Below are 54,293 nucleotides of genomic sequence, written 5' to 3'. Positions count from 1 at the left end.
ATCTGTATCTAAATACCATTTTGGAAAAACAGCATGAGGAAGCTCTTCTTTGTAGACCCCCACAAAAATATCAGCCTTGTTTTGTAAAAACTGATTCTTAGCACGCAAAAACTCACTGGATGTGAATGTACATTTACAATTTGGCAATGCTTTTTTGATAACCTCAAAATACATTCCACTGCCGTCCTTATTAGTATAATCGGGCCAATAAGGTGCAACTATATGGATCGACTGTGCTCTCAATCCCCAACTTACACTCAAAAATACTATGACTAAACAACCTGACCGCAAACTACGCATTATCTAAATATTCCAGCTTTAAGGTAACCTATTAAATATATATTGCATTAACTTATCAGCAAGCCTAGTGAGCACTTTTTGAACTAAAGTATTAGTAAACATACTTACATTTCGAAATTAATACTTGATAATCGAAAGTTAAAGACTAAAATAAATTTCGTTTTGAAACTTAATTATCAAATAAATGCAAAAACGCAATACTCAACAAAGACGAAGAGCCATTATAGAGCGCCTGAATTTAGATGGTGAGGTATCTGTTGATCTCTTATCTAAATCATTTTCAACTTCTGAAGTTACGATTCGTAAAGATCTCGCTGAATTGGAAAATAACGGCCTATTGCTTAGAAAATTTGGTGGCGCGGTACTATTGCCCGTAGAATCGTCTGAACTTTCTAGTGAAAAAGTTTCAACTCGAAAGATTGCCATTGCAAAATTAGCTGCGACCTTAATCAAAGATCACAATCGTATTATTATTGATAGCGGCAGTACCACGTCAGCACTCATTCCAGAATTAAAAAGCAAGTTAGGCCTAGTGGTCATGACAAATTCTTTGCATGTTGCCAATTCATTATTAGAACAAGAAAACGAGCCCAAAGTCCTCATGACGGGTGGTTCATGGGATGCTCAATCTCACTCTTTTCAAGGTCAAATGGCCGAACAAATGTTACAAGCTTATAATTTCGATCAGGCTTTTTTAGGCGCCGCTGGTTTAGACATTGAAAAGGGGTCTACCACTTTCAACGAATTAACCCATTTAAGCCGTGTCATGGCAGACGTAGCGAATCAAGTGATTGTTATGGCCGAATCTGAAAAATTACAGCGTAAAATTCCCAATGTGGAATTGCCATGGAAATCAATATCCATCTTAATTACTGATGACGAAATAGATTTAAAAACCAAGAATTTAATTGAACAGCAAGGCGTTGAAGTATTCTGCGCCTCTACCCAATAATACGGAGAACATTTTATGTGTGGGATAGTTGGTGCAGTAGCACAGCGTGACGTAGTTGATATTTTAGTAGAGGGGTTAAAGCGCCTTGAATATAGAGGATATGATTCAGCAGGTGTAGCAATCATCAATTCTGATAGTAGTTTGCAACGTGTTCGTCGCTTAGGAAAAGTGCAAGAACTAGCAGATGCTGTCGCGACTAATCCATTAGTTGGCGGCACTGGGATTGCGCATACTCGCTGGGCTACACACGGTGTACCAAGTGAAAGCAATGCCCATCCACATATTTCTTCTGACAATATTGCCATAGTGCATAATGGCATCATTGAAAATCACGAAACATTACGCACAAAACTAATAAGCCTAGGTTATATATTTACTTCTGAAACAGATACCGAAGTTATTGCCCACTTAGTTCATCACGAACTCAAATCTCATGATTCTTTGTTGGCTGCTGTACAAACAACAGTTAAACAATTAGAAGGCGCTTATGGCACAGTAGTCACTGACTCAAATACCCCCGACAAAATGGTTGTGGCGCGCTCTGGTAGCCCACTAGTCATAGGTTATGGCTTGGGTGAAAACTTCATTGCCTCAGACATGATGGCACTACTACCCGTTACTCGTAAATTTGCATTTTTAGAAGAAGGCGACGTTGCCGAAGTAACACGTTTTGAGGTTAATATTTTTGATATTGACGGTAACCCGGTCCAACGTGAAGCAAAAGAGTCTGAAGTTAGCCACGATGCAGGCGACAAGGGTGAATATCGTCATTACATGTTGAAAGAAACGTACGAACAACCGATTGCCATTCGTAATACATTAGAAGGTCGAATTGTTGGTGACGAGCTCAGCTTAGATTGTTTTGGTGCTGGCGCTGAAGACATATTCAAAACCATTGAACACGTTCAAATCATTGCTTGTGGCACAAGTTATCACTCTGGCATGGTGGCACGTTATTGGTTAGAAGCGTTAGCGGGCGTATCCTGTAGCGTAGAAATTGCAAGTGAGTTTAGATATCGCAAATCTTTTGTACCTAAAAATTCATTACTCGTCACTATTTCGCAATCTGGTGAAACAGCCGATTCATTAGCCGCATTACGTTTGGCAAAAGAGCTCGGGTATCGTTCTAGTTTGTCTATTTGTAATGTTAATGGTTCTTCCTTGGTACGTGAATCTGACCTAGCCTTTATGACCAAAGCAGGAGCAGAAATAGGCGTAGCGTCAACCAAGGCTTTCACCACACAATTAGTTGGACTATTGATGATGACAGCAGCCATTGGTAAGTATCACGGCATGTCTGAAGAAACTCAAAAGTCTGTTTTACATGCATTAACAACCTTACCTAACAAACTTGAAGAAGTGTTAGCTTTAGCAGGTTCTATCGAAGATCTAGCAGAAGACTTTGCTGATAAACATCACAGCTTATTCTTAGGTAGAGGCGATCAATACCCAATCGCAATGGAAGGCGCCCTTAAGTTAAAAGAAATTTCTTATATTCATGCCGAAGCATATGCTGCAGGAGAGCTAAAACATGGGCCACTAGCGCTGATTGATGCTGAAATGCCGGTTATAGTAGTCGCCCCTAAAAATGATTTAATTGAAAAACTAAAATCTAACGTTGAAGAAGTCCGAGCTCGTGGTGGTTTGATGTATGTATTTGCTGATACCGACGCAAATTTTGAAAGTGACGATACAATGAAAGTCATTAATGTACCGCATTGTGAAGATATCATTGCACCGATTGTTTATACCTTACCACTTCAGTTGTTATCTTATTATGTAGCAATTATTAAAGGTACGGATGTAGACCAACCACGTAACCTTGCAAAGTCGGTGACGGTTGAATAACTGAATATTCGACAATAGCGATAAAAGAAAAGGCCGAAAGGCCTTTTTTTGTGTCTAAATAATAACTCATCTGGCAATTAACGATTTCCCGCTCACTTTATTCATTTACCTTTGCATTAATTTCCAATCACCAACACCTATGGTACCATCTTTTCAAACATCATATCTTTAAAGTTTTAGTATCATGGTAAAACAATTCATTAGCATAATTTTAGTGGCCGTATTTCTAACACTCTCATCCTGCGGCAGTGGCAGCAGTACTGCAATTGATGAGATTATCGAATGTTCAAATGGAGGCACAGATTATCCAGCTTGTACCGCGCCAGTTTGTGCAAATGGCGGAACTGACTACCCTGTATGCACAGCTCCAACATGTGCAAACGGTAGTACAGATTACCCCGCCTGCTCTGATCCAAGCTTGCCTGAGTTTTTAGCAGAAAGTGACTTTTTTGAAGATACCTCATTAACTATTCCTGAAGAACGTCAAAAAACGCTAACCAATGCCAACGGTAACGACTCAGGGAACTTAAACGCACTGATAACCGAGTTGGCTGATTTAGGTGGCGGCATTATCAAGATTCCTGCGGGTGATTGGTTATTTGGTGAAATTGTATTAAAAACGAATGTGCATTTATTTATCGACCCTGCAGCGATTATCACACCTGTACGTGTCACCTGGAACGGCCCTACTTTTCATTTGGGTTACAACGATTTAGATGTGTCGAATGTGAGTATTCGTTCAACCTCAGAATCCGAAAAATTTACCATAGACATGACGAGTTTACCCGACAGCTTATACCCGGTTTATCCGCTAACACCCGAGGCTACCGTTAGGCAAGAGCCTAGAGTCATGCCTTTTAGGGTGTCAGAAGTCGAAAATTTTATGATCCGTGGCGCTTTTATTAAAGACAAACACACTATTCATTCTTCAGTTAACTTTATACCCAGTGTGAAAAATGGAATATATGCGGGCGCAACCAAAGGTTTAGTCAAAGATATTTCCGTTATCAATGCTCATGGTGGTTATGGCGCGGTACAAACTCGTGTTGCAAAAAACATATTCTTTAAAAATATTGATTCTCTAGGTGGCGGGGCAACATTACGGATTGAAACAGACGCACCTCATGCATCTGGTGGAAAAGCCCCCATTGAAACCATGATCATAGAAGACATATTTGGTTATAACATTGGCTGTAAAGACGGAAATGCTGCTGTCATGATCCAGCCGTGGCAGGCCATCAATGGCAAATTTGATGTACAAAAAATTCAATCAAATAGTTGCGGTGCTGCTGTTCGTATCGACAGAGCATTTGTAGATTGGCGTACACCGAGTGGCAGCTTTACTAATCCAGATAATCTGCAAGTTGGCAGCTATGATCCAAGTTCTCGTATCACAGACGTAAAAGCAATCTACGGTACTACCGCCCAAGTAAAACAAGGTACCTCTCCTTTTATTCCATGTGAGTTACGTCATTTATACCAAGCAGAAATTTTGATGGAAACCTTCCACCAAGGCCCAAGTATCAGCCCGTTACTCTATGCCGCAAGTAGCAGCACATTAGCTGACGATAGATTCTATGACATTATTGTTCCGTCAGAAGACGAACTAATAACAGGTGCGACTGGATTCCCTGGAGCCTCTATAATCATCTCCCGTGATGAACAAAAAATTACCACATGCACTGAGTGAGTTGTTTGATAATAGGTACTGCATCTTGCAGTACCTATTATTGTATGAGCTGCACAATTGTAATTTCAAAATAGCTCAAGGCCTTATTGAGCATTCTCTAAATCAAACTTTAACCAAAGTTCTTTACGTTCTATCGGCGTTTTTTTGGTCAAATACTTATTGTCCAAGTGAATGATTGTCCGATTGGATAAGTTTGCCTTCTCAATAAAATCGGCAAAATACTGGTTAAACATCTCTTGTAAAACCCCTTCAGCAATCATTTTTTCTAAACCAAACTCTATCCTTTGGGCTATTCGAGGCGCTTTAGGCGAAACAAATATGTAGTAAGGCTGGGGCAAATATATCGCTAACCTAGGCTCAATCATTAAACTTGATAATTCTTTTTCTCGTATCGCGAGTTCGTCATACACTTCATGTATGCCTCTAGGAATAAAATCAAAGCGGCGTTTATCAAGCATTTTAAATGTACTGTCGTATGAGGTACTTTTTACTAGTATAAATCCTTCCTCATCTAACACCTCATTGAGTATCCAACCTTCTTGTACGCCTACCGTCAGCGCTTTTAACGCCTTAACCGAAGCAATATCTTTAAAGGTATTTTGATTCTTCTCGTGAATAGCCAGTAAACGATAACTCCCCACCCCTCGCCTAATTGGAATGCGAATAGGTAACGTTAAATACTCCCAATCTGGAGACGCCATGGACATGGCCACATTAATATCTATACCATCGTAAATCATCCACCTTTTCAAGTCGTTCGAAAGCGCCTTATCTATTACTACAAGCTCAAAAGGCCCAAACTTTTCAGTACTTAATTCTAAGGATTTTTTTAAAATTGCGTGAGTATATTTGGGGCGTACATCTAGCGCTGAATCACCAGTTGTAGTCTTGATAAGATCGACACTAAATGAATTAAAAGATAACAATATTAACGCCACAAACAACAGCACCATAAAGATAGTGGTGTACTTAGTCTTCAAATATACTCGGCCAACTACCAACACACTAATAATCAAACAAAGCGCTATCAGGCTTGCGATAAGCAGGGTATTTTTGTTTTGTAGCTCAGCTATCTTGTTTTCTTTTTCCAAAAGGCTTAATTTATTTTTTTCATTGTCTAACTCTAGCGAAATCAACGACTTTTCGCGCTTCAATCTCTCAAATGCCCTTTCTTTTTTTTCTACATCTAAAATGATATACATCTCTGCAGAGCGTTTATTAATCGTATCCGTTTTGATTTCATCAGTTAACGCCTCCTTAGTTTTTGCGTAAGCCAGTGCCTGTTTGTAATTATGACGCTTTTCTTCAGCTAAAATTAACGCACTATAGGCCAACTCAGACAAGGCTTTTGCCCCTATTCTATTAGCTAACTCCAAACTATTTTTTGCAAGAGAGACTGATTCTGAGATATCTACATTAGAATATACGATAGCAAGATACGCTTGGGTCTCGGCTTGATTCCACACATCCTTTAATGACTCAAATAGGGTAATGGCCGTATGATAGGTTTGAATAGCATCCGTCTCTTTGCCCATTTGGTAATAAACATAACCAATGTTCTTTTTAACCGTAGCTAACCCACTTCGATCACCTACTCGTTCGTATATTTCGTAGGCTTCGTTTGATAACTCAATCGCCTTGTTATGTTGCCCATCAGCAGAGAGCAACTTAGCTAAATCTCTAAGCGCCGCCGCACGGTATTTAGGGTTGATTTCAGCACTAGCAATATCTATAACCTGAGAAAAGTATGCCTTAGCATTTTCACTCTGGTTTAAATGAAGGTATACCAGTCCAATAGAGTTTAAAGAGGCCGCTAATCCATTAATACTGTTGTTTTTTTGATTTAACTCTATGGCTTCTAGACCATTTATTAAAGCATCTTCGTAGCTACTAATTTTTCTATAAAAAATTGATAATGAAGAGAGTGACTTTAATATTTGTTTTTCATTTTTAAGTGTGCGGGCCATGGTCAAAGATCGCTTTGCGTTCTCTATAGCCTCCGAATATTGGCCAATTTGGGCCTGTGTTTTGGCCAACTCAATAATGGTATTTGGCATTGCGGCTTCATTTTCGTTACTTTCTAGAAAAGCCAACGCTTTTTTGTAATAACGAATACTGGATTCAAACTCTTTAATATTTTTATAGGCATTTGCGGTATTTCTATACAACCTCAGCACATTACGGTTGGTTTCGTTAGACATATGACGTTGCGCCAATAAGTAAACCGTTACGGCATCTTCAAACCGCTTCATTGTTTGTAACAAGGTACCTTTGATAAGTAAGCTTTTAAATACCAGACTAGGTTCATTACTTTTACGAGCAATCACCAAAGCTCGATGGATATAATCCATACTCCTTTCATAATTTTTTAAATACCGTTGAATAGAAGACATATTGCTTAACATGTCTACCGATAGCCTAGCGTTGTTGAGCGGTAACATGACTCTCTCGGCTTGAAACAAATATTTTTCTGCCATCAAGTATTTTTTTTCAAGTTTTGCTGTTTGAGCTTGCTCGATTAACACTCTCACAATCAGGTGTTGTTTATTCTGTTCCGTTGCCAATCTATAGGCATAATCTAACGCTTTGTAGGCTTCGTTTGGGTCTGACTTTTGTTGACTTAGTGCATATTCAATATGTGCTTTAGGATTATTTTTATCTTCTTTGCCAACCGGACGGGCTGATAAATGGCAGGACACAATAACAAGAAATAAAATCTGTAAAACAATACCAAAACGCAAGGACATACATAAACCTCTGTTTGCTAAAATTAAACATTCCTGTTCTGAAAAACTTCCAACGATAATATGTAGGTGATAGTTAAACCTAGTTCAATTTCTCTACACCTGCAATTAAATCAAAATGGCGACACGACAAATTAGATCGTTACTATTTTCGGGAATATCGACGTAGCGTTTACCTTGCACGACATGTCCAAAATAAAAGTTTGACGATTAAAGATGAAACTATAAATGAAAAGCTTTCAACTCAAAATTAGACCATAGTCGGTATTGAAGATCTCATCTTGATTACAAGCTGATGCCTTTGTTGCTCCCTTAAAGGGTCGCTCAACGTATTAAAAGAGTGGTTATAATGCATGTCCTGAAAATTCATGCGATCATTGAAAGCAAACCTAAGAGCCAGATACTTTCAACAAATAAGGAAATTGTAACTATGTCAGATATTTATATCGCCGAGGATGGCAAAGCCTTATGTGCTTGGTGCAAAGCCACACCACAGTATATTGCCTATCACGAAAACGAATGGGGTTATCCGGTAACCGATGATCAGCGACTATTTGAAAAAATCTGTTTAGAAGGATTTCAATCAGGCCTAAGTTGGCTGACTATTTTAGTAAAACGCGAAAATTTCAGAGCGGCCTTTGCACAGTTTGATTTTAATCTGGTGGCTAAGTTTACCGAAGACGATGTTGAACGTTTAGTGTTAGATGCCGGCATAATACGTCATCGCGGAAAAATTACAGCCACCATCAACAACGCTAAACGCGCACAAGAATTAATTGCAGAATTTGGTTCATTAGCTCATTACTTTTGGCAGTTTGAACCCAAACGAAATGAGGCTATTGCGCCAGAGTTTATGGCCACGTGTGAAGAATCAGTGGCTTTATCTAAAGACTTAAAAAAGCGCGGTTGGAAATTTGTAGGTCCCACAACTATGTATGCATTTATGCAAGCAATGGGCATGGTGAATGATCATGCCCAAGGTTGTGATTTAAGAGTAAAAGCCATGAAGTTAAGGGCTGAGTTAGTTCGTCCTTAAGCTAATACCAATTTCAGAAAAACAAAGTGTCCCTTGCAGATCACAGGTATCGACATTCCGAATAAGGTAAGATAGCAAGTCTTAACATTTTCCTTTACGCGCCTTGGTATCCACAAGTATGACAAACACATCGCCTGAAAAAAACGCTGCTACAATTTCTACGCTTAAGGATCTTGCGTCTTTGGCTAATTATTCCCTGATGGACACACTCAATTGTGATCCAGACGCGACAGAAAATGGTGTCGACCATGCACCTCGGCAAGTTTTCTCGGGTCATTACGTACCGGTTAACCCTACTCCGATTAGCCAACCAGAGTATATAGCCCACAGCAAAACCTTCTTCAATGAACTAGGTTTTTGCGACAGCATGGCGCAGTCAGTCGACTTTATGCGTATGTTCTCCGGCGATACCTCTAAGGTGCCAGTCCCAATGCGCAAAACCGGTTGGGCAACAGGTTATGCACTTTCCATTTATGGGCGAGAATACTTTCAGCAGTGTCCGTTTCGAACGGGTAATGGTTATGGCGACGGTCGTGCTATTTCTGTACTTGAAGCTGTCATTAACGGTCAACGCTGGGAGATGCAACTAAAAGGGGGCGGTCAAACACCCTATTGTCGTGGCGCAGACGGTCGCGCAGTATTACGCTCAAGTATTCGCGAATTTTTAGCTCAAGAACACATGTACGCACTGGGCGTACCTACATCAAGGTCGTTAAGTTTATACGTGTCTAAAACCGACACAGTGCAGCGCCCCTGGTATTCACCTGGGTCGTTATCGCAAGATCCCGACAGATATTTTGATGAACCTACCGCCATATCAACAAGGGTTGCGCCGTCGTTTTTGCGGGTTGGCCAATTAGAACTTTTTGCTCGTAGAGTGCGGTTCGAGCAACATCCGGCTGCATTGGAAGAGCTGGAAAAAATTGTACTTCACGCGATTGACCGCGAGTACAGCGACGAAATCGACAGCCAGCTGTCGACCCCCGATAAAGTATTGTTACTGGCGCGTAAGTATCAAGATCGCCTTTCATCATTGGTTGCTAATTGGATCCGCGTAGGGTTTTGCCAAGGTAATTTCAACAGCGATAACTGCGCGGTAGGGGGCTTTACCCTTGATTATGGTCCTTTTGGTTTTTGCGATAGCTATCAACCTTATTATCAACCTTGGACTGGTGGCGGACAACACTTCTCTTTCATGAACCAACCCAATGCCGCGCACAAAAACTTTGAGATGTTTTGTTCTGCATTACAGCCTTTATTGGCAGAACATCAAGACAAGCTAGCTGAACTTGAGCAAATCCAAGATGAGTTTTCTAAGATTATGAACACAAAAATGAAAACCATGTTGGCCGCCAAATTAGGTTTACGCTCATTAAAAACGGAAGCCGACCAGTCAGCTTTCAATCTGTTGATTGGCGAATTAGAAACCCTAATGACTCAAACACCGGTGGATTACACTATTTTCTTCCGCGAGCTTTCGTCAATCCCCAGCGACATTAGCCCGTTAAAGAAAAGTTTTTACAATAACGGATCCAATCACGCCCTCAAAACTAATGCCAACAGCATAGATGCCACAGAGTTAGATAAACACTGGACGCACTGGTTAGAAAATTGGAAAACTCTGTTATTTAGCGCGAATATCAGCAATGACACTTCACCTAGTTCGAATGAAGAAATCGCTAAACAAATGAAAATGGTTAACCCAAAATACATTTTACGCGAATGGTTTTTGGTGCCAGCTTATCAACAAGCAGCAATGGGCGATTATGCACTCATACACGAACTCCAAGAGATAATGACTCAACCCTATGCAGAACAATCAAAGTTAATTGAAGATAAATACTATCGCTTGAAACCAACTGAGTATTTTGAGGTCGGCGGGTTGTCTCACTTGAGTTGTTCTTCATGAAGATTCTGTATTTTTTATAAGAAATGAAAAGCACGCTACGCGCCATCGTCGTGATGGTTTTTGACTCGAATCTGTGAGAGCAGTTACTTTAGTTCTTAACTGCAAAATGCTTGACGTTGACGAATTTAAATCCCGGTTCACCCGTCGTATTAGCCAAGTTTACTTCTATAACCAAAAGTAAAAAACGAATATTTTGAATAAGCATATGCTTCACTTAAACCTTTCTTTTTAAGCTGTGAAACTTTTCAAAAGTTCAAAGACTAGTTAAGCTTTTTATATTGAGTAGGTGTAACTCCAGACTTCTCTTTAAACACTTTATAAAAGGTATTCCTATTGTTAAAACCGGCTTGATAAGCAACATCAGCAATGGAATATTTATGACTGATTTGATTCAGCAACTTTAACGATTCTTGATAACGCAGTTCGTTTAAAAAGTCGTAAAAACTGATACTCATGTGCAAGTTAAACAATTCTGACAACTGATTTCTAGTCACGCCTAACAAGGATGCCAGCTTTGGCAAAGAAATATCGTCATCCATATGCGGTTGAAACTCCTGCACTAAGCAGTCAAGTTTAGACTGTAAATCTGCGGCGGCTTCAGGGGATAGCTCCACGTTGCGCAATTTTTGTGACGGCGGCTCTCTTTGAACATCATTTACTTCATTAGCAGTTGTAAAAAATTGCGGGCGAAAAACAGAACATAAAGCGATGCTATTGACATAGATTGAAATTAAACAGGCTAAAGTAGTCACCAAATTTATATCAGGGGTTAATCCTAGGTTAAACGCACTAAGGATAATAATGTCAACCAAGGTGGTTATCAGCAGCCCAATAGCAAAAAACATCATCCAAAAGTAGAGTGTATTTTGATGCCCAGTGAATAGATTTTTAAGCCTAGTTTTATGCTGGCTTAAAAGGTAAACCGTGTAGCTTGCATAAGTAAATATTTGAATGAAAAGTAAGGTTAATAAGAGCCAGTTGTATTCGGCTAGCACCGGGAGTAGACGTAAGACGTTCACTAAAATTAGCGGCGTGAGATGCAAAACAAGTTCACCCTTTGTTACCTGTTTTAACACCCCTTGTTTTACCAAAAAATACAATAATGGCCCGTAAGCCCAAGTGAGGTTTTGGCTGATGCGGTTTAGCCATTGAATAGGTTGATCGTTCATTATGGCCAGATAACCATTAACGGGCGATACCAGTAATACTAGGATATATGACACCATAGTCAGCTTGATCATGGTTTTGACTTGCTGCGCCACGGTAAGATTAAGGCAAGTCCACACACCCAAACTGAATGAAAATATATACCAGACTTTCAGTAACTCAATTTGCGTGCCGGACATGTTGTTCCTTATTCTTAGTTGATTAAAGTTAGAGGGAGTCTGATTCAATTACTACTAGTGAAGGTAGTAAACCTACCCGAAAATATAATCAACCCATCCGCGAAGTTTTGATACCAGATCCCAGAATAAGGTGTTTGGTATACATACACCATAGTGTAATTAGCCGTAAAACCGAGCGAAGGAATGGTTTGCTCGGTTTGTTCAACCACCACATTTTTCGATATTTTTTCATACTGGTAAACTCCATGGTGCGCTACTGTTCCTGGGCCAAAGCCAACCGCATCATAGGTGTTTTCAGCCGTGTACGACTGCAACACAACCGTACCCTGACCTGGATACCCTCCGTCGGGAATATTTTCACTGGCTGAGTGCAATATACTGAATACTACAGTAGTGCCACTATAACTGTCTGGGGCAAAGCTTTCATCAAATGTAGTCTCAAGACTAAATCGCCCCGATATGATTAAATCACCGTCGTGATCTTTACGCGTGAAAGAGCCATTAGAAATGGATTCAAAGTAAAAGGTAGTATTAACAACCTCTCCTGTAAGATCATCAGTCAATTTCTCACTGGCAATCGACTTGCCTCTTCGACGATACTGGTATCTTGCACTGCCTTCGCTATGCAATGTATCGCCAACCCCCGCATATGTCATATTTCGTGAATCTGAGTATTGCTGCAAAACCACGCCTTTAGACGGATATAGACTATCTACAGAGTGCTCTACCTGTAACACAATGGTCTTATTCTTTAGCGAATGAGGCACAAAGCTATGGTGGCTAGGAGATGTTGCCTGACAACCAAAACTAAACAAACCTAATGTAACAAAAGCCATTATTTTACAGCGCACCTTTGCCGCAGTGTGATTGATAAATGCCATGTTGTACTCCCTTAAAGTTAGATTGCGTAATAGTAAGCAAATGCCATTCACTTGCTTCGGGGTGGCAATATACACACTGTTAATTGGTATAAGTGTCATTCGGTAGAAAGTGACAATTTAATTAAACGTTAGAACCGTACACACTAGTAATAACAAACAAGGGTAAGCGCACAGTATTAATATGCTATTAATTTGTTGAGTTCAGCACATCACAGTGAACTAGACAAAATGGCGGTTTAAAAAGGGGTAGCGAGTGCATAGAAGACACCGATTGCGCCTATCCAAAAACAGCTATGACTTGAGCAATCAAATTATCATGCCTGTCCTGATAATTCCTCTCGCAGGAATTATTCGCGGTGCGAATGCTTTTCATCTTAGTAAGCAAATTGCGTACATTTGTTTCATTGCTACCAGAACCCAAAGGGCTTTATACTGATTCTTAACCTAAACAAAAAAAGCCTTATTGATGAAATTAATACATCTTCTCCCCCTTGTGCTGTTGGCCGCTTGTTCTGCTGAAGAGCCTGCTTCATTAGTGTCTGAAACCAAACCAGCTGTTTCGGTTGTAGGTGAAAAGGTCACTACCACTAGTCGTTATTACGAACATGTGCCTACGCCTTCTATTTTGATTTTTTCTGAGACCCGTGATTGGCGTCATGAGGAAGGTATTGCTGGTGCAACTTTGGCAATTATGAAGATCGCAAAAGATATGGGCCATGGTTATTTCACCACTGAGCATAGTGGCGTTTTTAACGATAAAGACTTAGCTCGTTATGATGTTGTAGTGTTTAACAATATGACTGGCGATTCGTTAACACCAGATGAAGAGGCGGCTTTTGCTAGGTGGCAGGCTAAAGGAAACGGAACTGTGTTAATTCATGGTGCGGGTGATGCGTCACATCAAGATTGGGGTTCTTATCATAATGATTTGTTAGGTGCGACCTTTGTGAGTCACCCTATGGCACCACAATTTCAAGAGGCACGGGTTGAAGTGTTAGCACCGGCCCACCCAGTAATGCAAGGTGTACCAAGTGAGTTTATGGCCACAGATGAGTGGTACACATTTGAAGCACCGCCAAGTGATGATTTTGTGATCCTAGCGGGTTTAGATGAAAGCACCTATAGCCCAAAGAATACAGTGTATGGTGACCGTTCAGATTTACGCATGGGGCCTAAACCTGCCGACCATCCAATTATTTGGTCCCGTTGTATTGGCAACAATCAGGCCCGTTCGGTGTTTACTGCTATGGGGCACAGATACGAAACCTACGAAACAAAAGAAGCATTACTTTTATTAAAGAATATGCTGAATTGGGTGGCTAAGAAGACCGATCCCCAATCGGGTGGTTGTACAAAGTAACTGTTTGCGCTTTTTACCAATTTATCTAAACAAATTTACGATACACTGATGCTGGTCTTAGTCATTATTTGATTCTTCGGAGAAGGTTGTGAGTTCTAAAGCTAACTATTCACAAGGGCTATTATTATTTCGCCTAAAGAATGGTCGTCAGTTCGCTTTGGGTACATTAAAAATCTTAGAGCTAGTGCCGTATAAACCTGTCACACCTATGATTGGCTCAGATGGTGGTGTCAAAGGGGTATTAACCATTCGCGACAAAACGATTGCCGTAATCGATATGGCTGAAGTAGTCGGGGTTGGTCCAATTCCTGAAGGCGAACTTAGCCAGTCTTTTATTATTGTGACCGATTGCCAAAGAAAAGTGGTGGGCTTTGTTGTCAGTCAAATTGACAAAATAGTTGAGACTAACTGGCGTGAAATTAAGCAGCCCAATAAAAAACTGGGTACCGGCGTTTTTATTACTGGAACGGTTGAAGTAGAAAACGAGTTTCTTCAACTAATAGATGTAGAGTTACTACTCAATAAAGTTTTTCCACCCGATCCCCGTGCGGCAATGGCTGTCGTGACCGATTTGCAACGGGAACAACTTAAACCCATGAATATACTGGTAGTAGATGATTCTTTAACAGCTCGGCGGCAACTAACCGATGTTTTAGAGTTGTTACATGTGCCATTTCATGTGACCGACGATGGCCATAAGGCATTGGTGTATATGCGAGAGCAAGCTGCCAGTGGACATCCGGTAAACTTGTTGGTGTCTGACATTGAGATGCCTGGTTTAGATGGTTATGAATTGACTTTTGAAGTGCGTAATTCGCCAGAACTGGCTGCGGCTTATATTATTCTTCATACATCCCTATCGAGTTCAATTAGTGTTAGCCAAGCCCAGCAAGTGGGAGCGAACCAAGCCTTAACAAAATTTGATGCTAAAGAATTGGTACTGGCTATGCTAAAAGGCGTGGAGTTTATTCACCACTAAATTGTGCAGCTAGAGCCAATTCATCTAACCAATTGTTAAAAGAAAAAACAGCGATAGTTTTATTGGCGAGCTTTATTGGCGAGCAAGGTCAAAACATTGATTAGCAGATGGTCCAATTTATAGATCACACTTAACATAATTGAGGTTAATGAGTCTAACGCCAAACGAAACTTGTCCGTTTTTTTTACACTTTATATTTGTGGGCTAAACAAGAAACGCACAACTCATTGTATTTTAATAATAAAATAAAATGCGGAATGATTTTTGCGTAAATATTAATGATTAAAATAAATATATACCCATCATTTATCGTCGTTTTGTTCTGCAAATGGTAAGTGCCTCAGGCTAGTTTTATCACCATGTAGGAACAGTTATGTCTCGAAAAATAAAAACACTCACGCTGTTAATATTAACTCAATTTTTATACATACAAATCGCCGATGCTGGTCTTCTCAGGACTACTGGTAGAGGTTCGTTAAGTAGTAACTTTGATCAAGCTTTTCATTATGTAGACAATAGTTATTTGAGAATGAACTCCCTAGGTATTACGGATGATTCCTTTGATAGTTTTCTTTTTAATAGAATCACCAAAGGAGTTGGTGGTGGTGGACGTGGATTAGGGGCTGCACCAAGTTCTTGCGTTAATGGTTATACACAAGATCAAGTAGATGATTTCGAAACTGATAGAGATTCTCAACTTTACGCTCTGCCGAGTGATTCAAATTACGATGCTAGTGCAGCTCAAATTAATAACAGTATCGACCAACAGATTCAAGCGATGACGGTAGGTGAACCTTGTGCCTGGGAGTTCGACGAAGGCGAAGATTTGTTTGCTTTTGGATTTTTTAGCTTGTTTTTTGGCACTCCAGATGTTGCCTATGATGTGAATTGGCTTATTTCTGGTGAGGGCCAAACCTGGAGCTTGCCAGGAAGCGTTAATACTGTGCCTGATCTTGATACTGCGGATGGCATTGTTGAAGAGGGCTGGGTAACTTTAAACACTTCCGCTCCTGTGGATCTATTTGCCGGAGATTATACTATCAGCGTTAACGTTGCCCTTTCTTCTACCAATGGTTCTTTCTTTTGGGAGAATGGTGATTCAAATGACACTGTAGAATTAACTAGGAAGTGCGAATTTAACCCCGCTTGGGATGCTTATTATTCGGTCGGTGGAGAATACGAACAATGGCAGACCGATTATTTCGCTTGGGAAGATGCAGGAAGTGTTGGAACAGCTCCCGTACAACCCACAGAGCCGGCCGATGAAATTTGTGGAACGGCTAGCTATAATAACGACAGTGGGTTAAGGAGTAACGCACCCACGCTTTTTTATTCTGAGACTGAAATACTACGTATCTTACCGATAAATTCAGTGCCAGATAACCAAACTGTTAATACGCCAGCATCGTTGGGGGTATTATTATTCGGACTTGGTTTTTTAATGAATAGAAAGCGCTCACATCTAAAGAAAGAAACATAAATAATTATTTCTTTCATTTTCATATAAATAGAGGCATTTTTCGCCTCTATTAGTTTTCGCTTTTATCGAATTGAAATTAAATAACCTTAACCTACTCTTCGGCAAATAATGCCACTACCTCTGCTTTTTGTCTGAGCAAGTCGTCATCAAGAAACTGTATTAATTTTTGAAATTCTGGTTGTTCTTCAAGGTTGGCTAGCAGTGGATCGTGTTGGGTCCACCACTCTCGCCAGCCGTTATCAATTGCTGTAGAAAGAGCCTGTATTGCTTTATCCGATTTATATTGAAGTGCATAAAGACGAGCTGCTAAGTAATGTAGCTCAGAATAGGTAATGGAGGATTCTAATTGTTCATCCATTAACATCGTACATTTATTAAATAGTTTATGTGCGTCTTCTTCCTTACCAAGTTCTTTTTGGGCCCATGCAATTTCAATAGCAGGGGAGCAATGCGGCATACCAAACTTATCAATTTCGTCAATACGGTTTGTTTGTTCAGTAAATAGGTTAAGAGCCTTATTTTTGTCACCAATCATGGCGTGATACCAGCCTGCTTCAAATCTAATCCAATAGTCGTCAGGATTAGCCGCCAGTTTAAAGTCCAGGTGTTCAAACAACGTTTTAAAGTCTTTATCAAAAATCAAAATGCTTTCGTAATAGTATTCAATAGCATTTTTCCAGACAGGATCATTTTCTTTCTCTTTGACTATTTCGGTTAACCCCAGTTGGAGCACTGGACCAATTAGTTTATGAGCTAAACCCTCATCGTCTGGAGAAAGCTTTAATGCTTTTTTCCCTTCACTAATAGCTCCCACAAGATTACCTTTACTAAAATATGTATCTGCTAAACCCTGATGGGGGAATGGTGACTCTGGAAAATCAGTATGGAGTTGGTTAAAGATAGCTTGCGCATCGTCATACCGCCCTCGCCATGACAATAACATGCCTAAATTATAGGTACTGGTTAGAAATAAAGGATCAAGTTCTTGAGCCTTTTGTTGAGCTAAAATGGCCTCATCAAATCTCTGCAGACTGTTTAACGCAAGTGATTTCCACATATAAACTATTGCTAAGCTTGGATTTAGTTGCAGTGCTTTGTTGTAGTCTTCTAGTGCACTATCAAAATTGTTCCGCATAAAGGAAATATACCCCTTTACCGCATAAGCTTCTGGCATTTGTGGCTGGCGTACTAAGGCTTTGTCGATACTTTGCTGGGCCAAGGTTGCTGCTATATCGGTTTTTATAACACCAAAGCGTGTGGCACCTTCTGCGAGTAACACCAAGGTGTCAGCCAATCCTACGTAACCTTTTGCGTATTCGGGATCTAATGCCACGGCCTGTTCGAATAAAGTTCGAGCGGCTTTCATCGATTCAGTAGTTTGTTTACGATACTCTTCGCGGCCTTTAAGGTACATAACATAAGCGTCAGAGCTGCTGGTATTGGACAAAGTTTGAAAGCTGCCCGCTTCTAAATATTTGTTTTGCAGCAAATTGACTATCGCTCGGCCAATTTCACTTTGTATGTCAAATATGTCTTTTAATTCACGTAAAAAGTTTTTAGTCCATAAAGTATAGCCGTTTTCTGTATCTAATAACTCGACTCTAATTTTAAGGCGACTACCTATTGCATGCACACTGCCGGTAAGCACGGTTTTAACCTTTAACCGCCGGCCAATATCCATTGGTGTTAATCCTTTATCGGCTAACACTTGACTAGATCGAGAGGCCGAGACTTTAAACTCTTCTGAACGACCTAATAAGCTGGTTATTTCTTCGGCGAGTCCTAAAGCTAAATATTTTTGGTCTTGTTCCGGGCTTTGATCTGTGAAAGGAATGACCGCAATTGAGTCAGCTAGTTTGACGGTATTGAGTCCTTCTTGAGCAGCTAGTTGCTCTTTCTTTATTGAATCTAAGTATTGCATACCAATCAGGTTACTGACCACCAAAACTGCGGCTAACCCTATCCAACGCCCTATGCCGAATGGCGTTATGATTGGGTTTTCTAATTCATCAAGGTTAGGAGTACGCTTGATGCCTTCAAAACTAAAATCAAAATGCCATGATAAATACATGGCTACCGGTAAACCGCAAGTTAAGAATAATAATATACCGGGTGCAATTAGAGGGTTAATTGGGAGCATACCAGCAATGACACTAACCACTTGCAAAATAACCCAAGCAATACCCACATACGCCACTAATGATTTAATGACTTTACGTCGCCTTAATTCGCTTAGAAATCGTTCCACAATAAGAAAGGGTCTTTTTTTATTTTGATTTTAGAAGGATATGTGACTAACTAGCGTTAAGCAATAGAGTTTAGTGGTTCACTAAGGTTCTTAATATTAGGCTAAAACCAAATGTAGAGATGAAATAACCTTATGATCAAAATTTCATTTTTGCACAACTAAACAGTCAAACTACATTTACCCTAGGCAAAAACTGTAAATGTTCTGAGTTATCCAACTAACGACGATGTAGTCGTTGTATAAAGCGAGAGAGAAATAAAAGGGTTAACGTTCAATGGCTTTTGAATAAGAAGTCACTACTTTGATTGGTTTTATAATCGTAATTTGGATTGTCTATAAAAATGACTTTTCTGGTGGCTAATTTTGCGCGCCTAATATTTGCACCATAATATTTGTACAAAATGTCTTTTAATTCACCGCTAGCCAGTAACTTTTTTAACCCGGCTTCTAAACGCTCAGCCAACAATGGGTGTTTTGCAGATACATAAACATAGGTATGCATAGGTATGTGCAACACTATACTTGGCTCTATTGCGAGGTTTTCGGTTGTTGAACTTTGCATTTTTATATCGTCATACACTTCGTAAATGGTTCTTGGGATGTAATCAATACGTTGTTTATCTAACATTAAAAACAGACTTTCAAGATTAATTACGTCAACCAAGTTCTGGTTATTAGCTTGATAAACCTTAGTGGTAATCCAGTTTCTCAATAAACCGGCAGACAGGGTATTTAACGCTTCAATCGTTTTGATATTTTCAAACTTTTTTAGATCGGCTTTATTAATTACTAATAATCGATAATTTAACAGCCCCATTCTTACCGGGATCTTGACGGGAATATTTACCCCATCCCATTTTTTATTGGCTGGCATTAATGAAATATTTATAAGGTCGCCATCAGCAACACTCTTAAGCATTCTGTTTGGATTCATTGAGAGAAGCACTTCTTCAAAAATGAACTTTCCATATTCTAATTCAGTCACTTCCAATGCCCGCTGGATAACTTCAAAGTTATGTGCTTCTTTATTGCTAAATTTATTCTGTTTTCTAATTTTTACCACATCAGTTGAATAAACATTAAAAGACACTAAAGCGAAAATAAGTAGGATCGATAATCTTCTAAATTCCAGAAATATTTTCATGTTAATTACCAACTAACTTCGATGATCATAATGTTTAAATATAGGGCAGTAATCTGGGTTGAGCAATTTGTAATTTTAGGTAATTAGTCCACTCGATATATTTGTTTATATCGAATAAACACCATGAATTATTGTTAAGTATTACATTGCAGAATCAGACAACTTTTTGCAAGGGAAAACACTTGTCAGCGTTTCTGAAAGCACCCTTTTTAGCGGCTTACTTGCAAGGTCAGAGATGTCGAGTGCTTTCGCTATTTTTGACGCAATATGCTTACGGTCTTCATCAACTTGTAGACAGAACTGATAGTCAAAACTGTCTTGACGATTAGAATTTAAACGAGTTTGATAAACCCTTTGCAAAAATGCACTTTTTGTCTTGCTCTCCTTCGAAGAGTTCTGGTCAACAATTGCCGCATTATTGGTTAGTACCGCCGCATCTATAAAACCGTCAATATAGAGTTTACAAGCATTAACCTGCTCTTTATCGACTCCAGCTTGATACTGTTGGCAAGATTCAACAATATCGGATTTATAGTCTGCGGTAGCTGAAAATGACACGGCTGACACAATACAAACGAACAGTAATGAACTGCATTTAGTAAACGTTAAAACTAGCTGCTGAAGTTTAAGATGCATGAGAAATTTCCTTTTGGTTTTTATTGCTAACCGAATTAACACTTGGTGTATTAATTCGCTCATTAGCTATTTTTGATGATGAACGACTGATCATAAATGCTCCAGCAATGGCAGAAAGTAAAGACCCTACAAGTACCCCAACTTTTACCTGCGTTAGATAAGCTAAGCCCTGTTCTTCAAAGGCAAGCGTGCCGATAAATAAACTCATGGTAAAACCCACACCGCATAACAAACAGACACCGTATAGTTGTCCCCATGTGGAGTTTTCAGGCAACTTACACAGCTTGAGTTTTACCGCGACCCAACACGCTGCAAAAATACCAAACTGTTTACCTATGAATAATCCAGCAATGATGCCAAACGAGATTGAAGTAAACAGCTCGTCGGAACTCACACCAATGAGTGACACACCAGCATTTGCGAAGGCAAATATCGGTAACACAAAAAATGCTATCCAAGGGTGTAGTCCATGCTCTATTTGATAAGACATCGACTTAGCTTTGTCTTGAGCAATTGGGATAAACCATGCAACGGCAAAACCTGCCAAAGTAGCATGTACACCAGATTTAAGTACTGCTGCCCACACCACAATCGACACTAAAATATAGGGTGTTTTACTGGTTAATCGCATACGGTTAAAAACAAATAATAGGACCAGACCTAAACCAGCAATAATGAGTGAGGTTGCTGACAACTCCTGTGCGTAAAAGATAGCAATTATAAGAACCGCGCCGATGTCATCTATGATGGCCACCGAAAGCAAAAACAATTTCATGCTAGGAGGTAAATGTTTACCAAATAAAATAAATATACCAAGCGCAAATGCAATGTCGGTAGCTGATGGTATAGCCCAACCATTCGAAGCAACAGGGTCTTGGCTATTGAATGCAACGTAAATTAACGCTGGCACAGCAATACCTGCAATTGCGGCGACTAAAGGTAATACGATTTGGCTAGGGCTAGACAATTGCCCGTAGAAAAGCTCACGTTTAATTTCTAAACCGACGATGAAGAAGAACAAAGCCATCAACCCATCGTTTATCCACAGCACTAGCGGTTTCTCAATAGAAAAGGAACCTAGCTGAATACTAACTGGAAACTCTAAAAATGAAGCATAACCACTGACCAAGGCTGTATTAGCCAATAACATAGCAATTGCTGCACTAAACACGAGTAATATACCTGGACTTGCATCATTACTAATAAATCTATTCCAGCGTTGGAAAATTAAACTGTCTGACATATATGGCCCTGATAACTAAATTGAAGGCACAGTTATACGGCACTCACTTTGGTAACAAAAGTCGAATGTAATTGATTCTTTATCAACAAAAAGTTGATATAAATAAAAATTGTTTCATACTTAACTATGGAGCAACACTGGAATAACTTAGCTTTAACATGACAAGATTAAACTATCATCACTTACAGTATTTTTCTGCTATTGCCAATGCAGGAAGCATCGCAAAGGCCTCAGAAAGGCTACATATCACACCACAAACATTAAGTGCTCAACTGCACACCTTGGAGGAAAGTTTAGGCTATCAATTATTTGATAGACGAGGAAAAAAGCTCATATTAAATGACATTGGCAACATAACTCTTGGTTACGCGAACGAGATTTTCAATTTAGGCGATGAGTTAGTCAACTCGATAAAAAATCATTCAACCGATTTTTCATTTCGTTTTTCAATTGGCGTAACCGATGTTATTGCTAAAGTGTTTTCATTTAACTTTTTAAGAGAAGTTTATAAAATGGATGAAAACATTAAGCTTGTTTGTAAAGAAACCAGCTTGGAGGTGTTATTAGCAGAATTGGCAATCAATAAACTTGACGCCATACTTAGTGACACACCATTGCCAATCAATTCACCCATCAAAGCCTATAACCACCTAATTGGAAAATGCGGAGTGACATTTTTTGCAACAGCCCAGATTGCCGATCAACTATCATGCAATTTTCCACAATCATTAAATAATCAACGTTTCTTCATTGCGGGAGAAGGCACCAATCAGCGTATGAATATACTTTCTTGGTTCGATCAGATAAATGTCACACCTTTGATTATTGGTGAATTTGACGACTCTGTGTTGTCTAAGTATTTTGGACAGGCAGGGTATGGTGTGTTTAGTGCACCGACCATAATTGAAAATCATGTGATCGAACAATTCAATGTAAAAATAGTAGGAAGAACCACTGATATTCACGAAGATTTCTATCTAATATCACCGGAGAGAAAGGTAAAACACCCGGCTGTTCAATATTTACTATCAGCAGGTAAGCAACTATTTAATAACCCCATAATATAACTTGTTGTAAATAGCTGGTTGTAACAAACGGATGACAAAAACACCGACCTTATACCAGCTTTGATTTGCGATCTTAGCTATCGAAACACCACCAAGCCACCGTGAGACTATACTCTACTCCATTAGTCTCTATTGGCTAAACCAGCTGAATCAAAACGCCCATCTCAATCACGCCCCGAACAGCACAAAGTCAATATAAATCAATATAAGTCACAAAACAAACAACAAAAACAATGACATACAAGCCAGGAATGTAAAAAACCATAACTAACATGTGAATAAGATGATAAAAAACATGATCAAAATGATTTATTTTGATACATTACTATCGATTTTGACGCAACAAGGGAGTTTGAGTTGAATTGGCGGGTAATTTATCCAACCAAATTTAATTCGTTTCAGGTTTTCAAAGGAGTCATTTCTAACGTAACGCATTGGGATCGGTGATCTTAAATAGTCAGTTACGTCACATGATTAAAGGGCCCTACACCTTTTAAAATACTTAAAACAACACATAGATAAGGTAAATAATGTAATGAACATTAACAACAGAACCTTGCTTAAGTACCTAATGGTATTAACCTCCACCATTGGTATGTCAATCCCTTCAGCAAATGCTGAGGTTACACTTGAAGATCAAGTCAAAATATCTGACATAGGTCTACATTTTGACGGTGCAAAAGTGGGATACGACGTTCCTGACAATGGAACTAACAAGTATGACTACCACTTTGGCAAAAATATTTCAGCACATGGTGACGCGGTAAAAACCTATAAACACTATGTGTTTATGACTTGGTATCGTGGCGGTAAAGATGATCGTCACATGATGTTAACCCGTTACAATACGTCAACAGGCACCAAAGCGACCATTGAATTTCCACATCGCCATACAGGTTTTAGAGGTGATTGGTGGATTGGTGAATCACACAATACCATTGGCTTATCTGTTAGTCCTATTAATGGCACTATTCATATGGTGTTTGACATGCACGCCTATGACAACACTAATTACGATGGCAAATTTAAAGACGACTTCTTCCGTTATTCTTATAGTGTAGCGGGTGCAGCCGAAGTACCTGACGAAGAATTCACCTTGGCGCAATTCGTTAAAGATACCAGTGACATTAGCCAAACGGATGAAGGCACAGGGTATGTCGATTACAAACATATCTCTATGACGGGAGATATTGCTGATAAAGGTAATTTTGCTCGTTTGACTTATCCCAAATTTTTCACAAACACTGACGGAACTTTATTGTTATATATGCGCTTAGGCGGCAACAATAATGGCGCATACGTATTTAACCGTTATGACGCGGCAAATCAAAAATGGTCTACGTTTTCGCCATTTAACCACAAAGACCAAAAATCAAAAGGTAACGAATATAACTGGGGTTTATACGGCAACATGAAATATGTTAACGGTAAGCTTCGGGTTGGTTTTCAGCAACGTTCAAGCGATAACGACGACAAGTACAAATATCAAAATGGTGTTTATTACGCTTATTCTGATCATCCAGAAGGCATAGATGAGTGGAAGAACCACAAAGGCGAAGATATGACTTGGCCGTTAGTTGATTCTGATGAAATTAAAGTCTTTGAGCCAGGCGATTACATTACCCACGACGAAGCCAACTCAGTCTACATAGTAGGTAGTTTTGACTGGACGGTAACAGCTAAAGGCGATATTCATATCATTAGTTTAGTTCGTTCTACAGATAGAAACCGTCCCGATTATGAGCAGGTATATATCCACTCATACAAACCTGCTGGCGCTGACGAATTTATCATCGACAATGAGTTTGTAGGTGCATCTAATATTTACACATCAGGCGACAATATTTATATCATAGGCTTAAAGAATGGCCGCCCTTTTGTTGAAAAAGCGGTAGGTGGTACCAGTAATTTTGAGCGGGTGTATGAAGAAACAGAAGGCCCTGTATTCGACCACGGTACCGTTTATGTGAAGGATGGCAAAGTCTATTACTATTTGATGGAAAGAACCTCAGGTAATGCCATGCCGCTTCATCTACAAATTATTGATTTAGATCTTGAAGCAGATACCACCCGTCCCATAGTTTCATTCCCTTCTTCAACGACCACAGTAAATGAAGGTTATGAGAAATTGGCCTTTACAGTAGCCGCATCAAGTCCAGTTGAAGGTCGCACAATTGAATCGGTGACTTTATACATTAATGATGAACTTGTGAGAGTAGACGACAGACCTACATACCTTTTTGGTCACAATTCTAAACCACATGAAACGGGTGCTATGGGTTGGGAAGAGCATCATGGAGTTAACCCTAATCCACTTCTCGCAGGGACACACGTTTTCAAAGCAGTGGCTCTGGATAGCGAAGGCCAAACGTCTGCGGCTTACATGCGGTTAATCGTTAAATCTACTGCGCCTACTGTTGCTTTTCCGAAAGCTTCGATGAGTGTAGATCTGGGGTATGAACAATTAGGTTTTACAATCGATGCACAAGCGTCTAGCGAAGAGCGTACTGTTGAATCGGTTACCTTATACCTTAACAATGAACTAGTTCGCAAAGACACCTCGATACCTTTTAACTTTGGTCATAAACACAAACCACATGAAACAGGCGCCATGGGCTGGATTAGTTGTGATCAAGATCCAGTACCTACTCCTTGCCACCAGCCAAACACCAATCCATTAGGTGAAGGTGAACATGTTTTCACTGCGGTTGCCGTAGATAGTGCAGGTGAAATTAGCGAAGCCACCATGACCTTAACGGTTAAAGGTTTAGCTCAACCGCCCGTCGTTACCTTTCCGAAAGAGACTTATGAAGTAGATGAAGGTTACCAGCAACTAGGTTTAACGATTAGCGCAGAATCTCCTGTTGAAGGTCGTTCTGTCGTGTCAGTGACTTTATACCGAAATGGTGAACTAGTACGAGTAGATACCAAACCCGTTTGGAACTTTGGTCATAGACATGCGCCATACGAATTGGGTGCTATGGGTTGGATTAGCTGTGATCAAGATCCAGTACCTTCTCCATGTCACCAACCAAACCCTAACGCGCTACCTGCTGGTGAACATACCTTTAGAGCCGTCGCTATAGATAGCGAAGGTTTAGAAGGTGAAGGCTTTATGACTCTCGTCGTCAAAGAATTACCAGCACCGAGCGTTACTTTTGTTGAGTCTGACATTAATTTATTAACCGGTTACGAGAGCTTGTCATTATCGACAAATGTGGAAACTGCCAATGAGTCTGTCGATGTTGTCAGTGTTGGTTTATACCTTGATGGCACACTTGTTCGCGAATTATATGAAGCACCTTACATGTGGGGCAGTGAACCATATGCTGATGAGTTATTAGGACTAGATGTAGGCTCATACACCTTCAAGGCCGAAGTCACGGATAGTAATGGCAAAATAAGTGATGCAACCACACTGATAAACGTAGCGTTATTTGGTGATATAGATGGTGATGGCGATGTAGATGGTTTAGATATCAGAGCTTTTAACTTAGCCCTTAGAACCGATGGAATAACAAACCTACGTTATGACTTTAATAACGATGGTGTAGTTAACAACCGTGACATTCGTGGCATGGCACAAATATGCTCGCGCGCCCGATGTGCAAATAACGATTAAGAACCTGAGGATAAAGTAGTGAAATTTTTAGCAGTCTTATTTTCACTGGCATTGGCGTTTAACGCTAATGCTGGTTTAATCACAGCTCAAGCAGACCAAACTAGTTACAACACTGGCGATACTGTAACCGTTGATTTATATATCAATAATCTAAACCCAATTGCTGATTATCTTTTATTAGATTACGCATTCGACTCTAGTGAGTTGGCATTTGATTCTTTTCAATTTGCCGATAGCGTATGGGACAACACAGAGGGGTTTTTAGACGCTGATGGCTCTACCTTTGATGGTCTAATTGCTTTTACCATTGATTTAGTCGATAACTGGAGTGACACCTTAGGTACCTCATTTAAATTAGGCCAAGGACAATTTACCGCATTACAAGATTCGGTAAGTGCAGATTTTGATTTATCCATTCTATTGGCAGAAGATGCTAATTTTAATGTAATACCAGATGACCAAATCCAAGTATCCGCTCCATCAGGGATAGCGTTATTTTCGTTATTCGCTGGACTAGTATTTATGCGAAAGCGCAATAAAGCCTAGTGCAGGCTAATAGCGACTAATAGACCATTGCGTCGTTTTAACACTTTCAAAAGCCCGTTAATTTATTTTGCGGGCTTTTTTATTAAAAGCTGATATAACAAAGGTACCTAAATCAACCTAAGCCTATCCCATGTCAAAACTAATCAAACATCCTAAACTGATTATTGGTAACAAAAATTATTCATCATGGTCATTTAGAGCCTGGCTGACGTTACGAAAAACAGGGATCACTTTTGATGTGGTGCAAGTAAACTTATTCTCAGACGGCTACAAAGAAAAGCTCCTCTCATACGCTCCAACTGGCCAAGTACCCATTTACCAAGAAGATAAACTAGTGATTTGGGACACCATGGCCATTGTTGAATATATTGCTGAGTTTCACCCAGAATTGTGGCCAGAAACCCGTGCTAAAAGAGCCATGGCACGGAGTGTTTCGGCAGAGATGCATGCTGGGTTTCATGCCTTACGCAGCCTAATGCCCATGAACTGTCGTGCAACAAATCGCAAAGTAGCGTTCACCCCAGAATTAGCACCAGCATTAAACGCCGATATTCAGCGTATACAAAATATTTGGCAAGAATGTAGAGTTCAGCACCAGAATTCAGGGCCTTGGTTATTCGGTGATTTTTCAATCGCTGATGTCATGTATGCTCCCGTCGTATCTCGTTTTAATACATACGGAATTACTTGCTCTGACCATGGCGAACAATACATGCAAACAGTATTAAATGATGCCGATGTAAAATTATGGATGGACGAGGCAGCCCTTGAACCAGAAGTAATAACCCAAGCTGAAGTTGGACAAGTTAACTAAGATTATTACTCAAAGAGACTATCAATTTGATTAGCAAAGAAGTTTGCCTCTTGTTCGTTACTGGTAATAATCTCAATTCTAGAGTCATACACTTCAGTTAATGGTGTTGCCTGTAAATTCCCATCAACAACATTAAACATCATCGGGCCTTTATCTGTTAACAAAACTGCTTTTAAGCGTTCTACAGAAATGGATAAAAATAGGTGCATACAGTTATCAAAATTCAACTCTGTGCTTAAGGCACACAACCACCCTCTGGAGTAAAAACCTTCACCTTGATTATTAACTCTTAACACGCCATTTTCTGGTGCGGTTAATTTTTCCATTTCGTGAGCGTGATGTTTATGTGTGTTTGGAGTGTGTGACGTTTTAAAATTCGATGTTTGTTCTAGGCTGCCTAAGTCTATGTTTCCTTGAATAGCTGTTTGTATAGGTATATCGGATTGACCTATTTCTTCTAGATACTGCTCAAACTGAATTTGGTAACTTTCAGTATATAAATCTGACTTAGTCACAACGACAATATCAGCCACCCGTAACTGCTCTTTAAAAACTTGATGGTCGCGCCACTTGGGTTCTTCTAACTTTCTGAGGTCGATTAAAGCAAGAGTTGCCTGCACATCTAATACCTCTTGATAATGCGGCTCAGTTAACGCTTGTAGCACTTCTTGGGGATGACCTAAACCAGTAGGTTCGATCAATAAACGATCAGGTTTAGCCTGCGCTAATAATAGGTTTAAAGCAATTTGCATGGGGAGATTTGAAGCACAACACATACATCCTCCAGGTACCTCTTTGATAAAAATCCCTTCAGTAGATTGGTTGTTTGCACCGCCATTCATGTAGCTGCCATCAATACCCACTTCACCAAATTCATTGACCAAAACAGCCCATCGTTCGGTTTTAGGTTTGTTTGCAAGCAAGGCTTGAATAAGTGTGGTTTTTCCTGCACCCAAAGCACCGGTAATAACGTTTGTAGGGACATTTTGAATGGCTGTCATTGGGTAATCTCACTAACGCTCATTAAATATAAAAAATGAAGAGCCTATTGGTGTATTGACTTGCTAACAATAGACTCTATTTTCTATTTAGTGATCATGCTCGTCATGATCATGATCGGCTTCTTTGATTCCTAACCAGACTAGATTGCTAGGCACGACATCTAGTTCTATGTCACCTTCAATTTCCATGTCTTCAAGGTGGATATTTAAAACATGCTTAGCAATTGGGTCGGCCACGTATAAATGATTGCCATTTTGCGCTGGCACCATAGTAAAGTTATGATCTTCTGGCATGTTGGCTAAATCTTCATCGCTAATATCGAGTTGCGCTTCAAATTCAAACTCTAGTTCACCGTCATGTTCATGCACTTCAAATTTTGATAACACACCTTGTGCATCTAAGATAACTAAAGCGTTGCCTTCATAATTGAAAGTATAAGCAATCGCTTGGTTATCGCTTTCCCATTCAAGTAATTCCATGCTTTTAGCTTCAGGGTTAACTGCCACTAACACTTGCTCACCTGTAACACGAGAACTGGCTACACCTAAAAATAACTCACTTTCTGCATGGCCATATACAGAACCAATTCTTAAGCCTTCTAATGCTTCAATATTAACAATTTTATCTGACTCAAACTCTTCACCATCATGGGCATGAGCGATTAATACGCCGTCAGCACAACCAAACACAAAGTGTTCTTCATTGAGTGATGCGCCATGTAAATCTGGACAAGCATGTTCTAAGGTCTGTTCCAACTCATACTCGCCATCGTGCCAATGATAAACACCGACTTGATCAGGCAGGATTTTAGCATTTGAAGTACTTTCGCTATCTTCTCGGCGGATAGTTGAAATCAAGATATCATCTTTCGCTTTAGCCACGCCGTGCATATTCATTGTATAACTGACGGTTGGCAAATCAGTATTTTCAGAGGTTATATCGGCATCGGTAACCACTTGAACTCCAGCAGGAACGCCTGCATCTGCATCACCATCATAAAACACTGCCATTTTGCCTTCAAACGATCCAACATGAGTCGGACGACTGCCGCTCAAGGAGTAACTCAAGGCAACTGGGGCTTGGGCGTAATCATGCAAATGCTCAACGTGGTCTTCTCGCCATAAGCCGCCATCGATAAAATCAACCGTGTCCATATCTCTGGCCGTAATAGCAACATACCGGTGATCTGCTGAAGACATAATACGACTGCCTGCGTGAGTCACAGCAAAGTCATCAAGTAAGGCCCCATCATCTAGATCAATCACAGACAAGCTAGATGATTGAGCAGATAAAACAGCCAAACGCCCCATGCTTTCGATTAAAAATTCGTCATGGTTATGCTCATCACCTTCTACTGGCACAGTCACAATAGGATCTTTTTCGATTATGGTAGTTTCTGCATCACCTGCACAGCCATTTAACAATGCACTGGCCACAGCTAAGCCTACAAAACTAATTGGTTTATTCATGTTTCATTCCTTGTAGTAAAATCTATTGATCTTTTATGTATAAAATTTGGTGTACATTTCGTGTCGAAACCGATGTCAAAATTGACATTAAAAAAATGCTTGGAACATTTTTCGAACAGCTTTAGCTAGCTAACCAACTGGTGAGCTACACGAATTTAGCGAATAAAGATGAATCTTTAGGGCAGTATTTAGATGGCACTTGTTATGCTTCAGGATCCAATTATGTAAGCAATTACACGATAACCCTGTTTCATCGTAAAAATACCACCCAACTCGCTGCAGTAGTATGCAGCGGAGAAATACTTCCTATTAATTTGGTCTAGAAATAACCTTTCACCCCTAGGGTCAAATTACGTCCGGGTCTTGGTGCTTGATCTTTCAAAAATGAGCTATGCACTCTCGCTTCTTGGTTTGTGAGGTTTTGACCACGGAAATAAACAGCCATTGACTGATTAAACACAGGCAAGTCATAAGACACATTCACATCTACCAAGGTATAACCGTCAGTAGCGGTTTCGGTAGCTGCAATCCGGCTTTGTGACTGGTAACGAGTGATATTCAGATGAGCACTCAGGGATTCATTTTGATAGCTAAATTGGGTTCCAAAACGCATTGGAGGAGTTCTAGGCAAATCACCACCATCTTTGAGTCGAGCCCGAACAAAATCAGAAAAAGCCGAGGCTTTAAACTCTGAAGTCACTTGCCAAGCCACTTGTGCTTCAAAACCATTTAGCACCACATCATTGGTTTGATAAAGAAATACGGGCAACTCGTCACTGTGTTCCTCTTCGCTTTCCATTTCAGCAGAGTCATGGCCATCTTCTTCATGACCGTGGTCATCATGGCCAGCTTCAGCAAACAATCCAGTGTCAGTTTGATAATAATAATTATCCACTTGGTTGTAATACAGATTAAAAATAAAGCCGACTTCCCCTTGGTTTTTTCTGAAGGTGAAATCAATGTTATTTGAGGTTTCAAGTTCAACATCTTTTTCACTTAAACCAATTTCCATTTCGCCATCATGCTCTTCAAGGGCAAACAAGGAACCTACTTCATAGGTGCCGGTACCAATGTGCGGTCCAAATGATAATAATTCAGAAGCGCTAGGTGCACGTTGTGAGCGAGATAATGACAATCCAAGGTTGTAACCCGGTGTAAAATCCCAAACTAAACCAGCCGACAAACTAACCGGAGTGAACTCATGCTCAGCCGCAAACACTCGGGTGATCTCTACGCCATCATCATGTTCGTCATGAGCGTGTTCATCATCTTCATGATGCTCTTCTGAGTCATGTTCTTCATGCTCATCTTCATGGCCGTGAGCACTCAATTCAGGCAGTAGAACGTTATCAGCATCAATAGTGATGCTTTCTATACGGCCACCAAATTGCAATAACACATCACCCATATGGCGTTCTTCTAAAACAGCAACAGCAAACATTTCGGTTGTTGATGGCGGAGTAAAGGCTTCGCTGCCTTGCGCTTCTACTTCACTCTTTTTGTAATGAAAACTAACACCACCATTAAAGTCAGAGTATGTTTTGTGCAGTAGATCGGCCCTAAGTTCATAGGTGTTATTTTTAAACAGAGTACCCACTTCACCATGTTCGATTTCAGCATGTTCATAGTCACTGTAACCGGCATGAATATTAAGCCCCTGAATAAACGAATTTTTGAACTTCTGTTCGCTATTCATCTGAATCTTAATTTGGTCTAGATCGGCAAATACATCTTCTTCTTCATGATGAATTTCTTCGCCGTGAGCCTCGTCATCTCCTTCATGACCATGGTCATCATGTTCATCTTCGTCGTGAGAGTCTTCTTCACCGTGACTATGGCCAGGAATGCCATATTTTCGACTGAACTGTTCAATGGCTAGACCCACAAAACCATTGTCTAAAAAGTAACTGCCCCCAATAGTAAAACCAGAGGAGTCTTCTGCACTGTTTGCTACTTTGTAATCACCTGTATGTTCTTCGTGTTCATGCTCATCATGATCGTCATGTTCGTCTTCCAACTCTGCCGCTACAGGAATTTCATAGTCATTCGATTGTCGAACAAAACCATCCGCATAAACCGCAAAATCACCTTCGCCAGTCGTCACATTAAAAGAAGCTAATGTCTGGTCATCTACTGAGCTATATTCAGTTAAAAATTCACCTTTAGAGTCTGTGCTGGTTGGGATCCGGTTATCAACGACATTCACTACACCACCAATTGCCCCACTGCCATAAAACAAAGTGGCAGGTCCGCGTAACACTTCAATTTGTTCTGCAGTAGACGCTTCTGAGGCAACGGCATGATCAGGTCCTACACGTGACACATCACTTACATCTAAGCCGTTTTGAGCAATCAAAACTCGTGGCCCACTTAGCCCTCGAATAATTGGCGTACTGGCTACTTTGGCATGAAAATTAGTATTCACTCCCGGGATCTTGTCTAAGCTATCACCTAATGTAGCAGCTTGTTGGCGACGCAGTGCTTCACCACCAATTACATGTACGGGGATCGCAGATTCCATTGATGACAAATGAATGGGCGAAGTGCGCACATCAATCACTTCAATAGGTGAAGGATTTAACTGCACCGTTAACTGCTTAGTTTCTACTTTAGTAAAAACGATATCCTGATGATGATGGGCATAGTTAGGTGCCGTAACGTGAATTTCGTTGTTACCCAATTTCAAAGACGGCAAACTAAACTGACCATTTTGATCGGTTGTGGTGTTAACCCCTGTACCGTCAACTTCTACATTTGCACCAGCCACCGCTTTGCCATCAGGGCTTGTCACTGTACCTTCTATACTTTGAGAAAAAACACTCAACGGAAACAGAGCAGCCATAAACACGGCCATTTTTGACACTTTAAACATCTAATCCTCACCAACACTGAAATGTGATAACATATCATTTTGGCCGATATGTTATACTGTAACAAAACAATGTCAATATGGATGAGGATATATTTTTAGAAACCTTAAAAATATAGAGATAAACGTCAACATAGCTTTATTCGCTATTATCAAAAAGGCCCCTTTCTCTGGGAGTCCCTGCTATTTCAACGACAAATTCTTTGATAGATAATTGGATTCATATTTTTTATCAGGTACTATGAAAACGTTTACAAAAAAATAAACTGTTAGCAATACCTAACCACCAAACTGTTCACTATTATTTCATTTGGGTGCTATTTATGAACACAAATACAGACGCCCAGAAAAAAGGCTTATGGGGCATGAGCCGCCCCATGTTAGTTGAACAAAGCCTACAATTTAGCGTGCCCGTATTAGACACCTTCTTTCTAAGTCAAATCAGTGATGAATCCGCATCTGGCGCTGGCGCGATGGCGCCTGTACTATTTTTCTGTGCGAATATGATGTGGATCATGATTTTTTCAGGAGCAAGTATTGCCAGTCAACGCCTTGGGGCTAATGACGTTGAAAAAACCAATGCCACCATTGCAACCTATACTATTTGGACGTTAGTTTTCGCCAGTGTTTTAACGCTTTTTCTTTACCTAATAGCGCCTTTCATCACCCAAGCGATGGGGTTACCTGAAACGATTAAACATCAAGCCGACTTGTACATGAGCATTGCTTGTTGGCTCATGCTGGTGTGGGGAGTGAAATCTTTATTCCAGTCGATATTAAATGTTTATGGCCAGCCCCAATGGAATATGTACGCCAATATCGTGTTTTTTATTGCCAACGTAGCGGGCAATGCAATTGTTGTATTCGGATTAGGCGGTTTCCCAAAACTTGGCATTGAAGGTGTAGCGTGGGCCAGCGTCATTGGCTCTATTTGTGGCTTATTAGTCAGTGGATTCGCCATTATTATACTGCTAAAAGTTCGATGCAGTTGGTCTAGCGTACGCAAGGAATTTACTAACGCGTCTAAACATATTGGCCGCATAACCTTACCCGGTATGATTGAACCACTATCTTTCGATATTAACATGATTGTATTAAATGGATTTGCTGCAAGTATAGGCACAGCGGCCCTTGCAGCAAAGGTATATACCTTTAATACCTTCTTGCTTGGACTAATTATTAGCATGGCCCTAACCACTGCGACCCAAGTGTTAATTTGCCAAAAAGTTGGTGCAGGAAACTATCACAAAGCAATGGAACAAATGCGGCAAAGCTTAAAGGCAGCCTTGTGGGGTTCGAGTGCCGTTGCCTTGGTATTGATGGCTTTTCACCACCCCATTATGGACATTTACACCGATGATGAATGGTTACTGGCATGTTCGTTTTGGTTATTTCTATTAGCGGCTTTATCCGAACCCTTTAGAGCAATTAACATCATGACAGGCGGTGTATTGCGAGCAACAGGTGATGGATTATTAATCTCAATAATTGGTCCCTTATTTACCTGGTTGGTCGCTCTGCCCAGTGCCTATGTCATGGCGTTTGTATTTGAGTGGGGGATATTTGGAATACTTGGCTCAGCCATTTTAGACGAAGGTGTACGAGCGTTTATGTATTGGAAACGTTGGCGCATGAATCGATGGCATCATACCCATGTACATGCCAGAGAGAAGGCAGCGACCGCATCAAGTACGACATGAAAGTTTTGAGCAAAGAAAACAAGGGTTATGCAGTACTAACCAAATGGAATGTATTTACGAGGTTTATTATGCAGAAAATAACTATTTATCTAGTGTTATTACTATTATCCACAGCCTGTGGAAATTCTAAAAGCGACGTCAGTAATAACAGTACTAACAATCCCCCTACTTCAACACCACTAATCAGTAAACCCACTGAAGCAGAATTAAGCAGCGTTAAAGCTGCGTGGGCATCACGGGACCTTGCTCCTACAGAGACAGAAATCATACTTGAAGATGAAAGAGAGAATCACACCGTTTACATCATCCAACATCTACTAGATGGAAATTTACACTATGGTGCAGTGTTTGTTCCTAAATCCTCGTCTCCAGAAACTTTACCTATTTTAGTAATGCCAGATGGGCTTGATCAACGTGATGCGAGTTTAAACCTCGACAACTTTATTGGCTGGAATACTATTGAAAGTTCCCCCATCAAAGACTTTATTCAAATATATCCGGGGTTTCGTGGCAGAACTTTACGTTACGAAGGGAGAGCTTACTATTCAACCGGTGATTTTTGCGATGCTTACGATGGTACTACTGACGATACCATGAGCTTTTTAACCGCCGCGTTACAAATGAACCTTGGAGGTAATACATCAAAGATTCTGGCAGTGGGCATCAGTCGTGGCGGTAACACAGTGTTCCAATTAGGCATAAGAGATCCTCGAATTTCTACCATTATATCTATGGCAGCTCCCGTCGATTTTAATCGTGAAGAGGTTCGTTCACGATACGGTAGTCAATACGTTTGCCAATTTATTACTGGCAAAAGCACTCAAGAGTCTCGGCAATTTATCGTTGCAAGTTCACCCATATATTTTCCGCCGAGAGATAACATAGATAAATATTTTATCTTTCAAGGCGGTGCTGACCCTGTTGTGCCACAATGGAATGCTCAGGATATGTCAGAATATTTAATCTCACAAAACCAAGATGTCACTCTACATATTTATCCAAATGCTGATCATGGGAGTTTTTGGGGATTAGAAGAACATGACCAGAATTATCGACAAGCATTAAGTTACTTCATTCAAAGCCTAGAGTAGTTGCTACTCCAGACTTTAAGTATTTGGATAAAAGCCAAGCTATGAAACTCTCCCTGCTGAAATTACAGCAGGAGTTCTGTATCCGTTCCTAATAACAATTCATCTACCAAAGGTTGATGTTCATTCTTCACTTGAGTTTTTAGGATACGTACAAAGTCCATAGATGTAGCAGGTGTTTTTGGATAGGCGTGCTGTTGCCACAAAATTCTCAAACTTTGGGTTATGACCTGGTCACCAATTTTATCTCGCAATATTGCAAAGACTAACGTCGCTCTGCTGTACATATCAAAACTATCCGTGGCATCAACTAAGGCTTTAATTTTTTGCGTATTACGCACTAGGGCATCGCTGTACCGTTGGCGTTCATATTCTACTAAAGCCTTCATAGCTGCTTCGCCATAGTCGTTTTCTATCATGACTAATTCAATATATTTTGCTAATGACTCCACTAAGAATGCGTTATCTGTTAATACACCGTTGCCCAGATCATGGCCAAACCATTGGTGAGCGGTTTCGTGCACGGCACGCCGATAACGCTGATCAAATCCTGCATTTTTAGCAGGTTGAGCACGAAAACCAACTTTATGATTAATGAGCATCATTTGCGGTAAAGCATACCCCGTCCCACCAATATCTGGAGTGGCGATTAAACTTAAACGAGTACCTCGATATGGTGCAATGTTTGTACTCATCCAGCTCACTGTATTTTGCATAGCTAACATATTAACTTCAGCGGCAGCATTTGACTCTGAACTATAAATAGAGAACTCGACATTCTCCTGCTCATTGACCAAAACATGGTTACCCACTGACAACCAAACAAAGGCGTTACGAATTGGTTCCTTCGTTTCAAAATGAGCATATCGCCTTCCATTTTCGGTCCACTGCTTAACAATATCTCCTTGCGCTAATGGCAGTTGATTAGCAGAAGTTGAAATGATTGAACTTACGCTCGCCCATTCATATCGGCTAGTCACGGTATTGGGCGTTGAAAATAAACGAGAGGGCGCTGGAATATTAAGAGGTTTCAAGTCGAATCGTTGACGAACCAGTTCACCCCTTAGTGTCAAATTTCGTTGAAACCCAACACTCGGCAACATGGGTACAGCACGAATATAACTAAATGAAGGTTTAACAATTTGTGATCCTACGGCAGGCCAGTACTCGGGTTGAGTATAATTGAGCACAAAAGACATAGTGAAGACTTCACCCGGCGCCAATGGCTGCTCTAAAGACACCACGTATTGCCCTAACTCTTGATCAAACACTTGTGAATATTTCTTTGAAAAGTCCAACTGTTCAATGGCGGTAACTGAATAGTTACCAATTAGGAGTTGCTTAACATTTTCGATAGAGCGGTTTTCTAAAGTGTACGTAAGTGCAAATTTAGCTTTTCCATGCTCTGGAAATATATCAACTTGTGCGTCAACATGACTAACAGTCGGTTGGACCACACTTTCCCAATGCCAATACTTTTTTTCATAATCAGCTCGCCACTTCTCTCTTAAATCGGAGCTTATTAGTGGCCTTTCCGTTATTAGGTTGTGATGTAAATTTAGCCCCGAAAATATGGTAACAAGTAAAAAAATTGCTGAGATAACACTAATATTCCAACGCTGAGCGTTCACAAAGCTCGTTGTTCGATGTGACCATTTTCCAGCAAACCATAAACAACACACAGAGACTGCTAGCCAAAATGACATATACGGCCAATACACTGAGTCACTTTTTTCAAGTCCCCAAAACATGTCCGCAGGTTGTAATGGCGAAGAGGCTATATTCCAGAATGTATGAGTTAACCCTAAGTAACCGCTAATTGGTGTGTTTTTAAATATCAAAAGAGTTATACACCACGCTACAGCCACAAGTTGAGACCGACATATGGTGTGTAATGCAACAAACACAGCTGCGAGCAAAATTAACGACAAACCGACAGTGCTTAACTGCCATACATATTGAAATAATTGGATTTGGCTATTAGCAAATAGCTCAGCGCTCATGCCAGCCACTGCGGACACGAATACAAGGACAAGTATCATACTTACCAAAGCCAAATAATGACTCATCATCAATGTGCCCGAACGAACTGGCGAAGCTGAAATTAGCTCTGCCATAGCAGTATGTCGGTTATGCCAACATAACTGCCAAGACCACAATAAAACGATAAAACTACCGAGCAGCGGCAAGACATCATAAGAAACCCGATTTAATGCATCTAAACTTGTAGGCAACAAAACGGCAAGGGGTTCTGCGTAATCAATCCCTGATAATATTTCATTAAAGATTAAAATCCCCCACCCTAGCATTAAGAGTTGATTAACTTTTTGTTTGAATATGGCTTTACTGGCTAAAACAGTTAATGACTTAAGTTGCGACCAAGTGTTGCTGTTAACCGAAACAGCTTGATATTGAGTTTTATGTGCATTTTGTAAAGAGGATTCTTTAATAAGAGGTAAAGGTTTTCTAGCTTTAGGTTTGACCAACAAAGCCCAATAAAAACAAGCAGCTGTTAAACCACAATAAATTAGCCGATTGGCATAAAATATGAGGTCACCAAATAGTGTCGGCTCAACTGTTTTGTATAAAGCAATGATAGCGGTGTTACCAAATGGATCTAGAATTCGCATAATACTGAACAACCATGGATGACTCATGGAGCTGCCAGCCAACATAGGCGATCCAGTTAAGCTAGCTAGCACGATATAGCCCAACCAAATAACACAAAATATGACGTATATAATCACTGACGAAGCAAAACGCTGGGAAACTAGACATGCTAAAGCACAGAAAAAAGTACAAGCTGGCAAAGCAATAAAGACCACATCCCAAAAGGTTAGTATCAATAATTTAAGGCTAAAACCAAAACTCTGGCTAAGTACAATCCACATTATGACGAAACTCACACACATTAATGTGGCACAAAAGGTAATCAACACTCCCGTGCGTACCAGAAGTCTTTTAATAAGAGATAGAGGAGTCACTAATATTAGTTCCTCCATATCATTCACCTGATCTCGCAAGAACGTTAACGGGGCAAGCGCCCCACAAAGTAAAGGTAGGCTCATCATCACTAAAGTCATGTGTAAAGCTTGCAAACGTTTATCAGCAATCGTGTCTATTCCACCGATACCCAGTGCAAATATGAAAGCCATAAAGGGCAAGACGAAACACGCAAGCCAGGTTAAAGGTTGTCGATACAAATAACGCCATTCATTGATTAACATCCTAAACTCCTGTCTTTTCTAAAATTTCCAAGAAGTATCGGTCTTGTAAACATGCCTCGACAGGTTTGGCATCAAGATTAGGAGGTTCATCTGCTAACACCCTATAGACGGGTAAACCAAAACGGTAACTTTCACTTAGGATCTGATTAGTATCTTCGGGACGTTTATCACTTTGCCAAATGCGCCCTTGGATTGGCTCAATTAATTTTTGTACTGCACCATTATCTATAATTTTGCCTTTGTTGATGAGCGCCACAAAAGGACAAAGGTTTTCAATATCTTCAACAATGTGGGTTGATAACAAAATCAATTTATCTTTACTGATATTGACTAACAGAGCATGTAAACGCTCTCTTTCGGCAGGATCTAAACCTGCAGTGGGCTCATCCATGATCAATATACTTGGATCGCCTAATAAGGCTTGAGCTATACCAAAACGTTGGCGCATACCACCAGAAAATGTTGCTACATTTTTGCTCGCCACGTCACTTAAGTTAGTTAATTCAAGTAATGTTTCAATTTGCTGTTTTTGCTGTACCGGACTGTTTATTCCTTTCAAAACCGCCATATGACGCAATAAGGCGTAACAACTCATATTCGGGTATACACCAAAATATTGAGGCAAGTAGCCTAATTGTTGACGCATAAACATGGGATTTTCCAATACATCAATATCAGAAAGTTTTATCTGGCCACGAGCAGGGGATTGTAAGCAAGCTAAGGTGCGCATTAAGGTCGACTTTCCTGCTCCGTTCGGCCCTAATAAGCCAACCATTCCCTTCGGTAGATTTAAGGTGATGTCTTTTAAGGCTTGAGTGCCATCGGCGTAAGTCAAAGATAATTTCTGAATCGATAACATGATTTAATTTTCCTATAACATTTGTACCCACCTTAAAAAACAGAACCCAAGGTGACAAGATATCGATGACCAAAGGGTTGATATAAAGGACGAAAGTTAAAAAATGGAGTAATATTCCGTCAGTTATCCTTTCGTCATTGAATTGGCTACTTTTGTCATACAAACGCTGACTTTAACGACTGATTGAGTCAAGCTACGACTTTAGTTATTGGATAAGAAAATACTGATGCCTACTTTTGATGTGATTAAACTCACACTCCCGAAACTTATTGAAAATCAGCTGGCTTTAATGGCCGTTGTATTAATCGAAGTGTTTATCCATCTGATATCTAATCAAAACCCAACTGCTTTGTTATTTTTAACAACTTTCTTGCAGTTGGCTATTGAGTGCTCACCTATATTAGTCGCTCACTATTTTGCGTTTAAATACAAAGGAAAAAGAGCATTCATTGTCTGGTTCCTAGGTTTTGTCATTTACCCGACCTTATTTTTATATTTATCAAGCACTAACCCTGGGTATTTAGAATGGACATTGTTTACGCCACAGCCTTGGGTTTGGTTGAGCTTAGCCAGCCTAGGTTATGGAATCAGTATATTACTCGCTAAGCGACATCGAACTAAATCTCTGCAGGTCATCTCTCGCTTGCTTTCGTTAAATTCAGTGTTGTTATTTTTGTTATGTGCTTGGGCATTTGTGACAGCGGGTATTTTTGCATCGACTGATGATCCCTTGCGTAATCAACCTATTCAAGCTGCGATTGACAGTGAAGTTTTGATCGTTAATTTTGCTAATTTTTTACAATATATATGGCAATTTTTAATCATCGGCGCAGTAGTTTTATCAGTTTATTGGGTGAATCGTTACATTCTCATTAGACTCGTATTAGCTAGAAGTGGCGTCTTAGCTTACATATCAGCATGTCTAATATACATCACTTTAGCCACTCCAATTTTATGTTCAGTAATCTTATGGTTACCTATAAATATTCCAGAATTCACTTTTCTTCCATCTGGAGATTACAATGTGTTTTCGCCTATCAATTACCGTATTTGTTTTATTGTTTTGGCCATCAGTGCCCCCATAATTTTGGCCTTTGAGCGCCAGCAACAAGATAAAGCCTTGGCTGAGATAGCTCAGCGCCAAAGCCAAACCGAATTACAACTATTGCAACAACAAATTAACCCACACTTTTTATTTAATACGTTGAACAATCTATACGCATTAACTTTAACCCACTCAAAATCAGCACCTCAATTAGTGATGCAACTTGCTAATTTATTAAGGTACACGGTTTATGAAGGACAAAATAATAGAGTCATATTGGCGCAAGAAATTGAATATTTGATAGATTTTATTGCTCTTCAAACCATTCGTAGTGAAGATAAATGTCAAATAGAAACCCATTTTCCAGAGCAAGCAGAAGATTGGAAGATCGCTCCTCTATTATTGATAATTATATTAGAAAATGCTTTTAAACATGGCGTTGAACCTAGTCAAAAAACATCCGTTATTAAACTCGATATGCAAATTACAGGAAACAAACTAACCTTAACCTGTAAAAATAGCCTACCAGAAAATGCGCCTAAAAAGCCTTCAGGGATTGGAATTAACAACCTTATGCGCCGATTAAGCTTGTTGTACTCGGGTAAACATACCTTTGTAAGTCAACAACAAAATAATGAATGGTTTGCACAGCTAACATTGGAGATGGAACCTTGCTAAAAACATTAATTATTGATGATGAACCTTTAGCACATGAAGTGATTAAATATCATCTTCAAGGTATTGCAGATATTCAAATAGTTGCACAATGTTTTGATGCTACCGAAGCAATGAGTTTTTTAGCTAACCATTCGGTTGATTTACTTTTGTTGGATATCAACATGCCTGCATTAAGTGGAATTGAGTTACTAAAAGTACTTAAACACCGGCCTCAAGTCATACTTATTAGCGCGTATAAAGAATATGCATTAGAGGGGTTTAATTTGGATGTTGCAGACTACTTATTAAAACCCGTCAGCCAAGAGCGATTATTGCTAGCGTTAGATAAAGTACGAAAACGGGTTGTTTCGTCTGCACCAATAAAATCAAGCTTATCCCAACATATAGTGCTCAAAGTAGACAAGGGCATTCGTAAGTTTGAGCTGACTGAAGTCACTCTATGCGAAGCCTATGGTAATTATGTTAAGTTGTGGCAAGGCAATCAAATGACATTAATCAGAAGCACGTTAAAATTGTTGTTTGAACAATTACCCAAACAACAATTCATGCAGGTTCACAAGTCATATATTATTAACGTGAATCAAGTCGTTGCTGTTGAAAATGAGCAGATTCATTTATCTAACAAACATAGTGTAAAAGTAGGAAAGTCATTCAAAGGGAAACTTCCTGCTTTGCTAAAATAACGCCTAATATTACTTCCGTTAAATCACTATATACTCAGAAACTTATCTCATGTTATTCAAACTGCTCTTGTTCTAGAGCTTGATCACTCATTTCAATTGCATTGGCTAGGTTTTTTGAGCGTTTAATAGGTACTGGCTGCAAGCCACCTAATAATTTGTAAAGTTCGCTTCCGGCAGCTAAAAATGCTCCTGTGCCGTAAACTTCTGTTTTATCTGGCCAGGCTTGCCCCGGTGCTGCTCCAATTGGCTGTACATATCCCAGCATGCCATCCTCGGTAATGTGACTCGTTAATGTCTGCCAAGCATTTAACACCTTTGGTAGATATTTTTGTTTTTTCAACAACCCCCGGTTGATGCCCCAAGCTAATCCATATGTAAAAAATGATGTGCCACTGGTTTCTGGCGTAGGGTAATTTTCATCATCCAATAAGCTCATCGCCCAGTGGCCTTGGTCGGTTTGAATGTCTATTAAGGTATCGGTCATTTCTAGGTAAATCTTTTTGAAATACGCATAATGTGCTGACTTTGGATCAAGTTCATTCATCACCAATGTCAATCCAGCATACACCCAACCATTTCCTCGTCCCCAGAATACTTTTTTACTGTTAACTAATTTACCAATGTAGTTACTGTCGCGATAATACAAACCTTCTTTAGCATCATATAGGTGATCAGTGGTGGCTTTAAATTCTTCAACCATCCAGTCTACATACTTGTCATCGCCTGTAATGTTCGACAACTTTGCCCATACAGGCGGAGACATAAATAATGCATCACACCAAGTCCACCGCTGAAAATTTTTGGAGCCCTCAATACTGATTGATTGCTTGCTAGGATTAGCCATTATGTAATCCAAACTCTCTTGAGTTTTAGTTAACATGGCAGCGTCGTTATAACGACGATAGAGGTCTAAATACAATTGGCCAACTATGTGATCATCAGCGTGATACATTCTGCGATGTAATGTCCATTCACCTTGTTCAGCTATACTTCTTAACCATGCTTGATACCTAGGATCACCTGAAATACTGGCCCACTTCAACATACCTACATATAAAGCACCATTGGTCCAATCTAGAATGTGATGAGGCCCTTTTCTAAACTTTAAGTCATATACATCTCGAAAATGAGCGATTTGCCAATCTGCCACTCGTTGCATTGACAAGGCAATATCATCCGTTTTCACTTGGGCTTGAATCTGCTCAGGCACAATGGGCTTTGACGCACAGGAAACCATCAAGATCATAATCCCCAAGATAGTTAATCCCTGAATTCTATTTTTCATATTAATGCCTCATAACAAGCTTGTATGATAAAGAGACTAACACTCAATAAGGAATGAGTTCAAATGAACTCCACATCTACCAATCTGATGTCAAAAAACAACGCGGTATTGGGCCCTATTTTATTGCCTACTCCCTTCTTCCCCCATGCCAGCTCTGGTGGTAATACAAATTCGTAACGAGCACCTACAGACATCATTGGTAACCCTTCTTGCAAACCTGGTAAGGCTTCTTTCATCAAAAACCTGTCAGTGAAACCGGTTTTGTAGGTGTCTGCGATTACGCCACCGTCCATGTTTAATATGCGCTGATTCACCACCACTTCATCTTGCATGGTGGGCTGTAAACCCTTAGCTTCTTCAACTACTCGATAAATCAAGCCCGTTGGAGTTTGAACTGCATCGTCTTTCCTAAGGTATTTTTCAATAAACAACTCGCTGGCTTTTCGATTTTGACCAGAGGAGCCTTTATTCATTTTTTTAGATTTTGCCATATCAGTAACACAAAATTATACGTGCCAAAAGTATATCAAACATCCACACGAACTAGGTTCTAAATGTTGCTACAAAGGGCGCGTGATCTGATTCAGGAAACTTAGTGTCACTGGCAAAGGGTAGGCTTTCATCATGTAAGTTTTCATTAAATATACGAGCTTGCTCAAACTTAGCAGACATAGATTGTGAAATTAACATATGGTCTAACAGGTTCTTTTCACCGTGATGCAAATGACTAAAACGTACCGAATCTGCAATCGCTAAACTACAAGGCAGCATGACTGTATGGCGTAATTCTGGGTTGCCGGTGTTCTCTACTCGACCACAAATGGCCTCTACTGGTACTTCGCTTGGCTCAGCATTAAAGTCACCACATACCACTATGTTAGCATTGCGTGTATCAGCAAAAATATCGTCTAACAAAACACGAGTTTCTAAAGCTTGACCAACACGTTTTATTGAAGATAAAAAATACCCCTCGGCCCAACCTGCTGCGCTTTTCCACGTATAATTATTTAACTTCTGTCCTTTAACATTGGACGATAATCTAGACTTAAGATGCAAGTTAATCACATGCACATCGCCTATATCTGGCACTTCAATTTGCGCATGTAAAATGGGACGTTCCCAACTAATGTCTTTTGCCTCCTGGTCTGGAATAGCGGTGGACTTTCGATATTCAAGCTTGTCCAAATGTTCATGTTTATATTGATTTAGCTGTTTGATCGGCCAACGGGACAAAATGACTAGGTTACGTTTGTCGTAAGGCACATCATCGGATGTGACCGTATGCCCCGTATGAAAATGTGCATAGGGCGTATCCACGATTAAGGTTTCAAGCGCAGATAACTCGCGTTTAGGATCTCTAGAGGTATGCTCGGGCAACTCTTGACCATGCACTTCTTGTAGGCACAAAATATCTGCATCTATTCGCAACAACATATCTCTAAGTGGATGTAACCTTTTAACCAAAATAGGGTTGTTCTCATCGCTATTTTCGTCGAGATTCTCAATATTAAATGTGGCTATTTTCATAATCTACTGTCGTCCTATCTGTTAGATTTGAGGGCTGCTACTAAGAATGGCATTTAACGTACACGATTAAAAATTGTGCAATTAATACAGTATTCACTTTCTACTATCTAGTCGTCAATCTTTAAGCCAGAAAAGTGCTTAATTTATGTACTTTTCACCTGTCACTTTGCTTATTAATTAACTCCTATAAACAAATAAAACTAGCACTGCTAATTAAAACTAGTCGATCTTTAAATAGTAAAAAAACAGCATTTAGGCAACAAGACTTATGGATGGATTTTGTTCAATTTTCTATTTCATGAAAACTCATTAAATCGACGAGTTTTTTCAGGCTCTCTCTTTAAAAAATTGAAGTTTTTTCTTAGCATTTTTAGTCAAACAAAAACCATCCCTTTATTTTCAAAAAAACCTAGAAATATCAACACCTAAGAGACTGTTCAAAAAACACACTAAAATCAACTAGCGCCGAATTTGTTGCATCGTGTTGCCGATTTTATGTTAGGAGTTAGTGACAACACCAAGGTAGGATTGTTAACATAAAATTAACCTTTTCTATATGAAAATTTAGACAAGCAAAAATAGAGTGAAGGAATCATGGCGAAGACCAAAGTAAGAATGGGCATGGTTGGCGGTGGCCAAGGTGCATTTATTGGCGCTGTACATCGTATTGCAGCAAACATTGATGGTGAAATTGAACTCGTTTGTGGCGCGTTCAGTTCTAACGAAGAGCGCAGCAAGGCTTCTGGTGCGGATTTATTCCTTCCGGCTGGCAGGTGTTATGGCACCTACCAAGAAATGTTTGATGCAGAAGCAAAATTGCCTGCCGAACAACGTATGCAATTTGTTGCGATTGTTACGCCTAATCACATGCATTTTTCGGTAGCCAAGGCAGCCTTAGAGTCTGGTTTCCATGTATTAAGTGACAAACCGGCAACCTTCAATCTTCAAGAAGCCGTTGATTTGGCCGAAGTAGTTAAATCAACAGGCCAATTATACGGTTTGACTCATACCTACAATGGCTACCCTCTTGTAAAGCAAGCTCAAGACATTGTCGCCAGTGGTCAACTAGGCAACATCACTAAGGTTATTGTGGAATACACCCAAGGCTGGTTAGCAGACAAAGAAGGTGATTCTGGTAAACAGGCAGCGTGGAGAGTGGACCCCAAACGAGCTGGTATCAGCTGTTGTATGGGAGATATAGGTGTACATGCGGCAAATTTAGCTGAATATGTAACCGGCTCACATATTTCTGCCATGTGTTCAGATTTAGGCAGTGTGGTTGAAGGCCGTTTGTTGGATGACGATGGTACGATTTTATTACGCTTTGATAACGGCGCTCGAGGAGTATTGTTATCTAGTCAGGTTCAAGTAGGTGACGAAAACAACCTTCGCCTACGAATATACGGTGAGAAAGGTGGCATTGAATGGTCACAGTTAGAGCCAAATACTTTGTGGTTAAAATCTAACACCGCACCGACTCAAATGATCCGCACTGGCGTGGGTGAAATGAGTGCTAATGCTCAAGGTGCTATTCGTACCCCAGCGGGTCACCCAGAAGGATACCTAGAAGCCTTTGCCAATATCTACGGAAATTTTGTTAAACAAATCCGTGCCTTTGAAGCGGGAGAAGAATATTCGAACGCGACATTTGATGTACCCGGCATAGACGAAGCCATTCGTGGCATGGCATTTATCGAAAACAGCGTGACATTTAGTCAATCAGAGACTAAATGGCATGACTTTGTTATCTCACCACTTTAATTAATCAGGATAGTAAAAATGAAACAAATCAAAGGTCCAGGTATTTTTCTAGCGCAATTTGCTGGTGATGATGCTCCTTTCAATTCTTTCCCCGAAATTTGTAAGTGGGCAGCAGGTAATGGCTTTAAAGGCATTCAAGTTCCATCATGGGACGGGCGTTTATTCGACTTAGAAAAAGCCGGAACAAGCAAAGACTATTGTGATGAAATTGCCGGAACCGCTAAAGAACACGGTTTAGAAATCACAGAACTTTCAACTCATTTACAAGGTCAATTGGTTGCTGTTCATCCATGTTATGACCAAATGTTTGATGGGTTTGCGCCTGCACATTTACACGGAAACCCTGATACACGCACTGAGTGGGCTGTCGAACAAATGAAGCTTGCCGCTAAAGCCAGTCAACACTTAGGCCTTAAAGGTCATGCAAGTTTCTCAGGTGCTTTACTATGGCAAACTATGTATCCATGGCCACAACGCCCAGCAGGCTTAGTTGAACAAGGATTCGAAGAATTAGCTAGACGTTGGAAGCCAATTTTAAACGCATTTGATGAAGCCGGTGTTGACGTATGTTACGAACTACACCCTGGTGAAGATCTTCATGATGGAGTAACGTTTGAGCGCTTCTTAGAGGCCGTAGACAATCACCCTCGCGCCAATATTTTATATGACCCAAGCCATTTTGTTTTACAACAACTAGACTATTTGGCTTTCATCGACATTTATCATGAACGTATTAAAGCCTTCCATGTAAAAGATGCCGAATTTAATCCAAATGGCCGTTCAGGTGTATATGGCGGCTATCAAGGATGGGTGGATCGTCCAGGACGTTTTCGTTCACTAGGTGACGGTCAAATCGACTTTAAGAGCATATTCAGCAAAATGACTCAATACAATTTTGATGGATGGGCTGTTATGGAATGGGAATGCGCTATTAAGCATCCTGAAAATGGTGCAGCAGAAGGCGCTAAGTTTATTAGCGAACATCTGATTAGACCGACAGAAAAAGCTTTCGACGACTTTGCTGGTGTGGAAAAAGACGTTGAAATGAATAAAAAAATACTCGGCATTAAATAAGGTAAATAATAATATGAATGCAGTAACAGACATTTCAGAAAAGGATGCTAAACGCGTCTTTAACATAAGTTGTATCGCACTAATTGTAACCGCTATGACCTTCGCTATTCGCGCAGGTATTTTGGGAACGTTAGGTGAAGAATATGGTTTAAGCGGAGAAGAGTTAGGCTGGATAGCCAGTATGGCCTTTTTGGGCTTCCCATTTGCCATGATTTTTGGTGGTGCACTTTATAACGCTATTGGCGCAAAATTAATTGTTTGGTTAGCTTTCATCGGTCATGCATTAGGTTTAGTGCTAACCATTGTTGCTGATGGATTTTGGGGATTAATGATATCTACCTTCTTGGTCGGTTTTGCTAATGGTTTAGTTGAAGCAGGTTGTAACCCCATCATTGCTCAACTTTATCCAAATAATAAAACAGCTATGTTAAATCGATTCCACGTTTGGTTCCCAGGCGGCATAGTGATTGGTTCTTTGGTTTCTGCCGGCATGACTGAACTAGGTCTTGGCTGGGAAGCACAAGTAGCCACCATGTTAGTACCTACAGCAATTTATGGCATCATGATGTTTGGTTTCACTTTCCCTAAACTAGAAACTGAAGATGATTCAACAAGTGGAAACTTAAAAGCCTTATTTAACCCTATCTACATTTTCTTAGCTGTTTGTATGACATTAACAGCTGTAAGTGAATTTGGTCCAGGCCAATGGATCAACCAGATACTAGAAGCGTCTGGTGCAACACCTATGCTTATTCTTGCTTTAATCACTGGTATTATGGCACTAGGTCGTTTCTACGCTGGTCCTCTAGTACATAAATTAAGCCCTCCAGGCGTATTATTTGCCTCAGCGGTTTTAGCTACTCTAGGTTTATTCCTAATGACTCAATTGCAAGGCACAGCGGTTTACATTGCGGCTGTAGTATTTGCATTGGGTATCACTTATTTCTGGCCAACCATGATTGGTTGTACTACTGAATACACACCTAAAACAGGTGCGTTAGGTATGTCATTAATGGGCGGCGCGGGTATGTTTGCCATGAGTGCTTGGAACCCTGTTATTGGTGGTTGGGTGGATTCAGCAACAGCTAGTGCAGAAGCTGCTGGCCTTAAAGGCACTGAAGCATCACTTGTCGCTGGACACGAAGTGTTAAACAGTCTAATAATGTTCCCATTGGTATTAATCGTTCTATTTGGCGCCTTTTACTTTGTAATGCGCAAAAAAGCATAAAACGTTATTGCGTTTAAATTGAACTGAATAAAAACGCTCGTAAAGAGCGTTTTTTGTTAGGACTCACTTTATGAGGATACGAAATGACAATACATTCCACAAAGGCCACAGAAATAACGAATAAATCCGATGAAGAATCGCGCCGACGCTTTTTACAAAAAGTACTAGGCTTAGCTTGTGTCACAACCAGTGGCTCTATGTTATCGAGTTGCGCCTTAAAATCAGCAGACGCTTTTGCTAAAGCTGAAAGTGAACCGGTTAACTCAAAAATTTTGTTTAGTGAAGGTCAAATGACAACTCTGTTTGCCATTGGCGACTCCATTTTACCTCGTACAGACACACCAAGCGCCAGTGAAGTTAACTGCCACAACTTTGTCCAGCATCAACTATTAGCCTGCCATTCAAAAGATGAACAAAACGCCTGTATTGAAGTCATTGACCAAATAGACAAAACCAGCATTGCTCAATTAAACCAACCTTTTGCTCTATTAAGCAAAGAACAACAACAAACCTTGTTAACCCAACTAGAGAACCAACAAGGCTTTAATGAGCATACTCGCGGACAGTTTTCATTTCTTAAAGCCCTAATCATATTTGGTTATTTCACATCAGAAGTGGGGGCAACTCAGGCTCTTAATTATCAAGCGGTACCAGGTGGATTTAAAGGTTCTATTCCGTGTGACGAAAACACCAAATCTTGGGGTTCGATTGACTATTACTAAGTCAACATAGGTAATTAGGCAAGGTATTTAAAGGGTTATTGCATGTCAGAAGAATTATATATACACGAAAGTTCAGAAGAATATGACGCCATAGTAGTTGGTTCAGGTATCTCTGGTGGATGGGCTGCAAAAGAGTTTTGTGAGCGCGGTTTTAATACATTAATGATTGAGCGCGGCCGGGTAGTCAAACACCGCGAAGACTACATTGGTGAAGGAAAAGGCCCATGGGAATTTCCTAATCGAACTAAAGTAGATAACTTACTGGTTGAAGAGCAACATAAAGTTCAAAAACAATGTTATGCCTTTACAGATGCCACTAAACATTTTTTTGGAAACGATAAAGATTTACCTTATAGCCGCGAAGAAGGTAAACGTTTTGAGTGGATCCGCGCCAATCAATTAGGTGGGAAATCGTTATTATGGCACCGCCAATCTTACCGTTTAAGCGATTATGATTTTGGCGCCAACAAAGCAGATGGACACGGTAACGATTGGCCAATTCGATACAACGACCTTCAAAAATGGTACAGCCACGTTGAAAAACATGCGGGCATTAGTGGTTCAAAAGAAAATTTACCTCAATTACCTGATAGTGAATTTTTACCCCCATTTGAAATGTCTAAGCCCGAAATAGAGCTAAAAAAGCGCTTCGATAAGCTTTATCCAGAACGCCCCATCATAATGGGCAGAACTGCCCACTTAACCAAACCCAGTACACTACATATGCAGCAAGGGCGAGTTCAATGCCAGGCCAGAAATGAGTGTCAAAAAGGCTGTTCTTTTGGCGCATATTTTTCGACCCAAAGTTCTACACTGCCTGCCGCGGCTAAAACCAACAACTTATCTATCGCACCAAACAGTGTGGTACATAGTTTAATTTACGATGAAAAAACCAAACGGGTTAAAGGTGTTAGAGTCATAGATAACAATGATTTAACTACCCGTGAATACTACGCCAAAGTGGTATTTTTGTGTGCTTCAACCTTGGGCTCTACGCAAATACTGCTCAACACAAAAACCAAAAGTTTCCCAAATGGATTAGCTAATAGTTCAGGCGTTCTAGGCCACTACTTAATGGATCACAACTATGGTGCTGGCGCCGGTGGCAGACTAGAAGGATTTGAAGACGAGTATTATTCAGGGCGACGTCCTACTGGGCTTTATATGCCTAATTTTAGGTTTGAACCTTCTCGTTATAGCAAAAAATATTTACGTGGCTTTGCCTTAGGTGCAGGCGCACAACGTTCCAATTGGCAAGGTATACGATACCAAAAAGGGGTGGGTGCAGACTTTAAAGACAAACTGACGCGCCCAGGTGGATGGTCTTTCGGTATGTATGCCCAAGGCGAAATGTTACCAAGATACGAAAACCAAGTATCTTTACACCCGACGAAAACGGATAAATGGGGAATGCCACAACTTCACATCAATTGTGAGTGGTCTAAAAATGAAATGGATATGATGCATGATGCTGCTGATATAGCTGCTGAAATGTTGACTAACATCGGCCTCAAAGATGTAACCAGCAGAGTCAATTACAAAGACAACCCACCGGGTTTACAGATTCATGAGGTAGGTACAGCAAGAATGGGCAGAGATCCAAAAGACTCGGTACTCAATAGTTACAACCAAACTCACGATGTAGCCAATCTATTTGTGACCGATGGTTCGAGTTTTTGTTCTACCAGTACCCAAAACCCATCGTTAACCTTTATGGCATTAACGGCAAGAGCTGTTGACTACTGCGTAAATGAAATGAAAAACAAGCGTATTTAAGCAACTTAATATCTAGCGACGTTTTCTCAACAACAACTGTTTTAAGCCATTTTTTGTTGACGAAAACGTCGAACGTGGGTATTTCGGCGCGACTGTTAATAGATGTTCAAAGTTAATTGCTTTAAACGGCACACTCCCACCATGAGCCAACATAACGGTTTCTAAATCCATTGCTTGTATTTTCTGTAATGACTTACGGTATTGGTTAGGATGAAAAACCGGTAGAGGGGGGACAAATCGATTTTTCACTTTTACTAACAAATCCGCCACATAGACACTTTTTGTAGGAAGGTGTAATACGGATAAATCTCGGTCTGTATGGCCAGGCGTATTAATCACTTGCCATTCGGGAAACCCAGGTAAAGGATCATTATCTTGCAGTTGAAAGTCAGCTTTAATGTGCGGTGAATACCACAAATTAGCCTTTTTACGGCCTAATCGATGCCCTACCCAATAAGCCAAAGTGACGTCTAACAAGTGCATCAATCGTCCATTAATTCCACGGTACCAGTGGTTTGTATTAAAAGACGTAACAATTTTACAATCTGTAAGTTGACGTAATTTCTGTGCCGCGCCAGCGTGATCCGGATGCATGTGGGTCACCACAACTAACTTTAAATCTGTAAAAGAACGCTTGAGTGTTTGAGTGATGAATTCTTTTAGTAAGGCTACGTCGGGTTTTGCACATCCATCAAGTAGAAATAGGCCAGATGGATATTCAATCAAATAGATAGATTGGATATATCCCGAAAGTGTATGAATTTTCATCGTGATTCTATTAACCTCGCTGACTGAGCAAGGGTTATTTAACCTGAACTCGGGAAAATGAGTGTCGTTTAAAATTGAGCTTTACAAAGAATTCAATCACTTACAAATATTACTCTAGTTTTGTTTGGGGTTAGGATGACTCGATGACGAAATTTTTCGTGTATAGCAAGGCGGATTTTCGTACGTAATAACGTGTTATTGCTAGACAATCCAACGCCGCTAGGCACAAAAAGAGCGTTATCGAGAGGCTCGGCTTATCCCGAGCTCAGGTTATTTAGCTTCGGTTAGCTCAACTGTGGATTCAATATACTCGATAGCTTTTTGCAAACTGCCAAAAGCATTAATTAGATTCTGACGCCCTTTATTGGCTAATTCAGGGTTATTATTTTCAGACATCATCCACACCCAAGTGCGAATTAAAGATTCTGGGGGTACATTCGGCATAATTTGTTATCCATTTGTATTTATTTTTATTTCGTAACCCAATTATTATATCCTGCCATATCATTAGATACGAGTATAAAATTAATAGTCAAGCGACTGAAAATAGCCGTCTGTCAGTTAAACACAAAGGTTTAGAATAATGAAAATAGTGGTAGGCTCAAAAAATCCGGTAAAGATAAATGCCGCCAAACAAGCTATTACACAAGTCCTATCGTTAGCCGATATTGACTGCGTAGGAATAGATTCTCCTTCAGGTGTGCCGGACCAACCCATGAATAGTCACGAAACCCAACTCGGCGCATTAAATCGCATTAAGTATTGCCAACAACACATTGATGCAGATTATTATGTCGCCATAGAAGGTGGGGTTGAGCTATTCGAATATGGCCCCGCTACTTTTGCATATATCGCCATTACAGATGGTAAATATAGATCAATTGGCCGTTCTAGCATGATGCCTTTACCGCCAAAAGTATTTCAAGCATTAGAAAAAGGAGAAGAATTAGGCACTGTTATGGATAAATTATTTGACACAAAAAACGTCAAACAAAAACAAGGTGCTATAGGTTTATTGACAAATGGTTTAGCCACTAGGGAAAGTATTTACACTCAAGCCATTATTTTGGCTATGGCCCCCTTTATTAATTCAAATTTATTTTAATGAAAATAAAATGACAATAGTATGACTCCTGTATGACAAACACACCCAGCTATACCTTTGAAATTATTCCCAAAAGTTGGTCTAAAAGGCGCAAGCCGAGTAAAGATCCTGTTCCTGTATTTGTAGAAATCCCTGACCTTGTCTTAAAACAGCAATATTTCTGTAATATGAACGTCACATACGATGACTATTCTCAGCGTACATTTTATTCTCGTGTAATTTTTAACCAACTCACAGAGCAATGGACAGTTGATGGTATGCATGTAGCGGTAAGGGTAATACTTACGTAATTACCTTAACCATCATCTAACAGAGTTATTACATACGAGAATAAGCGTTTTTAATTACTGGAATTTATTAAATTTCAGAATAGATTTGTATGTTGTAATCAAATGAAAAATATTAGTTTTACCTTAATAATCTCAATTATACTGCTAGCCTGTAATGCTTCAGAACAAGCCGAATCCACTATAGACAAAATTCCATCTCGCAATTTTGCAGATGAATACTTAATGGCTGACTTTAAGTTAAATGACAACTATCAATACTGGGAAATCAGAAAAGGTAATGACTCTACCCAAG

At 40.0% G+C, this 54,293-nt stretch carries 41 protein-coding genes and 1 pseudogene; 24 read left to right on the top strand and 18 right to left on the bottom strand.

The features are described 5' to 3' along the window. Positions 1-300, bottom strand: a pseudogene (locus ACSHXM_RS05115) (hypothetical protein); the annotation flags it as partial. Between the two features lie 184 nt (positions 301-484). Here ACSHXM_RS05115 and ACSHXM_RS05110 point away from each other — a divergent pair. The 3 genes from ACSHXM_RS05110 to ACSHXM_RS05100 all read left to right on the top strand — a co-directional run bounded on the left by ACSHXM_RS05110 (position 485) and on the right by ACSHXM_RS05100 (position 4,790). Then, the gene (locus ACSHXM_RS05110; RefSeq protein WP_435687660.1) at positions 485-1,252 is read left to right on the top strand and encodes a DeoR/GlpR family DNA-binding transcription regulator; all 768 of its coding nucleotides are present in this window, start codon (positions 485-487) and stop codon (positions 1,250-1,252) included. Between the two features lie 15 nt (positions 1,253-1,267). Continuing rightward, positions 1,268-3,100, top strand: coding sequence for a glutamine--fructose-6-phosphate transaminase (isomerizing) (gene glmS / locus ACSHXM_RS05105; RefSeq protein ID WP_435687659.1), 1,833 nt, complete (start codon positions 1,268-1,270; stop codon positions 3,098-3,100). Positions 3,101-3,284: 184 nt separating this feature from the next. Further along, on the top strand, positions 3,285-4,790 hold the full coding sequence (locus tag ACSHXM_RS05100; RefSeq protein WP_435687658.1) for a hypothetical protein: 1,506 nt from the start codon (positions 3,285-3,287) through the stop codon (positions 4,788-4,790). A gap of 83 nt (positions 4,791-4,873) precedes the next feature. On the opposite strand, the gene ACSHXM_RS05095 is transcribed toward ACSHXM_RS05100, so the two are convergent. After that, entirely contained in the window at positions 4,874-7,537 is a 2,664-nt protein-coding gene (locus ACSHXM_RS05095; protein ID WP_435687657.1) for a tetratricopeptide repeat protein, read from the bottom strand. 427 nt (positions 7,538-7,964) lie between these two features. Between ACSHXM_RS05095 and ACSHXM_RS05090 the strand changes: the two genes are divergently transcribed. Further along, positions 7,965-8,570, top strand: coding sequence for a DNA-3-methyladenine glycosylase I (locus tag ACSHXM_RS05090; protein ID WP_435687656.1), 606 nt, complete (start codon positions 7,965-7,967; stop codon positions 8,568-8,570). Between the two features lie 118 nt (positions 8,571-8,688). Next, on the top strand, positions 8,689-10,479 hold the full coding sequence (locus ACSHXM_RS05085; RefSeq protein WP_435687655.1) for a protein adenylyltransferase SelO: 1,791 nt from the start codon (positions 8,689-8,691) through the stop codon (positions 10,477-10,479). Positions 10,480-10,739: 260 nt separating this feature from the next. Here the strand turns inward: ACSHXM_RS05085 and ACSHXM_RS05080 are convergent, their stop codons facing one another. After that, entirely contained in the window at positions 10,740-11,825 is a 1,086-nt protein-coding gene (locus ACSHXM_RS05080) for a helix-turn-helix domain-containing protein (protein WP_435687654.1), read from the bottom strand. Positions 11,826-11,869: 44 nt separating this feature from the next. Further along, positions 11,870-12,706, bottom strand: coding sequence for a hypothetical protein (locus tag ACSHXM_RS05075; protein ID WP_435687653.1), 837 nt, complete (start codon positions 12,704-12,706; stop codon positions 11,870-11,872). Positions 12,707-13,172: 466 nt separating this feature from the next. Between ACSHXM_RS05075 and ACSHXM_RS05070 the strand changes: the two genes are divergently transcribed. The 3 genes from ACSHXM_RS05070 to ACSHXM_RS05060 all read left to right on the top strand — a co-directional run bounded on the left by ACSHXM_RS05070 (position 13,173) and on the right by ACSHXM_RS05060 (position 16,525). Then, entirely contained in the window at positions 13,173-14,066 is an 894-nt protein-coding gene (locus tag ACSHXM_RS05070; protein WP_435687652.1) for a ThuA domain-containing protein, read from the top strand. 88 nt (positions 14,067-14,154) lie between these two features. Continuing rightward, on the top strand, positions 14,155-15,045 hold the full coding sequence (locus ACSHXM_RS05065; protein WP_435687651.1) for a chemotaxis protein: 891 nt from the start codon (positions 14,155-14,157) through the stop codon (positions 15,043-15,045). 373 nt (positions 15,046-15,418) lie between these two features. Continuing rightward, entirely contained in the window at positions 15,419-16,525 is a 1,107-nt protein-coding gene (locus tag ACSHXM_RS05060; RefSeq protein WP_435687650.1) for a hypothetical protein, read from the top strand. Between the two features lie 91 nt (positions 16,526-16,616). Here ACSHXM_RS05060 and ACSHXM_RS05055 read toward each other — a convergent pair whose 3' ends face one another. The 4 genes from ACSHXM_RS05055 to nhaA all read right to left on the bottom strand — a co-directional run bounded on the left by ACSHXM_RS05055 (position 16,617) and on the right by nhaA (position 21,796). Next, on the bottom strand, positions 16,617-18,773 hold the full coding sequence (locus ACSHXM_RS05055; RefSeq protein WP_435687649.1) for a tetratricopeptide repeat protein: 2,157 nt from the start codon (positions 18,771-18,773) through the stop codon (positions 16,617-16,619). 271 nt (positions 18,774-19,044) lie between these two features. After that, positions 19,045-19,917 carry a hypothetical protein gene (locus ACSHXM_RS05050; protein ID WP_435687647.1) on the bottom strand — a complete coding sequence of 291 codons (873 nt, stop codon included), beginning with the start codon at positions 19,915-19,917 and terminating at the stop codon, positions 19,045-19,047. Between the two features lie 141 nt (positions 19,918-20,058). Beyond that, positions 20,059-20,553 (bottom strand): hypothetical protein, encoded by a 495-nt coding sequence (locus ACSHXM_RS05045; protein ID WP_435687646.1) that lies wholly within the window; start codon positions 20,551-20,553, stop codon positions 20,059-20,061. Beyond that, a complete protein-coding gene (nhaA, locus tag ACSHXM_RS05040; protein WP_435687645.1) occupies positions 20,543-21,796 on the bottom strand; it encodes a Na+/H+ antiporter NhaA in 1,254 nt (417 codons plus the stop codon). The genes ACSHXM_RS05045 and nhaA overlap by 11 nt, the downstream gene beginning before the upstream one ends. 158 nt (positions 21,797-21,954) lie before the next feature. Between nhaA and nhaR the strand changes: the two genes are divergently transcribed. The 4 genes from nhaR to ACSHXM_RS05020 all read left to right on the top strand — a co-directional run bounded on the left by nhaR (position 21,955) and on the right by ACSHXM_RS05020 (position 27,845). Beyond that, the gene (gene nhaR / locus ACSHXM_RS05035) at positions 21,955-22,863 is read left to right on the top strand and encodes a transcriptional activator NhaR (protein ID WP_435687644.1); all 909 of its coding nucleotides are present in this window, start codon (positions 21,955-21,957) and stop codon (positions 22,861-22,863) included. A 535-nt stretch (positions 22,864-23,398) separates the two neighbouring features. Beyond that, positions 23,399-26,485, top strand: coding sequence for a BNR-4 repeat-containing protein (locus ACSHXM_RS05030; protein ID WP_435687643.1), 3,087 nt, complete (start codon positions 23,399-23,401; stop codon positions 26,483-26,485). 18 nt (positions 26,486-26,503) lie between these two features. Beyond that, a complete protein-coding gene (locus tag ACSHXM_RS05025) occupies positions 26,504-27,031 on the top strand; it encodes a hypothetical protein (RefSeq protein ID WP_435687642.1) in 528 nt (175 codons plus the stop codon). A gap of 130 nt (positions 27,032-27,161) precedes the next feature. After that, positions 27,162-27,845, top strand: coding sequence for a glutathione S-transferase family protein (locus ACSHXM_RS05020; protein ID WP_435687641.1), 684 nt, complete (start codon positions 27,162-27,164; stop codon positions 27,843-27,845). Positions 27,846-27,850: 5 nt separating this feature from the next. Here the strand turns inward: ACSHXM_RS05020 and ACSHXM_RS05015 are convergent, their stop codons facing one another. The 3 genes from ACSHXM_RS05015 to ACSHXM_RS05005 form a co-directional block, all read right to left on the bottom strand. Further along, complete coding sequence (locus ACSHXM_RS05015) at positions 27,851-28,846, bottom strand: CobW family GTP-binding protein (RefSeq protein WP_435687640.1); 996 nt, start codon at positions 28,844-28,846, stop codon at positions 27,851-27,853. An 87-nt stretch (positions 28,847-28,933) separates the two neighbouring features. Continuing rightward, positions 28,934-30,316, bottom strand: a complete 1,383-nt coding sequence (locus ACSHXM_RS05010; RefSeq protein WP_435687639.1) for a 5-methyltetrahydrofolate--homocysteine methyltransferase — start codon at positions 30,314-30,316, stop codon at positions 28,934-28,936. 319 nt (positions 30,317-30,635) lie between these two features. Next, a complete protein-coding gene (locus ACSHXM_RS05005; RefSeq protein WP_435687638.1) occupies positions 30,636-33,188 on the bottom strand; it encodes a TonB-dependent receptor in 2,553 nt (850 codons plus the stop codon). A 320-nt stretch (positions 33,189-33,508) separates the two neighbouring features. On the opposite strand from ACSHXM_RS05005, the gene ACSHXM_RS05000 reads away from it, so the two are divergent. Next, positions 33,509-34,885: an MATE family efflux transporter gene (locus ACSHXM_RS05000; protein ID WP_435687637.1), complete on the top strand. Its 1,377-nt coding sequence runs from the start codon at positions 33,509-33,511 to the stop codon at positions 34,883-34,885. Between the two features lie 68 nt (positions 34,886-34,953). Next, positions 34,954-35,976: an alpha/beta hydrolase family protein gene (locus tag ACSHXM_RS04995; RefSeq protein WP_435687636.1), complete on the top strand. Its 1,023-nt coding sequence runs from the start codon at positions 34,954-34,956 to the stop codon at positions 35,974-35,976. A 62-nt stretch (positions 35,977-36,038) separates the two neighbouring features. Here the strand turns inward: ACSHXM_RS04995 and ACSHXM_RS04990 are convergent, their stop codons facing one another. Both ACSHXM_RS04990 and ACSHXM_RS04985 read right to left on the bottom strand, forming a co-directional pair. Further along, the gene (locus ACSHXM_RS04990) at positions 36,039-39,200 is read right to left on the bottom strand and encodes a M1 family aminopeptidase (protein WP_435687635.1); all 3,162 of its coding nucleotides are present in this window, start codon (positions 39,198-39,200) and stop codon (positions 36,039-36,041) included. Position 39,201: 1 nt separating this feature from the next. Beyond that, on the bottom strand, positions 39,202-40,059 hold the full coding sequence (locus tag ACSHXM_RS04985; protein ID WP_435687634.1) for an ABC transporter ATP-binding protein: 858 nt from the start codon (positions 40,057-40,059) through the stop codon (positions 39,202-39,204). A 226-nt stretch (positions 40,060-40,285) separates the two neighbouring features. Here ACSHXM_RS04985 and ACSHXM_RS04980 point away from each other — a divergent pair, with 226 nt between their 5' ends. Next, positions 40,286-41,782 (top strand): sensor histidine kinase, encoded by a 1,497-nt coding sequence (locus tag ACSHXM_RS04980; RefSeq protein ID WP_435687633.1) that lies wholly within the window; start codon positions 40,286-40,288, stop codon positions 41,780-41,782. After that, positions 41,776-42,465, top strand: coding sequence for a LytR/AlgR family response regulator transcription factor (locus ACSHXM_RS04975; RefSeq protein WP_435687632.1), 690 nt, complete (start codon positions 41,776-41,778; stop codon positions 42,463-42,465). The genes ACSHXM_RS04980 and ACSHXM_RS04975 overlap by 7 nt, the downstream gene beginning before the upstream one ends. A 52-nt stretch (positions 42,466-42,517) precedes the next feature. Here the strand turns inward: ACSHXM_RS04975 and ACSHXM_RS04970 are convergent, their stop codons facing one another. Genes ACSHXM_RS04970 through ACSHXM_RS04960 form a run of 3 tightly spaced genes read right to left on the bottom strand, consistent with a single transcriptional unit; the run spans position 42,518 to position 45,277 of the window. Then, entirely contained in the window at positions 42,518-43,750 is a 1,233-nt protein-coding gene (locus ACSHXM_RS04970; protein ID WP_435687631.1) for a glycoside hydrolase family 88/105 protein, read from the bottom strand. A 59-nt stretch (positions 43,751-43,809) separates the two neighbouring features. Further along, positions 43,810-44,241, bottom strand: a complete 432-nt coding sequence (locus ACSHXM_RS04965) for an FKBP-type peptidyl-prolyl cis-trans isomerase (RefSeq protein ID WP_435687630.1) — start codon at positions 44,239-44,241, stop codon at positions 43,810-43,812. A 52-nt stretch (positions 44,242-44,293) separates the two neighbouring features. Continuing rightward, a complete protein-coding gene (locus ACSHXM_RS04960) occupies positions 44,294-45,277 on the bottom strand; it encodes an endonuclease/exonuclease/phosphatase family protein (RefSeq protein WP_435687629.1) in 984 nt (327 codons plus the stop codon). A gap of 594 nt (positions 45,278-45,871) precedes the next feature. On the opposite strand from ACSHXM_RS04960, the gene ACSHXM_RS04955 reads away from it, so the two are divergent. The 5 genes from ACSHXM_RS04955 to ACSHXM_RS04935 all read left to right on the top strand — a co-directional run bounded on the left by ACSHXM_RS04955 (position 45,872) and on the right by ACSHXM_RS04935 (position 51,838). Continuing rightward, positions 45,872-47,038 (top strand): Gfo/Idh/MocA family protein, encoded by a 1,167-nt coding sequence (locus tag ACSHXM_RS04955; RefSeq protein WP_435687628.1) that lies wholly within the window; start codon positions 45,872-45,874, stop codon positions 47,036-47,038. Between the two features lie 18 nt (positions 47,039-47,056). After that, positions 47,057-48,112, top strand: coding sequence for a sugar phosphate isomerase/epimerase family protein (locus ACSHXM_RS04950; protein ID WP_435687627.1), 1,056 nt, complete (start codon positions 47,057-47,059; stop codon positions 48,110-48,112). 13 nt (positions 48,113-48,125) lie between these two features. Then, entirely contained in the window at positions 48,126-49,340 is a 1,215-nt protein-coding gene (locus ACSHXM_RS04945; RefSeq protein ID WP_435687626.1) for an MFS transporter, read from the top strand. A gap of 83 nt (positions 49,341-49,423) precedes the next feature. Then, complete coding sequence (locus ACSHXM_RS04940) at positions 49,424-50,062, top strand: gluconate 2-dehydrogenase subunit 3 family protein (RefSeq protein ID WP_435687625.1); 639 nt, start codon at positions 49,424-49,426, stop codon at positions 50,060-50,062. 42 nt (positions 50,063-50,104) lie between these two features. Next, positions 50,105-51,838: a GMC oxidoreductase gene (locus ACSHXM_RS04935; protein WP_435687624.1), complete on the top strand. Its 1,734-nt coding sequence runs from the start codon at positions 50,105-50,107 to the stop codon at positions 51,836-51,838. Positions 51,839-51,850: 12 nt separating this feature from the next. Here the strand turns inward: ACSHXM_RS04935 and ACSHXM_RS04930 are convergent, their stop codons facing one another. Both ACSHXM_RS04930 and ACSHXM_RS04925 read right to left on the bottom strand, forming a co-directional pair. After that, positions 51,851-52,606, bottom strand: a complete 756-nt coding sequence (locus ACSHXM_RS04930) for an MBL fold metallo-hydrolase (RefSeq protein ID WP_435687623.1) — start codon at positions 52,604-52,606, stop codon at positions 51,851-51,853. 270 nt (positions 52,607-52,876) lie between these two features. Then, positions 52,877-53,050, bottom strand: a complete 174-nt coding sequence (locus ACSHXM_RS04925; protein WP_435687622.1) for a hypothetical protein — start codon at positions 53,048-53,050, stop codon at positions 52,877-52,879. A 139-nt stretch (positions 53,051-53,189) separates the two neighbouring features. Here ACSHXM_RS04925 and yjjX point away from each other — a divergent pair, with 139 nt between their 5' ends. From yjjX to ACSHXM_RS04910, 3 genes are all read left to right on the top strand, one after another. Next, positions 53,190-53,711, top strand: coding sequence for an inosine/xanthosine triphosphatase (gene yjjX, locus ACSHXM_RS04920; protein WP_435687621.1), 522 nt, complete (start codon positions 53,190-53,192; stop codon positions 53,709-53,711). A 32-nt stretch (positions 53,712-53,743) separates the two neighbouring features. Continuing rightward, entirely contained in the window at positions 53,744-54,001 is a 258-nt protein-coding gene (locus tag ACSHXM_RS04915) for a hypothetical protein (protein ID WP_435687620.1), read from the top strand. Between the two features lie 102 nt (positions 54,002-54,103). Next, on the top strand, positions 54,104-54,293 hold a 190-nt coding region (locus ACSHXM_RS04910; RefSeq protein WP_435687619.1), incomplete at its 3' end, for a hypothetical protein.

The organism is Paraglaciecola sp., from assembly GCF_051252315.1.
Lineage (GTDB): Bacteria > Pseudomonadota > Gammaproteobacteria > Enterobacterales > Alteromonadaceae > Paraglaciecola.
The sequence above is the reverse complement of the archived record's forward strand: the minus strand, read 5'-3'. Positions and strand labels throughout refer to the sequence as shown.

Coding starts and splice junctions, on each gene's coding strand:
- ACSHXM_RS04915 (WP_435687620.1), top strand. CDS start 53,744: ATGACAAACACACCCAGCTATACCTTTGAAATTATTCCCAAAAGTTGG.
- ACSHXM_RS05075 (WP_435687653.1), bottom strand. CDS start 12,706: ATGGCATTTATCAATCACACTGCGGCAAAGGTGCGCTGTAAAATAATG.
- ACSHXM_RS05090 (WP_435687656.1), top strand. CDS start 7,965: ATGTCAGATATTTATATCGCCGAGGATGGCAAAGCCTTATGTGCTTGG.
- ACSHXM_RS04985 (WP_435687634.1), bottom strand. CDS start 40,059: ATGTTATCGATTCAGAAATTATCTTTGACTTACGCCGATGGCACTCAA.
- ACSHXM_RS05060 (WP_435687650.1), top strand. CDS start 15,419: ATGTCTCGAAAAATAAAAACACTCACGCTGTTAATATTAACTCAATTT.
- ACSHXM_RS05095 (WP_435687657.1), bottom strand. CDS start 7,537: ATGTCCTTGCGTTTTGGTATTGTTTTACAGATTTTATTTCTTGTTATT.
- ACSHXM_RS05080 (WP_435687654.1), bottom strand. CDS start 11,825: ATGTCCGGCACGCAAATTGAGTTACTGAAAGTCTGGTATATATTTTCA.
- ACSHXM_RS04995 (WP_435687636.1), top strand. CDS start 34,954: ATGCAGAAAATAACTATTTATCTAGTGTTATTACTATTATCCACAGCC.
- ACSHXM_RS04990 (WP_435687635.1), bottom strand. CDS start 39,200: ATGTTAATCAATGAATGGCGTTATTTGTATCGACAACCTTTAACCTGG.
- ACSHXM_RS05010 (WP_435687639.1), bottom strand. CDS start 30,316: ATGAATAAACCAATTAGTTTTGTAGGCTTAGCTGTGGCCAGTGCATTG.
- ACSHXM_RS04980 (WP_435687633.1), top strand. CDS start 40,286: ATGCCTACTTTTGATGTGATTAAACTCACACTCCCGAAACTTATTGAA.
- ACSHXM_RS04925 (WP_435687622.1), bottom strand. CDS start 53,050: ATGCCGAATGTACCCCCAGAATCTTTAATTCGCACTTGGGTGTGGATG.
- yjjX (WP_435687621.1), top strand. CDS start 53,190: ATGAAAATAGTGGTAGGCTCAAAAAATCCGGTAAAGATAAATGCCGCC.
- ACSHXM_RS05100 (WP_435687658.1), top strand. CDS start 3,285: ATGGTAAAACAATTCATTAGCATAATTTTAGTGGCCGTATTTCTAACA.
- ACSHXM_RS04960 (WP_435687629.1), bottom strand. CDS start 45,277: ATGAAAATAGCCACATTTAATATTGAGAATCTCGACGAAAATAGCGAT.
- ACSHXM_RS05070 (WP_435687652.1), top strand. CDS start 13,173: ATGAAATTAATACATCTTCTCCCCCTTGTGCTGTTGGCCGCTTGTTCT.
- ACSHXM_RS04940 (WP_435687625.1), top strand. CDS start 49,424: ATGACAATACATTCCACAAAGGCCACAGAAATAACGAATAAATCCGAT.
- ACSHXM_RS05005 (WP_435687638.1), bottom strand. CDS start 33,188: ATGTTTAAAGTGTCAAAAATGGCCGTGTTTATGGCTGCTCTGTTTCCG.
- ACSHXM_RS04965 (WP_435687630.1), bottom strand. CDS start 44,241: ATGGCAAAATCTAAAAAAATGAATAAAGGCTCCTCTGGTCAAAATCGA.
- ACSHXM_RS05030 (WP_435687643.1), top strand. CDS start 23,399: ATGAACATTAACAACAGAACCTTGCTTAAGTACCTAATGGTATTAACC.
- nhaR (WP_435687644.1), top strand. CDS start 21,955: ATGACAAGATTAAACTATCATCACTTACAGTATTTTTCTGCTATTGCC.
- ACSHXM_RS05045 (WP_435687646.1), bottom strand. CDS start 20,553: ATGCATCTTAAACTTCAGCAGCTAGTTTTAACGTTTACTAAATGCAGT.
- ACSHXM_RS05085 (WP_435687655.1), top strand. CDS start 8,689: ATGACAAACACATCGCCTGAAAAAAACGCTGCTACAATTTCTACGCTT.
- ACSHXM_RS04970 (WP_435687631.1), bottom strand. CDS start 43,750: ATGAAAAATAGAATTCAGGGATTAACTATCTTGGGGATTATGATCTTG.
- ACSHXM_RS05110 (WP_435687660.1), top strand. CDS start 485: ATGCAAAAACGCAATACTCAACAAAGACGAAGAGCCATTATAGAGCGC.
- ACSHXM_RS05020 (WP_435687641.1), top strand. CDS start 27,162: ATGTCAAAACTAATCAAACATCCTAAACTGATTATTGGTAACAAAAAT.
- glmS (WP_435687659.1), top strand. CDS start 1,268: ATGTGTGGGATAGTTGGTGCAGTAGCACAGCGTGACGTAGTTGATATT.
- ACSHXM_RS05050 (WP_435687647.1), bottom strand. CDS start 19,917: ATGAAAATATTTCTGGAATTTAGAAGATTATCGATCCTACTTATTTTC.
- ACSHXM_RS05000 (WP_435687637.1), top strand. CDS start 33,509: ATGAACACAAATACAGACGCCCAGAAAAAAGGCTTATGGGGCATGAGC.
- ACSHXM_RS04935 (WP_435687624.1), top strand. CDS start 50,105: ATGTCAGAAGAATTATATATACACGAAAGTTCAGAAGAATATGACGCC.
- ACSHXM_RS04950 (WP_435687627.1), top strand. CDS start 47,057: ATGAAACAAATCAAAGGTCCAGGTATTTTTCTAGCGCAATTTGCTGGT.
- nhaA (WP_435687645.1), bottom strand. CDS start 21,796: ATGTCAGACAGTTTAATTTTCCAACGCTGGAATAGATTTATTAGTAAT.
- ACSHXM_RS04955 (WP_435687628.1), top strand. CDS start 45,872: ATGGCGAAGACCAAAGTAAGAATGGGCATGGTTGGCGGTGGCCAAGGT.
- ACSHXM_RS05015 (WP_435687640.1), bottom strand. CDS start 28,846: ATGACAGCCATTCAAAATGTCCCTACAAACGTTATTACCGGTGCTTTG.
- ACSHXM_RS04930 (WP_435687623.1), bottom strand. CDS start 52,606: ATGAAAATTCATACACTTTCGGGATATATCCAATCTATCTATTTGATT.
- ACSHXM_RS04945 (WP_435687626.1), top strand. CDS start 48,126: ATGAATGCAGTAACAGACATTTCAGAAAAGGATGCTAAACGCGTCTTT.